The organism is Alteromonas sp. ABH4_457 (assembly GCF_056160625.1).
Genome location: NZ_JBSWXN010000002.1, coordinates 634386 through 691059, shown reverse-complemented (window position 1 = coordinate 691059; position 56674 = coordinate 634386). Strand labels below are relative to the sequence as shown.

57 protein-coding genes (2 of these 57 only partly in view) are annotated in these 56674 nt (G+C 47.9%); 32 read left to right on the top strand and 25 right to left on the bottom strand.

The window, feature by feature from the left end; translation table 11 throughout:
- The 12 genes from atpB to ACXAGR_RS06175 all read left to right on the top strand — a co-directional run.
- Nucleotides 1–550: the 3' portion of a F0F1 ATP synthase subunit A gene (atpB, locus tag ACXAGR_RS06230; protein WP_119503213.1), read on the top strand. It extends 311 nt beyond the left edge of the window; only the last 550 of its 861 coding nucleotides appear in the window; its start codon lies beyond the left edge, outside the window; its stop codon occupies nucleotides 548–550.
- A 102-nt stretch (nucleotides 551–652) separates the two neighbouring features.
- Nucleotides 653–874 (top strand): F0F1 ATP synthase subunit C, encoded by a 222-nt coding sequence (gene atpE, locus ACXAGR_RS06225; protein WP_012520222.1) that lies wholly within the window; start codon nucleotides 653–655, stop codon nucleotides 872–874.
- A 44-nt stretch (nucleotides 875–918) separates the two neighbouring features.
- Nucleotides 919–1389: a F0F1 ATP synthase subunit B gene (atpF, locus tag ACXAGR_RS06220; RefSeq protein WP_474842301.1), complete on the top strand. Its 471-nt coding sequence runs from the start codon at nucleotides 919–921 to the stop codon at nucleotides 1387–1389.
- 14 nt (nucleotides 1390–1403) lie between these two features.
- On the top strand, nucleotides 1404–1937 hold the full coding sequence (atpH, locus tag ACXAGR_RS06215; RefSeq protein WP_474842299.1) for a F0F1 ATP synthase subunit delta: 534 nt from the start codon (nucleotides 1404–1406) through the stop codon (nucleotides 1935–1937).
- A gap of 13 nt (nucleotides 1938–1950) precedes the next feature.
- The gene (gene atpA, locus ACXAGR_RS06210; protein ID WP_119503210.1) at nucleotides 1951–3492 is read left to right on the top strand and encodes a F0F1 ATP synthase subunit alpha; all 1542 of its coding nucleotides are present in this window, start codon (nucleotides 1951–1953) and stop codon (nucleotides 3490–3492) included.
- A gap of 57 nt (nucleotides 3493–3549) precedes the next feature.
- On the top strand, nucleotides 3550–4410 hold the full coding sequence (gene atpG / locus ACXAGR_RS06205) for a F0F1 ATP synthase subunit gamma (RefSeq protein ID WP_474842297.1): 861 nt from the start codon (nucleotides 3550–3552) through the stop codon (nucleotides 4408–4410).
- 33 nt (nucleotides 4411–4443) lie between these two features.
- Nucleotides 4444–5826, top strand: a complete 1383-nt coding sequence (gene atpD, locus ACXAGR_RS06200; protein ID WP_303572537.1) for a F0F1 ATP synthase subunit beta — start codon at nucleotides 4444–4446, stop codon at nucleotides 5824–5826.
- A gap of 67 nt (nucleotides 5827–5893) precedes the next feature.
- Nucleotides 5894–6310 carry a F0F1 ATP synthase subunit epsilon gene (locus ACXAGR_RS06195; RefSeq protein ID WP_303572536.1) on the top strand — a complete coding sequence of 139 codons (417 nt, stop codon included), beginning with the start codon at nucleotides 5894–5896 and terminating at the stop codon, nucleotides 6308–6310.
- Between the two features lie 119 nt (nucleotides 6311–6429).
- Nucleotides 6430–6864 (top strand): GFA family protein, encoded by a 435-nt coding sequence (locus tag ACXAGR_RS06190; RefSeq protein ID WP_474848740.1) that lies wholly within the window; start codon nucleotides 6430–6432, stop codon nucleotides 6862–6864.
- A complete protein-coding gene (locus ACXAGR_RS06185; RefSeq protein WP_474848738.1) occupies nucleotides 6851–7216 on the top strand; it encodes a VOC family protein in 366 nt (121 codons plus the stop codon). Before ACXAGR_RS06190 ends, ACXAGR_RS06185 begins: the two co-directional genes overlap by 14 nt.
- A gap of 132 nt (nucleotides 7217–7348) precedes the next feature.
- Entirely contained in the window at nucleotides 7349–8314 is a 966-nt protein-coding gene (locus tag ACXAGR_RS06180) for a hypothetical protein (protein WP_474848736.1), read from the top strand.
- Nucleotides 8315–8361: 47 nt separating this feature from the next.
- The gene (locus ACXAGR_RS06175) at nucleotides 8362–8964 is read left to right on the top strand and encodes a glutathione S-transferase family protein (RefSeq protein WP_474848734.1); all 603 of its coding nucleotides are present in this window, start codon (nucleotides 8362–8364) and stop codon (nucleotides 8962–8964) included.
- Between the two features lie 7 nt (nucleotides 8965–8971).
- On the opposite strand, the gene ACXAGR_RS06170 is transcribed toward ACXAGR_RS06175, so the two are convergent.
- On the bottom strand, nucleotides 8972–9550 hold the full coding sequence (locus ACXAGR_RS06170; RefSeq protein ID WP_474848732.1) for a tRNA-uridine aminocarboxypropyltransferase: 579 nt from the start codon (nucleotides 9548–9550) through the stop codon (nucleotides 8972–8974).
- Between the two features lie 32 nt (nucleotides 9551–9582).
- Between ACXAGR_RS06170 and ACXAGR_RS06165 the strand changes: the two genes are divergently transcribed.
- The 3 genes from ACXAGR_RS06165 to ACXAGR_RS06155 all read left to right on the top strand — a co-directional run bounded on the left by ACXAGR_RS06165 (nucleotide 9583) and on the right by ACXAGR_RS06155 (nucleotide 12034).
- A complete protein-coding gene (locus ACXAGR_RS06165; protein ID WP_474848730.1) occupies nucleotides 9583–9936 on the top strand; it encodes an MGMT family protein in 354 nt (117 codons plus the stop codon).
- A gap of 73 nt (nucleotides 9937–10009) precedes the next feature.
- Nucleotides 10010–11197 carry an HD-GYP domain-containing protein gene (locus ACXAGR_RS06160; RefSeq protein ID WP_474848728.1) on the top strand — a complete coding sequence of 396 codons (1188 nt, stop codon included), beginning with the start codon at nucleotides 10010–10012 and terminating at the stop codon, nucleotides 11195–11197.
- Between the two features lie 204 nt (nucleotides 11198–11401).
- Nucleotides 11402–12034 (top strand): YiaD family glycine zipper/OmpA-like lipoprotein, encoded by a 633-nt coding sequence (locus ACXAGR_RS06155; RefSeq protein WP_474848726.1) that lies wholly within the window; start codon nucleotides 11402–11404, stop codon nucleotides 12032–12034.
- Between the two features lie 40 nt (nucleotides 12035–12074).
- On the opposite strand, the gene ACXAGR_RS06150 is transcribed toward ACXAGR_RS06155, so the two are convergent.
- From ACXAGR_RS06150 to ACXAGR_RS06140, 3 genes are read right to left on the bottom strand one after another with little or no spacing between them, the layout of a single operon-like run.
- Nucleotides 12075–13100 carry an MBL fold metallo-hydrolase gene (locus ACXAGR_RS06150; RefSeq protein WP_474848724.1) on the bottom strand — a complete coding sequence of 342 codons (1026 nt, stop codon included), beginning with the start codon at nucleotides 13098–13100 and terminating at the stop codon, nucleotides 12075–12077.
- 19 nt (nucleotides 13101–13119) lie between these two features.
- The gene (locus ACXAGR_RS06145) at nucleotides 13120–13635 is read right to left on the bottom strand and encodes a DUF3237 domain-containing protein (RefSeq protein ID WP_474848722.1); all 516 of its coding nucleotides are present in this window, start codon (nucleotides 13633–13635) and stop codon (nucleotides 13120–13122) included.
- A 41-nt stretch (nucleotides 13636–13676) separates the two neighbouring features.
- Nucleotides 13677–16586, bottom strand: a complete 2910-nt coding sequence (locus ACXAGR_RS06140) for a TonB-dependent receptor domain-containing protein (RefSeq protein ID WP_474848720.1) — start codon at nucleotides 16584–16586, stop codon at nucleotides 13677–13679.
- A 382-nt stretch (nucleotides 16587–16968) separates the two neighbouring features.
- On the opposite strand from ACXAGR_RS06140, the gene ACXAGR_RS06135 reads away from it, so the two are divergent.
- From ACXAGR_RS06135 to ACXAGR_RS06120, 4 genes are read left to right on the top strand one after another with little or no spacing between them, the layout of a single operon-like run.
- A complete protein-coding gene (locus ACXAGR_RS06135; RefSeq protein ID WP_474848718.1) occupies nucleotides 16969–18285 on the top strand; it encodes an MFS transporter in 1317 nt (438 codons plus the stop codon).
- Nucleotides 18286–18305: 20 nt separating this feature from the next.
- A complete protein-coding gene (locus ACXAGR_RS06130) occupies nucleotides 18306–19379 on the top strand; it encodes a tartrate dehydrogenase (protein WP_474848716.1) in 1074 nt (357 codons plus the stop codon).
- On the top strand, nucleotides 19376–20629 hold the full coding sequence (locus ACXAGR_RS06125) for a glycerate kinase type-2 family protein (protein WP_474842269.1): 1254 nt from the start codon (nucleotides 19376–19378) through the stop codon (nucleotides 20627–20629). Before ACXAGR_RS06130 ends, ACXAGR_RS06125 begins: the two co-directional genes overlap by 4 nt.
- A gap of 58 nt (nucleotides 20630–20687) precedes the next feature.
- Nucleotides 20688–21713, top strand: a complete 1026-nt coding sequence (locus tag ACXAGR_RS06120) for an AraC family transcriptional regulator (RefSeq protein ID WP_474842267.1) — start codon at nucleotides 20688–20690, stop codon at nucleotides 21711–21713.
- Between the two features lie 151 nt (nucleotides 21714–21864).
- Here ACXAGR_RS06120 and ACXAGR_RS06115 read toward each other — a convergent pair whose 3' ends face one another.
- The 3 genes from ACXAGR_RS06115 to ACXAGR_RS06105 all read right to left on the bottom strand — a co-directional run bounded on the left by ACXAGR_RS06115 (nucleotide 21865) and on the right by ACXAGR_RS06105 (nucleotide 23928).
- Nucleotides 21865–22806 (bottom strand): alpha/beta hydrolase fold domain-containing protein, encoded by a 942-nt coding sequence (locus ACXAGR_RS06115; RefSeq protein WP_474848714.1) that lies wholly within the window; start codon nucleotides 22804–22806, stop codon nucleotides 21865–21867.
- Nucleotides 22807–22921: 115 nt separating this feature from the next.
- The gene (locus ACXAGR_RS06110; protein ID WP_474842263.1) at nucleotides 22922–23404 is read right to left on the bottom strand and encodes a nuclear transport factor 2 family protein; all 483 of its coding nucleotides are present in this window, start codon (nucleotides 23402–23404) and stop codon (nucleotides 22922–22924) included.
- 65 nt (nucleotides 23405–23469) lie between these two features.
- Nucleotides 23470–23928 carry a very short patch repair endonuclease gene (locus ACXAGR_RS06105; RefSeq protein ID WP_474842261.1) on the bottom strand — a complete coding sequence of 153 codons (459 nt, stop codon included), beginning with the start codon at nucleotides 23926–23928 and terminating at the stop codon, nucleotides 23470–23472.
- Between the two features lie 99 nt (nucleotides 23929–24027).
- Here ACXAGR_RS06105 and dcm point away from each other — a divergent pair, with 99 nt between their 5' ends.
- The gene (gene dcm, locus ACXAGR_RS06100; protein WP_474848712.1) at nucleotides 24028–25305 is read left to right on the top strand and encodes a DNA (cytosine-5-)-methyltransferase; all 1278 of its coding nucleotides are present in this window, start codon (nucleotides 24028–24030) and stop codon (nucleotides 25303–25305) included.
- 64 nt (nucleotides 25306–25369) lie between these two features.
- On the opposite strand, the gene ACXAGR_RS06095 is transcribed toward dcm, so the two are convergent.
- Nucleotides 25370–26233 (bottom strand): YicC/YloC family endoribonuclease, encoded by an 864-nt coding sequence (locus ACXAGR_RS06095; protein ID WP_474848710.1) that lies wholly within the window; start codon nucleotides 26231–26233, stop codon nucleotides 25370–25372.
- A 242-nt stretch (nucleotides 26234–26475) separates the two neighbouring features.
- Between ACXAGR_RS06095 and ACXAGR_RS06090 the strand changes: the two genes are divergently transcribed.
- The 4 genes from ACXAGR_RS06090 (at nucleotide 26476) to tusA (ending at nucleotide 30200) form a co-directional block, all read left to right on the top strand.
- Nucleotides 26476–28449 (top strand): alpha/beta hydrolase family protein, encoded by a 1974-nt coding sequence (locus tag ACXAGR_RS06090; protein ID WP_474848708.1) that lies wholly within the window; start codon nucleotides 26476–26478, stop codon nucleotides 28447–28449.
- Between the two features lie 142 nt (nucleotides 28450–28591).
- The gene (gene rph, locus ACXAGR_RS06085; protein WP_474842253.1) at nucleotides 28592–29305 is read left to right on the top strand and encodes a ribonuclease PH; all 714 of its coding nucleotides are present in this window, start codon (nucleotides 28592–28594) and stop codon (nucleotides 29303–29305) included.
- 9 nt (nucleotides 29306–29314) lie between these two features.
- On the top strand, nucleotides 29315–29959 hold the full coding sequence (gene pyrE, locus ACXAGR_RS06080; RefSeq protein ID WP_474848706.1) for an orotate phosphoribosyltransferase: 645 nt from the start codon (nucleotides 29315–29317) through the stop codon (nucleotides 29957–29959).
- A complete protein-coding gene (gene tusA, locus ACXAGR_RS06075) occupies nucleotides 29946–30200 on the top strand; it encodes a sulfurtransferase TusA (protein ID WP_303572503.1) in 255 nt (84 codons plus the stop codon). The genes pyrE and tusA overlap by 14 nt, the downstream gene beginning before the upstream one ends.
- A 51-nt stretch (nucleotides 30201–30251) precedes the next feature.
- Here the strand turns inward: tusA and ACXAGR_RS06070 are convergent, their stop codons facing one another.
- The 7 genes from ACXAGR_RS06070 to ACXAGR_RS06040 form a co-directional block, all read right to left on the bottom strand.
- Nucleotides 30252–31055 (bottom strand): DUF1206 domain-containing protein, encoded by an 804-nt coding sequence (locus ACXAGR_RS06070; RefSeq protein WP_474848704.1) that lies wholly within the window; start codon nucleotides 31053–31055, stop codon nucleotides 30252–30254.
- 110 nt (nucleotides 31056–31165) lie between these two features.
- Nucleotides 31166–31345 carry a hypothetical protein gene (locus ACXAGR_RS06065; protein WP_474848703.1) on the bottom strand — a complete coding sequence of 60 codons (180 nt, stop codon included), beginning with the start codon at nucleotides 31343–31345 and terminating at the stop codon, nucleotides 31166–31168.
- Nucleotides 31345–31806 carry a hypothetical protein gene (locus ACXAGR_RS06060; protein WP_474842248.1) on the bottom strand — a complete coding sequence of 154 codons (462 nt, stop codon included), beginning with the start codon at nucleotides 31804–31806 and terminating at the stop codon, nucleotides 31345–31347. Before ACXAGR_RS06060 ends, ACXAGR_RS06065 begins: the two co-directional genes overlap by 1 nt.
- A 70-nt stretch (nucleotides 31807–31876) precedes the next feature.
- Nucleotides 31877–32461 (bottom strand): YqaA family protein, encoded by a 585-nt coding sequence (locus tag ACXAGR_RS06055; protein WP_474848701.1) that lies wholly within the window; start codon nucleotides 32459–32461, stop codon nucleotides 31877–31879.
- Between the two features lie 9 nt (nucleotides 32462–32470).
- On the bottom strand, nucleotides 32471–33754 hold the full coding sequence (locus ACXAGR_RS06050) for a metal-dependent hydrolase family protein (RefSeq protein WP_474848699.1): 1284 nt from the start codon (nucleotides 33752–33754) through the stop codon (nucleotides 32471–32473).
- 73 nt (nucleotides 33755–33827) lie between these two features.
- Entirely contained in the window at nucleotides 33828–34382 is a 555-nt protein-coding gene (locus tag ACXAGR_RS06045; protein ID WP_474848836.1) for a DUF1285 domain-containing protein, read from the bottom strand.
- Entirely contained in the window at nucleotides 34372–35220 is an 849-nt protein-coding gene (locus ACXAGR_RS06040) for a DUF3014 domain-containing protein (RefSeq protein ID WP_474848697.1), read from the bottom strand. Before ACXAGR_RS06040 ends, ACXAGR_RS06045 begins: the two co-directional genes overlap by 11 nt.
- Nucleotides 35221–35581: 361 nt before the next feature.
- On the opposite strand from ACXAGR_RS06040, the gene ACXAGR_RS06035 reads away from it, so the two are divergent.
- The gene (locus ACXAGR_RS06035) at nucleotides 35582–35890 is read left to right on the top strand and encodes a DUF6482 family protein (protein ID WP_349590879.1); all 309 of its coding nucleotides are present in this window, start codon (nucleotides 35582–35584) and stop codon (nucleotides 35888–35890) included.
- On the opposite strand, the gene ACXAGR_RS06030 is transcribed toward ACXAGR_RS06035, so the two are convergent.
- The 4 genes from ACXAGR_RS06030 to ACXAGR_RS06015 form a co-directional block, all read right to left on the bottom strand.
- Nucleotides 35884–37200, bottom strand: a complete 1317-nt coding sequence (locus tag ACXAGR_RS06030; protein ID WP_474848695.1) for an ABC1 kinase family protein — start codon at nucleotides 37198–37200, stop codon at nucleotides 35884–35886. The genes ACXAGR_RS06035 and ACXAGR_RS06030 overlap by 7 nt on opposite strands.
- Complete coding sequence (locus ACXAGR_RS06025) at nucleotides 37197–37478, bottom strand: hypothetical protein (RefSeq protein WP_119503182.1); 282 nt, start codon at nucleotides 37476–37478, stop codon at nucleotides 37197–37199. Before ACXAGR_RS06025 ends, ACXAGR_RS06030 begins: the two co-directional genes overlap by 4 nt.
- Before the next feature lie 81 nt (nucleotides 37479–37559).
- A complete protein-coding gene (locus tag ACXAGR_RS06020) occupies nucleotides 37560–38093 on the bottom strand; it encodes a DUF6702 family protein (RefSeq protein ID WP_474848693.1) in 534 nt (177 codons plus the stop codon).
- Entirely contained in the window at nucleotides 38083–40542 is a 2460-nt protein-coding gene (locus ACXAGR_RS06015; protein WP_474848691.1) for a M1 family metallopeptidase, read from the bottom strand. Before ACXAGR_RS06015 ends, ACXAGR_RS06020 begins: the two co-directional genes overlap by 11 nt.
- Before the next feature lie 249 nt (nucleotides 40543–40791).
- On the opposite strand from ACXAGR_RS06015, the gene proB reads away from it, so the two are divergent.
- Genes proB through ACXAGR_RS06000 form a run of 3 tightly spaced genes read left to right on the top strand, consistent with a single transcriptional unit; the run spans nucleotide 40792 to nucleotide 43305 of the window.
- On the top strand, nucleotides 40792–41892 hold the full coding sequence (gene proB, locus ACXAGR_RS06010; RefSeq protein WP_474848689.1) for a glutamate 5-kinase: 1101 nt from the start codon (nucleotides 40792–40794) through the stop codon (nucleotides 41890–41892).
- 51 nt (nucleotides 41893–41943) lie between these two features.
- Nucleotides 41944–42375: an acyl-CoA thioesterase gene (locus ACXAGR_RS06005; protein WP_119503180.1), complete on the top strand. Its 432-nt coding sequence runs from the start codon at nucleotides 41944–41946 to the stop codon at nucleotides 42373–42375.
- Nucleotides 42376–43305: a D-2-hydroxyacid dehydrogenase gene (locus ACXAGR_RS06000; protein ID WP_474848687.1), complete on the top strand. Its 930-nt coding sequence runs from the start codon at nucleotides 42376–42378 to the stop codon at nucleotides 43303–43305.
- Nucleotides 43306–43311: 6 nt separating this feature from the next.
- On the opposite strand, the gene ACXAGR_RS05995 is transcribed toward ACXAGR_RS06000, so the two are convergent.
- Complete coding sequence (locus ACXAGR_RS05995) at nucleotides 43312–43581, bottom strand: hypothetical protein (protein ID WP_474842236.1); 270 nt, start codon at nucleotides 43579–43581, stop codon at nucleotides 43312–43314.
- 162 nt (nucleotides 43582–43743) lie between these two features.
- Here ACXAGR_RS05995 and ACXAGR_RS05990 point away from each other — a divergent pair, with 162 nt between their 5' ends.
- Both ACXAGR_RS05990 and ACXAGR_RS05985 read left to right on the top strand, forming a co-directional pair.
- A complete protein-coding gene (locus ACXAGR_RS05990; protein ID WP_474848686.1) occupies nucleotides 43744–44244 on the top strand; it encodes an RNA polymerase sigma factor in 501 nt (166 codons plus the stop codon).
- Entirely contained in the window at nucleotides 44234–44815 is a 582-nt protein-coding gene (locus ACXAGR_RS05985) for a hypothetical protein (protein WP_474848684.1), read from the top strand. Before ACXAGR_RS05990 ends, ACXAGR_RS05985 begins: the two co-directional genes overlap by 11 nt.
- An 8-nt stretch (nucleotides 44816–44823) precedes the next feature.
- On the opposite strand, the gene ACXAGR_RS05980 is transcribed toward ACXAGR_RS05985, so the two are convergent.
- From ACXAGR_RS05980 to ACXAGR_RS05970, 3 genes are read right to left on the bottom strand one after another with little or no spacing between them, the layout of a single operon-like run.
- Complete coding sequence (locus tag ACXAGR_RS05980; protein ID WP_474842410.1) at nucleotides 44824–45843, bottom strand: LLM class flavin-dependent oxidoreductase; 1020 nt, start codon at nucleotides 45841–45843, stop codon at nucleotides 44824–44826.
- Nucleotides 45843–49586 carry a translocation/assembly module TamB domain-containing protein gene (locus ACXAGR_RS05975; RefSeq protein WP_474848682.1) on the bottom strand — a complete coding sequence of 1248 codons (3744 nt, stop codon included), beginning with the start codon at nucleotides 49584–49586 and terminating at the stop codon, nucleotides 45843–45845. Before ACXAGR_RS05975 ends, ACXAGR_RS05980 begins: the two co-directional genes overlap by 1 nt.
- The gene (locus tag ACXAGR_RS05970; protein ID WP_474848680.1) at nucleotides 49583–51391 is read right to left on the bottom strand and encodes an autotransporter assembly complex protein TamA; all 1809 of its coding nucleotides are present in this window, start codon (nucleotides 51389–51391) and stop codon (nucleotides 49583–49585) included. Before ACXAGR_RS05970 ends, ACXAGR_RS05975 begins: the two co-directional genes overlap by 4 nt.
- Nucleotides 51392–51811: 420 nt before the next feature.
- Between ACXAGR_RS05970 and ACXAGR_RS05965 the strand changes: the two genes are divergently transcribed.
- Nucleotides 51812–53026 carry a multidrug effflux MFS transporter gene (locus ACXAGR_RS05965; RefSeq protein WP_474848678.1) on the top strand — a complete coding sequence of 405 codons (1215 nt, stop codon included), beginning with the start codon at nucleotides 51812–51814 and terminating at the stop codon, nucleotides 53024–53026.
- Between the two features lie 70 nt (nucleotides 53027–53096).
- On the opposite strand, the gene ACXAGR_RS05960 is transcribed toward ACXAGR_RS05965, so the two are convergent.
- Both ACXAGR_RS05960 and ACXAGR_RS05955 read right to left on the bottom strand, forming a co-directional pair.
- Complete coding sequence (locus ACXAGR_RS05960; protein WP_474848676.1) at nucleotides 53097–54143, bottom strand: hypothetical protein; 1047 nt, start codon at nucleotides 54141–54143, stop codon at nucleotides 53097–53099.
- A gap of 15 nt (nucleotides 54144–54158) precedes the next feature.
- The gene (locus tag ACXAGR_RS05955) at nucleotides 54159–56105 is read right to left on the bottom strand and encodes a hypothetical protein (protein ID WP_474848674.1); all 1947 of its coding nucleotides are present in this window, start codon (nucleotides 56103–56105) and stop codon (nucleotides 54159–54161) included.
- A gap of 302 nt (nucleotides 56106–56407) precedes the next feature.
- On the opposite strand from ACXAGR_RS05955, the gene ACXAGR_RS05950 reads away from it, so the two are divergent.
- A protein-coding gene (locus ACXAGR_RS05950) for an alpha/beta hydrolase family protein (RefSeq protein ID WP_474848672.1) crosses the window boundary here: on the top strand, nucleotides 56408–56674 show its 5' portion. Its footprint extends 1698 nt past the window's final position; the window shows 267 of its 1965 coding nt (coding positions 1–267); the start codon lies at nucleotides 56408–56410; its stop codon lies off the right edge, out of view.

Genomic DNA, 56674 nt, shown 5'->3' with positions numbered 1-56674 from the left:
CGGTAAAAATAATCTCATTGCGCCACTGTCGCTGACCATCTTCGTCTGGGTGTTCCTGATGAACCTGATGGACTTGATTCCGGTAGACTTCCTGCCTTCAGCTGCAGGTCAGATTGCTAACGCAGCCACCGGTGTGGACCCGCATCACGTGTACATGAAAGTGGTACCTACCACCGACCTGAACATGACGCTGGCGCTGGCGCTGGGCGTATTCTTCCTGATTATTTTCTACTCCATCAAAGTGAAAGGCATTGGTGGTTTCATGAAAGAGCTGACATTCCAGCCTTTTAATCACTGGGCTTTCATTCCGGTTAACTTCATTCTGGAATCCGTTACCCTGCTGGCACGTCCGTTCTCTCTGGCGCTGCGACTGTTCGGTAACCTGTATGCCGGTGAATTGATCTTTATTCTTATTGCGACCCTGGGTGTATGGCAGCTGCCTCTGCACTTCCCATGGGCGGTATTCCATATTCTGGTAATCGTGCTTCAGGCCTTCATCTTTATGATGTTGACCATTGTATATCTGAGCCTGGCTCACGAAGACCATTAATGTAGTCCGGATCTTTTGCAATCCCTGGAAAAGAAAGCAAACGATTCAAACTGTTTTACTTTTACACTTTAACTTTAAATTTAACTTAAATCGGAGACGTACATGTTATACATCGCTGTTGCACTACTGATTGGTCTTGGTGCCCTGGGTACCGCTATTGGTTTCGGTCTGCTGGGTGGTAAATTCTTAGAATCTGCTGCTCGTCAACCAGAACTGGCTCCTCAACTGCAAGTTAAGATGTTTATCGTAGCGGGTCTTATCGACGCCATCGCAATGATCGGTGTTGGTATCGCGCTATACCTTCTGTTCGCTGTTGGTGCTTAATTTTTTAAACCCATTTTTTAGCGAACATATGAGGAGGAGCGGTCGTGAACATTAACGCCACTCTAATTGGTCAATTAATCGCGTTTATCGTATTCGTGTGGTTCTGCATGAAGTACGTATGGCCACCATTACTGGGCGCGATTGAAGAGCGTCAGAAGAAAATTGCCGATGGCCTTGAAGCTTCTGAACGCGCTGAAAAAGACCTGGAACTGGCTCAGCAGAAAGCTACTGACCAGTTGAAAGATGCGAAAGCGCAAGCAGCTGAAATTGTCGAGCAAGCCAAAAAGCGTGCTAGTCAACTTGAAGAAAGTGAAAAGCAAAAAGCTTACTCAGAGCGTGAGAAAATCATTGCTTCTGGTTATGCCGAAATTGAAGCTGAACGCAATCGTGCCAAGGAAGAATTACGCGCTCAGGTAGCAGCTTTAGCTGTTGCTGGTGCAGAACAAATTCTTCATCGTGAAATCGACGCAAACGCACAAAACGACATTGTTGAAAAACTTGTCGCTGAGCTATAAGAGGGAGATGAGCCATGTCTGAATTGACAACCGTTGCTCGTCCCTACGCTAAAGCTGCTTTCGATTTTGCTGTCGAACAAAACGCCGTTGCCAAATGGCAGGACATGCTGGTGTTTGCCGGCGAAGTTGCTGACAACGAAGACATGCATCAGTTAATGACTGGTGCTGTTGCCGCTGACCAACTCGCTGAGATTTTCATCAATGTGTGCGGTGAACAGATCGACGAACATGGTCAGAACTTTATTAAGGTTCTGGCTGAGAATAAACGTTTAGTTGCCCTGCCAGCCATTTCAGAGCTGTTTAATGTTTTGAAAGCTGATTACGACAAAGAAATTGAAGTCCAGCTGACTTCTGCTTCTTCATTGTCTGATGCGCAAACTGCTGAAATCAGTGCATCGTTAGAAAAACGTTTGGCACGTAAAGTGAAGCTTAATTGTAACGTGGACCCTGCCCTGGTTGCAGGCTTTGTAGTCAAAGCCGGTGATACAGTTATTGATGGTTCCGTGAAGTCGAAATTGAACCGTCTCGCAGACGCGTTGCAAGCATAACGGGGATAAGAGTATGCAACTTAATTCCACTGAAATTGCAGAACTGATCAAAAAGCGAATTGAACAGTTTAATGTAACCAGTGAAGCTCGCACCGAAGGGACTATCGTCGCAGTAACTGACGGTATTATCCGCATTCACGGCCTTGCCGATGTAATGCAAGGTGAAATGATTGAGCTTCCTGGTAGTCGCTACGCTATTGCACTGAACCTTGAACGAGATTCAGTTGGTGCAGTAGTTATGGGTCCTTATGCGGACCTGCAAGAAGGCACTAAAGTACAATCTACCGGTCGTATCCTTGAAGTACCTGTAGGCCCTGGCCTGTTAGGTCGTGTTGTAAACACCCTGGGTGAGCCTATTGATGGTAAAGGCGCTGTTGAAGCGGCAGGCTATGAGCCAGTAGAAAAAATCGCCCCTGGCGTAATCGACCGTCAATCGGTTGATCAACCAGTACAAACTGGCTACAAGTCAGTTGATGCGATGATTCCTGTTGGTCGTGGTCAGCGTGAGCTTATCATCGGTGACCGTCAGTGTGGTAAAACAGCCATGGCTGTTGATGCCATCATTCAACAGAAAGATTCAGGCATTAAGTGTGTTTACGTAGCAGTTGGCCAGAAGGCTTCTACTATTGCTAACGTAGTTCGCAAACTGGAAGAACACGGCGCGCTGGCTCACACCATCGTTGTTGCGGCTTCTGCTTCTGAATCTGCTGCTCTGCAATACCTGGCACCTTACTCTGGTTGTACCATGGGTGAGTACTTCCGTGACCGTGGTGAAGATGCACTGATCGTATATGATGACCTGTCTAAGCAAGCTGTTGCTTACCGTCAGATCTCTCTGCTTCTGAAGCGTCCTCCTGGTCGTGAAGCATACCCTGGTGACGTTTTCTACCTCCACAGCCGTCTGCTGGAGCGTGCTGCCCGTGTAAACGACAAGTACGTAGAGCGTTTCACTAACGGTGAAGTTAAAGGTCAAACGGGTTCACTGACGGCTCTGCCTATTATTGAAACTCAGGCCGGTGACGTTTCAGCGTTCGTACCTACAAACGTTATCTCTATCACCGATGGTCAGATCTTCCTGGAAACTGACCTGTTTAACGCAGGTATCCGTCCTGCTGTTAACGCCGGTATCTCTGTATCACGTGTTGGTGGTGCTGCTCAGACCAAGATCATTAAGAAATTGGGTGGCGGTATCCGTCTTGCGCTTGCACAGTATCGTGAATTGGCTGCGTTCTCTCAGTTCGCATCTGACCTTGACGAAGCTACACGTGCACAGCTTGAACACGGTGAGCGTGTAACCGAACTGATGAAGCAGAAGCAATATGCGCCTCTGTCAATCGCTGATATGGGTGTGTCTCTGTACGCCGTTGAGAAAGGCTTCTTAAAAGATGTAGAACTGGGCAAAATCCTTGATTTTGAATCAGCCCTGCACGCTTATATGAACAGCGAACACGCTGAGCTGATGAAGTCTATCAATGCAACCGGCAACTACAACGACGATATTGATTCTCAGTTGAAAGACGCTTTAACGAAGTTCAAAGCAACTCAAACTTGGTAATCAATGGTGCTGGCTTTCGTGGTCAGCACAATTCGTTGAGTAATCGGAGAGATAATCATGGCCAGCGGTAAAGAGATTAAAGGTAAAATTGGGAGTATCAAGAATACTCAAAAGATTACCAGTGCGATGGAAATGGTTGCTGCGTCGAAAATGAAAAAGGCGCAGGAACGTATGGCTCATGGCCGTCCATACGCGCAAAGCATGCTAAAAGTGATTGGTCACATTGCTAACGGTAACCTTGAGTACCGTCACCCTTATCTTGAAGAGCGTGACGTGAAACGGGTTGGCTTTATCGTAATTTCTACTGACCGCGGATTATGCGGCGGCCTGAACACTAATGAGTTCAAGCTGGTAACCCAGAAAGCGAAAGCGTATCGCGATCAGGGTGTTGAAGTAGATTTTGCAGCGTTAGGTTCGAAGGCTTGTGCATTCTTTAACCGTTTTGGTGGTAAGCTACTTGCCGCAGAAACAGGTTTAGGTGATGCACCTTCGGTAAGCGATGTAGTGGGTGTGGTACGCGTGATGTTACGCGCCTACGACGAAGGCACACTGGATAAAGTTTATCTGGTGTATAACAACTTCGTTAACACCATGTCGCAAACGCCTGTGATGAATCAATTATTGCCTTTGCCAAAGTCAGAAGATGAGACACTGAAGCATCGTTGGGATTACATCTACGAGCCGGATCCGAAAGAAATTCTGGAATCCTTAATGGTTCGTTACATCGAATCCCAGGTATATCAGGGTGTTGTGGAAAACGCAGCGTCAGAACAAGCAGCACGTATGGTTGCAATGAAAGCGGCAACAGATAACGCCGGCAACCTTATCGATGATCTGCAACTGGTATACAACAAGGCCCGTCAGGCTGCAATCACACAGGAAATCAGTGAGATTGTATCCGGCGCCGCAGCGGTGTAGGCAAAGGTTTAGAAGAGATAACGAGGACTAATTATGAGTCAAGGTAAGGTCGTCCAAATCATTGGCGCCGTTGTGGACATCGAGTTTCCACAAGATGCGGTACCAAGAGTATATGACGCACTGAAAGTTACCGAAGGTGACTTATCCGGGCTAACCCTGGAAGTGCAACAGCAATTAGGCGGTGGTGTAGTTCGTTCCATCGCTCTGGGTACCACTGACGGTCTGCGTCGTGGCCTGGCAGTAGAAAATACGCAAGCACCTATCATGGTTCCTGTTGGTACAGCCACTCTGGGCCGTATCATGGACGTGCTGGGTAACCCAATCGACGAAGCAGGCCCAATTGGTGAAGAAGAGCGTATGTCTATTCACCGTGCAGCGCCCAGCTACGAAGATCAGTCAAGTTCAGTAGAACTGCTGGAAACCGGCATCAAGGTTATCGACCTGGTATGTCCGTTTGCGAAAGGTGGTAAAGTTGGTTTGTTCGGTGGTGCCGGTGTAGGTAAAACCGTAAACATGATGGAGCTTATCCGTAACATCGCAATCGAGCACAGCGGTTTCTCAGTATTCGCAGGTGTTGGTGAGCGTACTCGTGAGGGTAACGACTTCTACCACGAAATGAACGAATCAAACGTACTGGATAAGGTATCTCTGGTATACGGTCAGATGAACGAGCCACCGGGTAACCGTCTGCGTGTAGCTCTGACTGGTCTGACTATGGCAGAGAAATTCCGTGACGAAGGTCGTGACGTTCTGTTCTTCGTAGATAACATCTACCGTTATACCCTGGCAGGTACTGAGGTATCAGCACTGTTAGGTCGTATGCCTTCAGCAGTAGGTTATCAGCCTACACTGGCTGAAGAGATGGGTGTTCTGCAGGAGCGTATCGCATCAACCAAGACTGGTTCAATCACGTCAATCCAGGCAGTATACGTACCAGCCGATGACTTGACTGACCCGTCACCAGCTACCACCTTTGCTCACTTAGATGCAACGGTAGTACTGTCCCGTGATATCGCGTCTTTAGGTATCTACCCAGCGGTAGACCCTCTGGACTCAACTTCACGTCAGCTGGATCCACTGGTAATCGGTCAGGAACACTACGACACAGCGCGTGGCGTACAGACTGTACTTCAGCGCTATAAAGAGCTGAAAGATATCATCGCTATCTTGGGTATGGACGAGCTGTCTGATGAAGATAAGCAAGTGGTATCCCGTGCTCGTAAGATTCAGCGTTTCCTGTCTCAGCCATTCTTCGTAGCAGAAGTATTCACCGGTTCTCCTGGTAAGTACGTTTCTCTGAAAGACACTATCAGTGGCTTTAAAGGCATCCTGGAAGGTGAATATGATCACCTGCCAGAGCAAGCCTTCTACATGGTTGGTTCGATCGACGAAGCGTTGGAAAAAGCCAAGAAATAAGAGTGAAGCCGGGCAGGCCTTAACGTCTGCCCGTGCTTGATTCACGTTCCTTACTAAGGAGTTTACAATGGCAGCTATGACCGTTCATCTGGATGTAGTAAGCGCAGAAAAAGAGATTTTCTCTGGTCTGGTTGAAACATTACAGGTAACAGGAAGTGAAGGTGAACTGGGTATCCACCCTGGTCACGCGCCACTTATTACTGCAATTAAACCTGGTATGGTGCGTTTGGTTAAGCAGCACGGTGAAGAAGAGATGATTTATGTTGCCGGCGGTGTACTTGAAGTACAACCCGGTATAGTCACTGTTCTTGCTGACACTGCTGTTCGTGCAGAAGATCTGGACGAGCAGTCTGCAGAAGAAGCAAAACGTCGTGCTGAAGAGCATATCGCCAACCCGGGCGCTGATTTCAACTATGCAGAAGCGGCACAAGAGTTAGCAGAAGCTATTGCTCAATTGCGTCTGATTCAAAAACTGCGTAAGTAGTACATCAGCAAAAAATTGAAAAACCCGGCTACATGCCGGGTTTTTTGTATCTGCTACTTGCTGTTTTTCTGTAAACCGGTGTACTGTGTATTTATCCAGTTTATATTCACCGGAGAACAATGATGTCAGATAAAGGATTAACCGGACGTTGTTTGTGTGGCGAAGTGGAAGTGCATGCAACGCAGGCAGAAGAACAAGTCGGTGTATGTCACTGCGACATGTGCCGGAAATGGAGCGGAGGCCCCTTCTACAGTGCTCACTGTGGTGTTGCGGTAACCTTTAAAGGGGAAGATGCCATCACCCGCTTCTCGTCGTCTCCGTGGGCTGACAGAGGCTTTTGTCACCGCTGCGGTACCCATTTATTTTATCTCTACAAAGAAAGCGGTGAGTATTTCGTGCCTGCCGGTTTGTTCGATGGTGATAACTTTTCCATGGGAACTGAAATATTTGTCGATGAAAAAGGGCCTTACTACGAACTACATCCCACCAGCAGGAAAATGACCGGCGCTGAAGTCATGGCTGCTTTTCAACAGGGAGGCGATGATGAAAAATAAATCATTAAATTATCTGGAGTATCCTTCCGCATCACTGGAAAAGACCAAAGCATTCTTCTCGTCCGTTTTCGGCTGGACTTTCACCGACTATGGTGAGGCCTATTGTGCCTTCTCTCTGGACAATGTCGACGGCGGCTTTTATGCCAGTGAAGAAATCAGCACTACGTCCCGGGGTGCAGCTCTGACCGTGTTTTACAGTGACGATCTGACCTGCCTTGAAGTTGAAATTGTTGGTGCGGGTGGAATTATTACTCAGCCTGTTTTTGCTTTTCCAGGCGGTCACCGGTTTCATTTTACCGAACCGGGCGGAAGTGAATTTGCAGCATGGTCTGACTGCTATCAGCGAGAGTGATACAAACAAAGGCGCAATTGCGGCATTGCAGAGGTTGCATTGCGCCTGCGGATGATTAAACTAGCGGCATAATAAAAACAAAATTTGAACAACAGTGGGAAGGACTTTACTGAGTATTATCGTGAAGGCCGTATGACGACTGAATTTAATTATCCCTCAACATCTGCCGCTTCTTTCTGGCACATGCCGGTTCTTTATTTTGTAGTGTGCTGTATAGCGAATTACTTCACCGGTGCGCTGGATTACCAGCTTATTAATGATTTCCGGGCCCAACGCGACTTCAATGCTGCCTTAGGCATGCCCTTGTTGACGACCTTTTTCTGGATCAGCTTGCGCATTCAGCAACAGCAAATGGCTGGTGCCATCATGAGTTATTTGCTGGATAAAAACGCCCTGAGTTTATTTGCACAGCATCGTGCCCGTCTGGCGGTGAAACTGCGCCACCACATTCTGACCTCCGCCACCCTCGCTATTTCCATGACGGCTGTCTATATCATGAGTGAAGAACTGGTTGCCTTCGATATGAACATGCAGGTTCTGCTGCTTGATCTGATTGCAGTACCTTTCTGGTTTTTTTTCTGGCTTTTCCTGTTTCAGATGATCTATTCCACTCACTACATGATGAAGCATTTCATTCATATTAATATTGCCACAAGCAGCGAACTGAAAGCATTGAAAAGAGTGTCGCTACTGTCGATGGAGAATGCCCTGTTCAGTATCACTGCGTTGATCATCATTCCCGTTTTCTGGTTTAAAAAAGATATACCGGCAATCGATCTTGCCATAGTGACCCTGTTTTCATCGTCTTTGACTGTGTATCTCATCATGCCCGCCGTAAAGGTGTATCGTCTTATTGGTGCAAAAAAGCAAAAGATAATGGATCACCTGACACGCGGGCTGACGTCCATTTACTGTGAAGACGAAAGTGATCGCATTAATCACGAACGGCGCAATGCTATTCAGCAGGAAATCGAAGAAGTGGAAAACATTACTGCTACACCGGTTACGTTCGAACAATGTAAACGCATGCTGAGCGTTGTGTTTCTGATCCCTGCTTCCTGGATGACATTAATTTATATTGAACATCTTGTGACCTGATAAAAACGTCAGTAAGCTGGAATGCTGTAGATAAAAAGGAGTTGGTCATGCTGGTTTATGGAGATAGCCGTTCCGGAAACTGCTATAAAATTCAATTATTACTTTCCATACTGGGTAAACAAGTCGACTGGGAAGAAGTCGATATTTTAAAAGGGGCAACGCAAACCCCCGCGTTTTTGCGAAAGAACCCGAATGGTAAAATCCCGCTGTTGGAAATGGAGGATGGCCGCACGCTGTCCGAATCAAATGCTATCTTAAACTTCCTTGCTGAAGGTTCCGCACTCATTCCCCGTTCATCTTTCGATCTGGCTAAGATGCTGCAGTGGCAGTTCTTTGAGCAATACAGCCATGAGCCCTATATTGCGGTAGCCCGGTTCATTAATTTATATCTGGGGTTACCGGAAGAACGTAAAGCTGAATATGAAGCTAAACAGGCTGGCGGGCACAAAGCACTGGCAGTCATGGAAGAGCAGCTTTCCCGCACCCCTTTTCTGACCGGGTCACAATTGTCACTGGCTGATATCAGTTTATACGCTTATACCCATGTGGCCCACGAAGGCGGATTCGATCTGACAGCCTATCCGGCGGTGAATAACTGGCTGAAACTGGTTGAAGATCACAAAGGCTACACGCCGATGAAAGCCGGCTGAACCTTCTTTACTTGCGGCGCAGGTGTGCCGCAGGTGCCTGCCAGTGCGCCTGCATAAACTGTTGTAACCGGTATAACGGCGCCGGATCTGTCTCTGTCGTTACTTTCATCACATGCGCAACAGCTTCAAGCGTAGATAACCCCGATTCTGCACGGGTGTGCCTGATGCGGTAATCACTCGGGCCGGCATGATTGAAATGATACTGCGGTAGCGGGTGCAGCTGTGTAAAACGTTGCCACAATCCGTAAGCCTGACGCCAGCTTCCATCCAGCAGAATGAAGAGATCGTGTGTGTCTGATTGTGGTGTCTTTTCTAAAGAAGCGCTTTCCGGAGACGGATAAATCACCGCCGGAGATCCCGCATTATCAAGAGCATCTGCCACGGCCATTTCCGCCTCATCAGCGCCTGCGGAAAGTATGGGTGTATCAGGTAAACACAGCTGTACTAATTTAGCGGTATTTTTTGCGTGAATGGCTTCTTTCTCATGCTGAATGATGAGAAACTGAACAGGTGTACAAATCTGCGTCACTGCACTGCATACACAGGTTTTTTGCGGATAGCGGCAAACTGAGCAATATGGACGCATTCGAACACTCTATTGGAAAATAAAAGCGCATTATGGCCGATACTGGCAACAACGACAAAGTGAAGCAAATACTGCAAACCGTTATGGCCGTGCCGGAAGGGTCGGTTGCTACCTATGGGCAGATTGCGGATCTTGCCGGTCTGCCCGGCAGAGCGCGGCTGGCAGGTCGTTCATTGCGTGCTGATTTCAATGGAGAACCGGTTCCCTGGCATCGTATTTTACGGGCTGACGGGAAAATAGCCTTTCTGCCCGGCTCTGAAAAAGCGAAGGAGCAAAGAGAATTGCTTATGGCCGAAGGAATCATGGTGAAAGATAATCGGGTGAAACTGCGAAATTGTCAGTGGCAACCTGATATGGTAACTATACTCTATACACTGAAGTACTGAATGTGGCCACAGAGCTAAAGCTAATCTTTAAACTTCAGTGTACAGACTCATTTATTCCATGGTGTGATAGCAAGTGACCGACAGCGTATTTAAAACGATTACTATAGACGAATTAGCGCCCGGCATGTACGTCAATGAAATCATTGAGCAGTCAGGAAAAGTGAAAATCAAAAGCCAGGGGCGCGTTGCCCGTAAGGCTGTGGTGGAATCTTTACGAAAACGTGGCGTCCTCAAACTCGTTATCGATTTATCGAAGCAATTCGAACCTGACGCTGTGCCTGTGCCGGCAGAGGAGCCGGTTCCGGCAAAGAAAAAGCCCCGTATGAGCCTGACGTCCGAACTGGTCCGGGCAGAAGATTTATATAAACAGGGTAAGGAAATTCAAAGAACCTTACTTAAAGCTGTTCAGCAGGGTCTACCTTTCGACGATCGCATTCCCAGTGAGTTTTCACAGAACCTTGTGGCATCAGTCGAGCGCAATCCTGACGCACTGCTTTGCCTTACCCGCATCCGTGAAAAAGATGATTACCTGCTGGAGCATTCGTTAAACGTAGCTATTATTCTCGCTAACTTTGCGCGTCATATGGGAATGTCTGATGACGAAGTGCAGGAGCTGGCTTTTGCCGGTTTCCTTCATGATATGGGTAAAATTCGCGTACCTGATGAGATCCTGCATAAGCCCGGCAGACTCACTGATGAAGAAATGGACGTGATGAAGAAGCACGTCGAATATGGTGTGGATGCCCTGCATGAGGTAAACCTGAACCCGGACCTCGTCAGAACCGTCAGTGAACATCATGAGCGTCTTGACGGATATGGTTATCCGGCAGGAACAAAAGGTGACAACATCAGCACCGCAGGGCGTATGCTGGCAGTTGCAGATATGTACGATGCGCTTACTGCTGACCGTTGTTACAAAGCCGGTATGCCGAGCCAGCGGGCTTTCCAGATCCTTATCGGGGAATGTCCTCATAAGCTTGACCAGGCACTTGTTCAGCAATTTATCAAATGTATGGGCGTCTATCCCGTAGGCAGTCTGGTGCTTCTGTCTAACGATAAACTGGCTATGGTGTTGTCACAGAATGACTCTCCGCTGACACCGGTTGTTAAAGTATTCTATTCACTGACCGGTAATCATTATGTTACCCCGCGGGATATCGATCTTGCCCATGATAAGCGGGTAAAAATTGAAAAAGCGGTAAAAGCCAGTGACTACAAAATTAACTTCAACCAGTTTTTTGCGCAGAACATCTCTCCCTGATTTGTCTTTAATTACATACACCACCGGGAACATTTTACCCGCCGGTGTGTGCAATCATCGCAATTAACTTCCCGTTTATCCCCTGCGGATAAGGCCATTCAGCTTGTATTCATTTGCCGGCGCGTATTTTGGCGTTTAACCGGATGATGGAACAGGTCTTGCTGTCCTGACCGGTACAGTTGTAATTATCTTAAGAGGGATATCATGAAGAAAGTCTTCGCAGTCGGACTCATCACCGCTTCTTTAATCGCGGGTGGTTGTGCAACAAGCCCTAACAATACACAAAAAGGTGCAGGGATTGGTGCTGTCGTCGGTGCACTGTTGGGTAAAGCGACCGGGGATAACGACAAAAGCCGTTATGCCTGGGGTGCCGTGGTCGGTGCTATTGCCGGTGGTGCGATTGGTAACTATATGGATCGCCAGGAAGAAGAAATGCGCGAGCAACTGGCTGACACCGGCGTACAGGTAGTTCGGGAAGGGGATAACCTGCGCCTCATTATGCCGGGTGATATTACGTTTGCCACCAACAGTGCGTCTATCAGTCCTAATTTCAATCCTGTCTTGCAGGATGTGGCAACGGTGGTAAATCAGTACGAGAAAACGGTGCTGCTTATCGAAGGTCATACCGATGACACCGGCGCAGAATCTTACAACCAGACGTTGTCAGAGCGCCGTGCGCAATCTGTTAAGAATCTGCTGACCACGTTCAATGTTAATCCTACCAGGGTAACCACAGTGGGTCTGGGAGAGTATCAGCCAAAAGTGCCTAATACCTCGGCTGAAAACCGTCAGATTAACCGTCGTGTTGAGCTGAAAATACAACCGCTGAGTGAATAGAATCAGGGAGGACCACTCCTCCCTGATTCTGTTAATATGATTAATTCCCGCTTTTAACCCTGTGATATTGCGCCATTGCACAATTAGATAAAACGTCAAATACATCTGTTGCATGTTTACCCATATCAAACGGGTGGAGAGCTCCGGGGGGGCGCCGCGCAAGTTGCTCCATCTTTTCTATCGAGCCATCCCTTTTTCCATGATTCGATAGAAAAACAGTCACGTCTTGCTCTTCCGCCAGCGCTTTAAAGTTACTCGCAGACTTTGCATAAGCAGCAAATTGGGCTGGTTTAACGCCAAAGTTAAATCCGGTTCCACCCCATAATGCGGCTCTGAATGGTTGTCCGTTGTCATACACCGTAAAAAGGGGAGAAATCGTACCCATTGTATGTCCCGGAGTCACTCGAATTTCCATCTCAGCGTTACCTGCTGAAAGTATGGTACCATCTGTTACTGCAATGTTACCTTCTAACGCCGGAGCTGGCCCGAATTTGGGATGCTCAGGCATGATTTCAGCAAGCTTCCAATCTGATTCACTCATAACCACGGGCATACCATATTCTTGTGTCAGGTATCTGAAACCGCCGTAATGATCGCCATGCGCATGAGTAATTACTAAATACGCAATTTTCTCAGGTTTAAGTCCCAGTGTTTTCATCCCGCCAATAATGGTTTCACGTGCTTCTTTATTGCTGGTCAGGGCATCAATTAAAATATAGCCATCTTCATCTCCTAAGACCCACGCAGATACACCTGCGTTACCAACAAAATACAAGTTGTCGAAGACTTGCATGGGCCCTGGCTCTTTTCCGCGAGAATGTTCTTGCGGAGACTTTTTAGCATCGGCCCTATCCTTCCTGCGAGGCGTCGCAGCCCGGTCTCTGGGGGCATTTACATCGCGAAAGGTCATTGTTAAGTCACAGAGATTGGTATAACCAGGAAAGTACGCGCCGGCAGAGATGCCTTTTTTTGCGAGTTGTTCCGCTTTGGTTTTTGCTTCCTCGGCTTGGCTGCAAAACACTACGCCAATGAGGAGAACGAATAGCAGCGAACGATGAGATTGCATACAGGATTCTCCTATGAAGTTATTCCACGCGGTATATACGAATAATTACCGCTCTTGGGGATTTGATTGACTCAATGGTTCCAATATAAAAGTCTTTATTGAGCCAGTCATATTTTCCTGTAGCCACATGAAACTCTGGACGGGTAAATGCGTATCGCTGGCCGGTCAGTGTGTGAACAATCCCTTTGTTGTGAACGACAATAGTAACATCATCATCTGTCTTAAGTGCATAAATAGCTTCAATATTCTTTACATTGTCCTGGCGATTCACCTGCCAGTCAGCGCCGCCGGGAATTACGCTTCCTGATATATTGTGACCTGTGAAACGCCCGCCAGTAATAGGAACTATGTATCTGTGGCCGTCGTCAGTTTCACCGACGTCAATTTTAGTCCCGAGTTCAACATGTATTTGTAGCACTGGCGCAGATTGAATATGAGGAGCCGGGAAAGAACCCGGGCCTGAGTTTTCGTGGGCGAAAACAGAAGAGTTGAATATATAAAAGAGAGTAAAAAAAAACGTATGACGAAGTAACATTGTAGTTTCCTTAAAAAAGGGCGCCTGAGCGCCCCTTATCTTTATATTTTCCAGTTTGCCTGGACATACAAGGTGCGACCTATACCGTCAAATACACCCTGGTTTGTTGTACCGCTGGTACCACCTATAACTGGAGGTGCTTTGTCTGATAAGTTGTTAACACCTGCTCTGAATGTTACTGATTCATCAAATGTATAGCTGGCAGACAAATCAATATAGCTATAATTGCTACTGCCAGGCGTTGTCGACGCCGGGTTTGAAACCACGCTAACGTCATCCATACTTGAAATATAACGCCAGCGCGCTGTAACAGAGAAATCTTCGCTAACGAGTGTCAGGCTATTGACCAGTTTCCATTCAGGGTAGCTTTCTGTACCCGAAACTGTTCCGGCGTAATCCTGATAAGGGCTGTCTTCAAATACGGCAATGTCAAACTTAGTTAAGTGGTTGGCAAAACTATTAAAGACTAATTTCGATGAGTCGTTTACGAACTTAGCTGGCACCGTCCAGTTGAAAGATATATCCAGACCACTTGTTTTATAACCACCCAGGTTTAGATATGGCTGATTAACGTACTGGAAAATACCGTTATTATTTCTGTCGAATTGCTGACAGAAAAAGTTTTCTGTGCTGTATTCAGGATTCGAACCGTCCAGGTTATAGCATTTCGCTAAAGACTGGTCAGCCGGTATCGCCGCAATGGCTTTCTCGATTTCCAGATCGTAGAAATCCAGGGTTAATGACATATCCGCGAAGTACTCACTCTCAAAGGGGGATTCCAGTACCATACCCAACGTGAATGACTCTGCCTCTTCCGGATCTAATGTTCTATCACCAAAAGTAGTTGTAACTAAAGAGTTTGATGGCTGTCTAAATCTACCCAGAAGGGAAGGATCCAGCCCTGTTGCGAGACAAAGCGCCCCGATAGCGTCTGCATTTTCACCGCTTAGTCCCGGATGACGATAGTCACAAGGATCACCACCACCACTTGTAGGATCTCCGATTCCGGAAACTTGTTGAGTACCTGCATTAAAAAACTCTTCAACGTTAGGGGCTCTCAGGGCATGCTGGAAACCCGTTCTGAATAATACAAACTCATTCGCGCGCCAATCGAGTTCAGCTTTGTATGTGTTTGCTGTACCTGCCAGGTTGTAGTCAGAAAAACGGTAGCCGACAGTCATATTCACTGCCTGCTCCATATCACTCGATGCCCATAAAGGAACATAAACTTCCGCGGAAATTTCTTTTACATCAATACTACCTGAAGTAGGTTGTGTTGCGGATAAACTGGCGAGCCTGTTCGCTGCAATGTCATCATCCGGGTTAAAGTCATATGTGTTTTCGCGATAGTGGGCACCAAGAGCGAATCGTACCTCACCGGCATCAAGCTCGGTTATCAAACCTTCGACGACACCTTCAATAACAGTTTGTTCCATTATCGTTTCATTGACTGGTGTGCGGGAGATATATGACAGACAGTCATCAGATAATTGGTTGAGGCCGTTAAATACCTGGTAGCCGCCACTACAAATACTGTTACCACCATCAGGTGCATCAACCAGTTCCTGCATTGCAACATAACTCACCGAACCAGATGTTGTAGAGTCGGTATTCTTGGTACGGCCTTTTGAAACAAACACGTCCCAGGACAAATCCATGGATTCAACATAGCCGTTTAAGCCCACCAATCCTTGCCATACTGTTGAGTCGGTATTATAGGTTCGCGGGCCAGCCGCACCTAAACGTACCTGATATTCTACCGGTAAATCCGGCTGGCTCCTTGAAGCAAGCAAATCAGAGAAGGCTTCATTTGCAACAATATACGGATTGGTTACCGGAACGAACACACTCCAGGGAGCTGCCAGTACGGGCTCTGAACCAATATTTTGAGCATCGCTGTTTGAATATTGAAAATGTCCGTAAAGAGTAAGATCGTCATCCAGAATGTAGTTTGCTTTACCAAATATAGCTTTGCGCTCGAGAGGAACCTGGACATAGTTATTAAAACCAGGATGATAGCCGTAGCTTGTATCGCTTACCAAAAATGGTGCCTCTGTTGGACCTCGATAGTTTATTGCCTGACCGCGACTGACTGCGAAAATTGACCCATCATCATTAACCCCGAAAAAGCTTCTGTTACTTACGCCCTCAAATCCATAGCCTGCGAACAGTTCATTAACGGCATCTGCACTTGGTGGTACGTCAGGTAACGTTCTGCTGAAAGGTGTAAATCCACTAGCTGGTTGATCTAAAAAGAATGGCCTGTCCTGAATAGAGATCCCTTCCCGGTCTACCCATTCAGCGCTAACGAATAAATTACCCTTAGAATCAGAAAAATCCGAACCGTAAGCGATACCATATAGTGTAGTTTTCCCATCACCATCCTTAGGTTGAGTTAGTTTCGCTGATAATTCCAGCCCGTCCAGATCCGTTCGGGTCTGAAAATTAACGACACCTGACATTGCGTCTGAACCGTAAGTCGCAGAAGCCCCGCCACTGACAATTTCAACACCTCCAATAGCGTTGGAAGGTAGTGTATTTATATCAATAGCACTGTTTGCATTAGATGACTGCATGCGTCGACCATCCAGTAACACGAGATTTCTCTGAGGCCCTAAACCCCGGAGGTTCAGTGTCGACTGCCCGACTGTTCCCCCGGAACTGCTGTTACTGAAACTACCCTGGCCCGGCTGAAACTGAGGAAGCTGACGCAGATAATTGTCCAGTGTCACATCGCCTGCGCGGGCAAAATCTTCTGCGTCGGTCGTAACTGTTGGACTGGAAGATACTAAGTCTTTCCGCTTAATTCGGGTACCCGTCACGGAAATTGTCTCGACTTGCTGCTCTTCCTGAGCTTCTGTCGTTTGCGGCTCCTGTGCGATAACTACTGTTGGACTTAACATAGCCCCAATTAATACGGCAATTCTCGTTTTAGCGTGTGATTCAGTCATAAATGCTCCAGTGTGTCTTTTCATATAATTAGTCTTAGTCCTCTATCCCAGTGATCTCGGGCAGACTAATTTATAAGCTGAAGTGTTAATTAAATGTTTAAATTATTAAATGGCAGATGATGACTATTTTTTTTGCAATATGTGACATTGGGAATCTTATGCAAAGAAATTTTAGGTGTGTAAAAAGTTATTGAATTTCAATTTTTATATTTTATAAATATTTGAAAATATTCGATTAAATGTTATTTCTGCAACTTTTTATTACACATTTCCAAATATGCTAAATTTGAAATAATTGGCATTTCGTTTACCTTTTTGCAAAAAAAACGCATGTTGTTCAACATTTGTTTTGGGTGTAGTGTCCCTTTTCATTGTTAATTTAATGAAAATGGTGATGGTGTTGTTTACTGAACAATTAACGATGAAAAGGGTTGCCTGGAGAATCGTCCCTTTCATTATGCTGCTTTACTTCGTTGCTTATCTGGATCGGGTAAACGTCGGTATTGCTGCAATCACGATGAACGAAGATATTGGCCTGTCCAAGGCTGCGTTTGGATTGGGGGCAGGTATCTTTTTTATCGGCTATTTTCTTTTTGAAGTTCCTTCTAATCTCATTCTTCACAAGGTTGGCGCCCGCAGGTGGATAGCGAGGATTATGCTAACCTGGGGTCTTGTTTCCGGCGCCATGGCCTTTGTGCAGGGGCCCATCAGTTTCTACATACTCAGATTTTTACTAGGGGCTGCAGAAGCGGGTTTTTTCCCCGGCATTATTCTGTACTTAAGTTATTGGTTTCCATGTCGATATCGCGCGGGGATCACGGCCATGTTTATGGCAGCAGTGCCAATTTCAATCGGCCTTGGTTCGCCATTGTCCGGATGGCTGCTGTCTTTCGACGGCATCATGGGAATGAAAGGTTGGCAGTGGCTATTTCTCATTGAAGCCTTACCTGCGGTGTTGTTGTCTGCTGCAGTTCTACTCTTTCTTACTGACAGGCCGGAAAAGGCGAAATGGCTGCCTGAAGAGCAAAAACAGTGGCTTGTGGAAGAAATGAGCAAAGAGAGAAGAGCCGTTGCAGCAAGCCATGGTGCTTCAGCCGTTTTCTCTGCACTGTTTAATCCGCGAATTCTGGCGTTGGCACTGGTTTATTTCGGCACATCAGCCGGGCTTTATACAATAGGGATATGGGCTCCACAAATCCTTGCGCAATACGATTTAACCTTAACTCAAATTGGTCTGGTTAATGCGATTCCCCCTGTTTTTGCTGTAGTAGCAATGGTTTTCTGGGCAAAACACTCTGATAAAACGGGAGAGCGTACAACCCATGTATTCATAGCGTGTATTGTTGCTTCCGTAGGCCTGTTTGCTGCAGCTTTTACAACTTCTCTGCTGGCTGCGGTGTTGGCACTCATTGTTGTCAACGTGGGAGTGAGTTCTGCTAAACCACCTTTATGGGCAATTCCTACTCAGTTTTTGAGAGGTTCAGGGGCTGCAGCGGGTATTGCTGCAATAAATTCTATCGGCAATCTTGGCGGCTTTTTCGGGCCAACATTAATCGGCTACATCAAGACGTCAACCGGAGACTATATGTGGGGACTGATCGGCGTTGGTATTAGCCTGATGGTATCAGCATGTATCGTGTTGTTTTTAACAGGAAAGCCAACCCAAACCCATACTTCTATTAATTCAACAGCGCTTTAGTAAGTGCATAAGGGGTAAATGTGAAAAACTATTCAATTGCGGCAATACCCGCGGACGGTATAGGTATAGAAGTCATCAACGAAACCGTTGACGTTCTCAATGTATTACAGGAGGAAACCAAAAAAGCGACCTTTAATTTTGAGTTTTTCGACTGGGGATCAGACTACTATAAAAAGCACGGCGAAATGATGCCAGATGATGGCTTAGAAAAGTTAAAGAAACACGATGCCATATTATTTGGAGCGGTGGGGGCACCAGACGTACCAGACCACATAACTCTGTGGGGCCTGCGATTAAATATTTGCCAGAATTTTGATCAATACGCTAATGTGCGACCAACCCGTGTATTGCCCGGAATTAGTTCTCCGTTAAGAAATTGTAAGCCCGGGGATCTGGACTGGGTAATAGTCAGGGAAAACTCTGAGGGTGAATATTCGGGTCAGGGAGGGCGATCTCACCGCGGAATGCCAGAGGAAATTGCGACAGAAGTGTCCATATTTACCCGTGTGGGCGTGACCCGTATTATGCGTTATGCCTTCGAGTTGGCTCAGAGCCGTCCAAGGAAGCAGTTAACGGTCGTCACCAAATCCAATGCACAGCGACATGGCATGGTTATGTGGGATGAAATAGCGGCCGAAGTGGCGCAGGAATTTCCCGATGTAACCTGGGACAAAATGCTGGTTGATGCTATGACAATGCGTATGACGCTAAAACCAGAATCTTTGGATACCATTGTTGCAACGAACCTTCACGCAGACATCTTATCTGATTTAGCCGGTGCATTAGCGGGAAGTCTGGGTGTTGCACCGACTGCCAATATCGATCCTCAGCGTCGCTTTCCGTCGATGTTTGAGCCAATTCACGGCTCAGCGTTTGACATTACCGGAAAAGGAATAGCTAACCCGGTTGCATGCTTCTGGAGTGCAGCACAAATGTTGAATCACTTCGGGGAATTTGAGCTCGAAGCCTTACTGATGGAAGCAATAGAGCACGCCACGGGTGTAGGAAAACTGACTCCTGATGTAGGTGGTAAAGCAACGACAAAAGACGTTACTGAAGCCGTCATTCACTATATTCGTGATCACGCGAAATGAATGCAGATGTACAAAAAGCAACATTAACAGCTATTGCTCAGGTAGCTATTGATAGCGTGGTTCCATCCGCTGACTGGTTTGCTTGTTTGCCCGCACCGCCCAAGGGGCGGTGTGTTGTAATCGGGGCAGGTAAGGCGTCCGCATTGATGGCGGCGGAATTAAACTGCTACTGGGAGGGTGTGCCGCTCTCTGGCATAGTTGCAACCCGATATGGACATGGTGTCTGTGCGGGACGAGTTGCAGTAATCGAAGCAGGACATCCGGTACCCGACGAGAATAGCGAACGTGCTGCCAGGGCAATGCTGGATGCCGTAGTTAACTTGTCAAAAGATGATCTGGTCATTAGTTTGATATCCGGTGGTGGCTCAGCGTGCTGTGCATTACCTGTTGAAGGTATTCATCTTTCTCAGAAGCAGAAAATTACCCAATCGTTATTGAGAAGTGGCGCATCTATCAGTGAAATGAATGCAGTCAGGAAAGCACTGAGTCAGGTCAAAGGCGGCCAGCTTGCAAAAGCTGCCGCTCCAGCCCGCGTATTTAACCTGATAGTAAGTGATATACCCGGAGATGTACCGGAAGATGTGGCTTCCGGCCCAACAATACCAGACACAAGAAGACCGTTGTGTGCACAAAAAATACTAGAAAAATATGGGCTATCCGAATGGAAGCAATACGTTCCTCTTTATCAGCATAAGGAGTCGAATGATGATGTAAGCGTAGAGTACAAGATTGTCGCGTCTGCCCGACAGGCCCTGCAACGCGCCGCGAGAGAAGCACAGAAACACGGTTATAAGCCTGTCGTGCTAAGTGATCAATTTGAATGCGATAGCCAAGTCCTGGCCAGTATCATGGCTGCCATTGTGAAGTCCGCTAAAACAGCAGGTTTTCCTGATAAACCTCCTTTGGCTATCATCAGTGGTGGAGAAACATCGGTTACCATTTCAGGTAAATCGTATGGACGGGGTGGCCGAAACACGGAATTCGTACTGGCGTTGATGAAAGAATTAAAGAATTGTTATGGCGTTGGTGCAATTGCGGTGGACAGCGATGGCATAGATGGTACCGAAGATGCCGCAGGAGCATTTTTACTATCAGATAGTCAATTCAGAGCTATGGAAAATAACTTGGATCTTGAAGAATATCTTACGAAGCATGACAGCTATTCATTTTTTAAAGAGATGGGGGATTTATTTATCACCGGACCAACGTTGACTAATGTGAATGACATACGCATTATTCTTGTGAATTAAATGACTTTGCCTTCTTATTTTAGTTAAAAAATTATCAGGGAATTAAGAGAGTCAGACGGTGAACACTGATAAAATGGAGTATGGGTCCGCTGCTAATCATTACTTGACTGCACTGGTCGAGGCCGCTGCGCTCAAAGGTGTTGACGTTGATATTCTGATGCAAGGTATCGGTCTATCGCGACAGGATCTATACCGGCCTGAACATCGTATTCCGACACAAAAGCTGGCGGATTTGCAAAAAGCTATCTGGCAGTGGATGAATGATGAAAGTATGGGTCTTAATGACATGGTCATTCCGTACGGCTCCTACTACATGATGGGACAGTTAACCGTAAATCAGCCGACCTTGAGAAAAGCCCTTATTTTAGGAATTCGTTTTTACAACCTGTTATTCAGACGTGAGCAAATAACTCTGCAAGAAAATGGTAAATCGGTCACCCTGCGCCTTGTTCTGCATAAACCTGAGTTGGATTATCACCATCTGTTCGCTGAGATTTGTCTTTTATCATGGCATCGTTACGCCGCGTGGTTAATTGCCGATGAACTGCCCATTATTGAAAGCCACTTTCCTTATCCTACGCCCGCTCATGTCGGTGAATATAGTTATCTCTTCCCAGGGCCGCACAATTTTGAAAGCAAAGAACTTTCATTGATATTCCCAACCCATTACCTGGATAGAGAAGTCAGGCAAAACAGTGCAAGTCTGAAGGTCTTTATGAACCGTTGTCCTCTCGAGCTGTTCCGGCAGTACAAAGCGGACTATAGTTTGAGTGGTGAATTGAAACCTCTTATCAAATCAGGCCTGCAAAATCGCATTGTTACGATTCAGTACTGTGCAAACAAAATGCATATGACTCCGAGGACGTTAATGCGGAAGCTCAGAGATGAAGGGACTTCGTTCCAACAATTGAAAGATATAATCCGTCGTGACAGAGCAATGCATTTCCTTTCGCAGACGACAATTTCAATAAATGAAGTTGCTGAAAGGGTTGGATATTCCGATCCCGCTGTGTTTACCAGGGCGTTTAGATCATGGACGGGAGACACGCCCAGAGCATACAGAATGAAGACTATAGACGAATAGTAAATCCTCAAAGTTTCAATTGCATATGAGTCAACGCCTGCCATTCTCGTTTACATAACGAACTAAAGATAGCGAGTTAGACATAGAGTTTTTTGCGGTCACAGCTTTAGCTGCTCTTGCTTTTCGTACACAAAGCAAGAGCAGCCAATAATTACTGAGTAACCGGAAGATAACTTTTAATAAACTCAGCGGCCATATCAACGTATTCTTCGGTATCAAATACCGGGTCGCCATGACCGGCGCCTTGTACAACAACTAACTTATTTGATACTCCTGATTCCCCCAACCTGGTTTTCAAAATTCTACTTTGACTATCCGGAACAACTCCATCAGCATCTCCGTGCATGATGATGAAAGGTGGGGTATCTGTATCAATATATGTAGTAGATGATGCCCATTTAGCTAGATCTGGTCTTTCAACAGGAGAGGCGCCAAGGAGCCTTGCTTCTGCTGCATCTGGTGCGTCATGGTCAACATTTCCACTGTTTCCCCTCATAGCATTAATATCACTGGGGCCAAAGAAGTCGAGAACTACAGCAATATCGTATTCGGGCTGTCTATTTGCCTCATAGAAGCCAGTTTCAGTATCGTTGTTAGATGTAGCAATCAGAGAGGCCAGGTGACCACCTGCAGAGCGTCCCATAATACCAACTTTATCAGTACTGATATTGTATTGACTGGCATGATTTACCAAATAGTTAATTGCATCGTTGATATCTGCTACTTGCGCAGGAAAAACGGCTTCTCCGCTCAAGCGGTAATTGACCGCGGCAATTGCGTAACCTTCATTTACCAATTTATCAGCCAAGGTACCATTTTTGGAAATAAATTCGTCTTTGGAGCCCCTGAACCAAGCTCCTCCATGAACCCATATCAAAAGAGGCGTATGTTCCGCTTTACTCTGTTTGGGTATATATAAATCCAGTTGAAGAGCTTTACTACCGATCGTTTTGTAAGTCAGTGTTTTTACATTATAGGCTGGGATAATTTTGTCCACTTGATTCTTAGACTTACCGTTTGATCCGGAAAAATTGCATCCGGGAAGAGCTGTAAACAACAATGTTAGAGTAATAACCTTTAAAATTGTGCGCATCAGGTAATTTCCTAAAGTTGAAGGCGATAGAAGATGCTAATGTTAAAAAGTAAAAAACAGAATGGTGAAAGTATGTTAAATACTGTCCATATCATGCTATCGCCAGTCCTTTTAGTTAATTTGCTACAGGTATCTCAGCAGAGGAAAGCTTTATCATTTCGGTGACTGTACTGGCTAACTGGTTAGGAATAGGAATGGTCAGATGATATTGGGCAATTTTCCATTTGTCGTTTTCAAGCACCAGTACACCGGTTCCCCGCGTTACACCATAGCTGGCATTATCAAGAAGTTCATCAAACCAGGCCGTATTGCCGTTAGCAGAAAAATAAATATGCCTGTCGCGGGGATGATAGGTCCAACCCTGCCCCTTATCGAAATATGGCTTCGCATAGGCTTTAAATTCATCAACCGGCCAGGTTTCTCCCGCATCGGTACCGATGAATACAGCATTGGCTGAAAAGAGGCTGAAATACGTGGTGAAGCTGGCATCAGATGCAGCCTGATGAAACTTATCCAGCACGTTGCTGACTTCTTCCTGAGGACTGGCTGACACCGACAGTGACAGCATAAACAACAAGCAACAACTTAACCGTTTCATCTCATTCTCCTTTTGCTAAACAGGTATAGTACATTACTTGCGGGTGGTCACAAACGTCTCTGCCTTCAGCGTATTTCCAGTGCTCTTTTAAAGCCGTGCTTCATATGGATAAGTTTCTCAAGTCGCGATATGACTTCTTCAAAAGGCAGTTTGCCAACCCCCTTCAGGGCACACTCCCAGACAATAATTACCTTCCATCCCTGACTAAGCAGGTCGTGCTGGTGGCGTTTATCCCGCACTGTATTCTGCGTAAGTTTGGTGAGCCAGAATGCTGTTCTTGTTTCCGGCAAGTGTGCCAGATGACACTGTTCGTGCATGTGCCAGAAGCAGCCGTGCACGAAAATACAGGTTCTGTATTTGGGTAACACAATGTCCGGCGAGCCCGGTAACCGCTTAACATTTTTCCTGTAACGGTACCCTCTGGCAAACAGCGCCCGCCGGACCAGTAGTTCCGGTTTTGTATTTCTGCTTTTTATCGCAGACATGTTTTTACTTCGTGTAGCTTTGTCGTGTACGTCTGCCAATAAAAGTTTCCTTCCGTTTTAAATGACAAAGCGCTGGTAGCTGATCTGTTCTGATGCTAACCTCGCAGGGATAAAAACCGGATAAGCAGAAGTCTCCCCATGAGTAAACAAAACCAGAATCTTAGCGCTGATGATATCAGGTGTATACGTCAACGGCTGGGATTGGGCAGAACAGAATTTGCAAATCTTTTGGGGTTGGGCAATCAGGGCGAGCGGACAGTTCGCGGTTGGGAAAATGGCGAGCACCTGCCTTCGGCTAAAAAAGCAGAAGCAGTGAGAACCCTGGAAAAACGCATGGTGCAACTGGCCAAAGAAGCCCCTTTCGCAGCTACCGGCTCAGAATACCACTTTAACTTTATCGATCTCTTTGCCGGAGTGGGTGGCATACGACTTCCATTTCAGGAGTTGGGAGGTAAGTGTGTATTTACTTCAGAATGGGATAAATTTGCACAAAAAACGTATCTTGCGAACTACGGTGAAATGCCACACGGCGATATTACCCAAATCCGCGCGGCAGATATTCCGGATCACGATGTGCTGTTGGGCGGGTTTCCCTGCCAGGCATTTTCGCAGGCAGGTCTGAAAAAAGGGTTCAGCGATACCCGCGGCACCATGTTTTTTGAAATTCAGCGCATTCTTGTTGAAAAGCGTCCGAAAGCATTCCTGCTGGAAAACGTAAAGCAGCTTAAAGGCCATGATAAAGGTCGTACACTTAAAACCATTGAGGCTATCCTGCGGGGAGATTTTTATCAGAGTATACCGGATGATATGCCTCTCAGTGAGGAAGCGCGCCATGCTCTTTCTGAGAAGCTGAATTACTGGGTGGACTATAAAGTGCTGCGGGCGGCAGATTTCGGTGCCCCGCAAAACCGTGAACGGGTATTTATCATCGGCTTCGATAAAGATCATTTCAGCGAAGCAGATATCAATGCACATTTTCGCTGGCCGGAACCACCAAACATACCAACCCGTGTGGGCGATATTCTTGAGAGTGCGTCCGAACTGGCAGCCAAAGATGATCGTTACACCTTGTCAGACAGGCTCTGGACGGGCCATCAGAAGCGTAAAGCGGAGCATAAACAAAAAGGTAACGGGTTCGGCTATTCACTGTTTACGCCCGACAGTGCCTACACCAACACGATCAGTGCCCGCTATTATAAAGACGGGTCCGAGATCCTGATTGACCAGAGCGCACTGAACAAGAATCCGCGTAAACTGACACCAAGAGAATGTGCTCGATTACAAGGCTTTCCCGAGGCATTCATCGTTGATGCTGTATCTCAGGGCCAAATCTACAAACAGTTTGGCAACTCAGTCTGTGTAAATGTGATCAGGGCCGTCGCCAGTGAAATGGTGGCGTTTATGAGGCGGAAATAAAAAAGCCCTGTGTTGAAAACAAGTACAGGGCTTCTTAAAAAGTGCTTATGTGACCAGAAAATATTTACTCGATGTTCTGGATCTGTTCGCGCATCTGCTCAATCAGCACTTTCAGCTCAACAGCTGATTGCGTGATTTCTGAGTTTATTGACTTGGAGCCCAGTGTATTCGACTCACGATTGAATTCCTGCATCATGAAATCCAGACGACGGCCGCAGGCGCCGCCTTTTTTCAGGATATTACGGGTTTCTTTAACGTGAGCATTCAGGCGGTCGAGTTCTTCTGCCACATCAATCTTTTGCGCCAGCATGACCATTTCCTGCTCGAAGCGGGTGGGATCAAGTTCTACTTTGGCTTCTTCAAAACGGGACTGAATTTTTTCACGCTGCCACTCAACAATAGCCGGCATTTTTTCAGCAACTGCTGCGGCTTCTTTTTCAATACCATCCAGGCGCTGTTCAATGAGTGCTTTAAGCGCATCCCCTTCGGTGGCGCGGGCTTCGATGAACTGAGTAAGGGTATCGTCAAATGTCGCCAGAATATCCGCCTGAATGGCATCCATATCGGCTTCTTCGGCAGCAATAACGCCGGGCCAGCGCAGGATATCAAGGGGGTTAACTCCGGTGGACTGACCGTGTGACTGCACCCAGTCTGCAGCATGCATGACTTCTTTCGCAAGTGCTTCGTTAAGCGTGAGTTTGGTTACAGCGGCATCGTTAGCGCTGAAACGCAGCGCGCACTCTACCTTTCCCCGCTGTAAACGCTTGCGAAAGCGCTCACGGAGCACCGGTTCCAGTGCCCGGAATTGTTCAGGCAAACGGAAGTAAGTTTCCAGAAAACGCTGGTTCACCGAGCGGACTTCCCACACGGCTGTTCCCCAGTCTTTTTTCACTTCACTGCGGGCAAACGCGGTCATGCTGTAAATCATAAATTTTCAATCTCCGTATGGATTTATGCGTAAGTCTACGCAGGAATCACCGGGTTGTCAGTGGTAATGTTCACTGTGTTCATACTTTAGTACAAGGTTCAGACTGGTTTTGATCGTCCCTGCTTGCCTGTAACTGTGTTGCTGGCTATTCTGTTACCGGATAAATTTGTTACATTTAATGGATTCTGATTTCAGAGATAATGCCTCATTATCAGAAGTATGTTTACTCAGGGATGACCCACATGTCGTATAAGAAATTAGGTGCGCTGGTCGCATTTTTGTTCCTTTCTTTTTCTGCTTTTGCGGCTTTCACACCGCAGGACATAGCTAAAAATGCTATTTACGCAGATGCCAAAATATCACCGGACGGAGACCGTCTGGCCATCGTGGTTGTACAGGATGGCATCAGAAACCTTGCCGTGCTGGACATGAAAGATTTCTCAACGGTTGGCGGAATGGCCATGCGCGGGGGAAATGAGGTCGGTACCTTTTACTGGGCGAATAATGATCGCCTGGTAATGGAAATCTGGCGTAAAGAGCCATGGCAATCTGAACCTCAGTTCTGGGGCGAACTTTACGCTATTAATTACGACGGTACTAACGGCGAGATTATCTATGGATTCAACATCGAAGAGCGTCAGAATACCCGGATTAAAAGAAAGAAAAGCGTAGATGGCTGGGCCCGCGTGATCAGTACAATGCCGGATAACGACAATGAGATCCTGATTGCATCAGAGCCGATGAACGTAGACCGGATTGGTTTCGTTCAGCGTCTTTCTGCCAGCTACGACAGCATCGCATCAATTCACCGTCTGAACGTTTACAGCGGCAAATTGTACCCCGCCAAGGCTTATGCGCCCGCGCCACAATCTGACATTTTTACTGATGACAGTGGTAACCTGATCATGGCAACCGGCACAAATAAGAATGACGATACGCTTATTTTTCGTCGTAAAGGCGATGACTGGGAAGAAATCAGTGAGCAATTCGGGCAGGCTTTCCATCCGGTATCTCTGAACGAAGATGCCACGGAAGTGATTTACCTGGATAATTTCGAACAGGACAAAGTCGGCCTTTTCCGGATGAATCTCAAGACCGGTGAGCGAAAAGAAATATACACCGATGATGTAGTGTCTTTGTCTCAGGTAAATCTGACAACCGATAAGTCCTCTGCCTATGCTATCCGCGTGGATGACGGTATGCCGGCGTACATGGTTTTCGACAGTGCCGGTGAAGAAGCCAGAATCTTTAAAGACTTGCTGGGTGCCCTGCCGGGTTACAACGTGAATATGGTCAGCCGTTCAGCAGACGGCAATTTGTGGCTCATCTATGCCACCAGCGATATTGATGCCGGTACCTATTATCTTTACAACAAATCTGCCAATAGCCTGAGCCAGCTGTTCGCTAACCTTGAACACATTTCCGTAGACGACTTCTCTGAAACCAAACCGGTGAGTTTTGAAGCGTCAGACGGAATGAAAATTCACGGTTTCGTTACCTACCCTGTTACGATGAAACAGGGACAGAAAGTTCCTCTGGTAACTCTTGTTCATGGCGGTCCGCACTATGTACGTGATTTATGGTGGTTTGACCGTGAAGTTCAGTTACTGGCGAACGAAGGTTATGCTGTTCTTCAGGTGAACTACCGTGGTTCCGGTGGCTATGGCGGCGATTATCAGGTTGCCGGCTACAAGCACTGGGGTGACGATATTCAGCAGGATATTATCGACGGTACACGCTACATCATTTCTCAGGGACATATCGATAAAGACAAAGTGTGTATCATGGGCGGTAGTTTTGGTGGCTATTCTGCGGTGATGTCTGCAGAACTGGCACCCGACCTGTTCAAGTGTGCTGTTGCTAATGCCGGCGTCTATGATCTTAATCTGGCACTGGAGAAAGGTGACATTACTGAATTCCTCACCGGTGATGCCTATCTGGAAAAAGTGCTGGGTACTGACCCCGCTCAGTTAACTGCATTTTCCCCTGTGTCCCACGTGAGCAAACTGTCCGGTCCGGTACTTATTGCCCATGGTGCCCGTGACCGCCGGGTTCCCCTTGAGCACGCCGAACGTCTGAAAAGTGCCCTGGACAAAGCTGGCAAATCCTATGAGTGGTTCGTGAAAGACTCGGAAACACATGGTTTCTATGATGAAACCAACCGCGGCGAGTACTATCAGAAGGTCGTGAATTTCCTCTCTGAAACATTAAAATAATCTGATAACGCTGCATTTATGCGGCGTTTTACTTTTTTACGCCTTAATTCCCTTCCCGCCGGATTCAATTTGCCGGTGTATTTACGCTATACTTGCGCCTGTTAAAAAATACAGATTTATGACCTTTTCTCAGGAGACTCCTATGCGTCCAAGCGGCAGAACCGCCAGTCAGATCCGTCCCGTTACGATTACCCGCAATTACACTTGTCATGCTGAAGGTTCGGTTTTAGTCGAATTCGGTAATACCAAGGTACTTTGCACTGCGACGGTGGAAGAAGGTGTACCGCGTTTTATGAAGGGTCAGGGAAAGGGCTGGGTAACGGCTGAATACAGTATGCTGCCGCGGGCAACGCATACCCGCAGCCAGCGTGAAGCAGCACGGGGTAAACAAGGCGGCCGTACCCTTGAAATTCAGCGCCTGATCGCCCGCTCTTTGCGTGCGGCACTTGATCTGAAACTGCTTGGTGAAAACACAATAACACTGGATTGTGACGTTATTCAGGCTGACGGCGGAACACGTACCGCTTCTATCACTGGTGCCTGTGTTGCACTGGTGGATGCCCTTACCTTCATGCGTGCTAAAGGCATTATCAAAACTAACCCGCTGAAATTCATGGTAGCAGCATTGTCTGTGGGTATTTACGAAGGTACGCCAATTGCTGACCTGGAATATACCGAAGATTCAGCAGCCGAAACCGACATGAACGTAGTAATGACCGAAACCGGCAAGCTGATTGAGATCCAGGGTACCGCGGAGGGCGAACCGTTCTCCTTTGATGAAATGCACGAAATGCTGGATATCGCTAAGCACGGTCTGCGTGAACTGTTTGATGTTCAGAAAGCGGCTCTTGCGTAAGGAGAGCAGATGAAAGCGTTTAAAAGAGAGTTTATTGAGTTTGCCATCGCCCGTGGCGTGCTGAAATTTGGCGAGTTTACCCTGAAGTCAGGCCGTACAAGTCCTTACTTCTTTAATGCCGGGTTGTTCAACAAAGGTGGCGATCTGGCCAAATTGGGTCGTTACTACGCGGCAGCACTGGCGGATTCCGGCATAGGCTTCGATGTACTGTTTGGCCCTGCTTACAAAGGGATCCCTATTGCCACAACCACAGCAGTAGCCTTAGCTGATCATCATGATATGGATGTGCCTTATTGCTTTAACCGTAAGGAAGCGAAAGATCACGGTGAAGGCGGTAATCTGGTAGGCAGCCCGCTGGAAGGCCGTATTATGCTGGTGGATGATGTGATCACTGCCGGAACAGCTATCCGTGAGTCAATGGAGCTTATTGCTCAGAACGGTGCCTCTCTGGCCGGTGTACTGATTGCGCTGGATCGCCAGGAACGGGGTAAAGGCGAGCTGTCTGCTATTCAGGAAGTGGAACGTGATTTTGGTACACAGGTAGTTTCTATCGTGTCTCTGAATGACGTAATTGCTTATCTGGAAGAAACCGGTGCGCACGCAGAGCACATGGCGTCAATTCGTCAGTACCGTGAGTCATATGGGATTGGATAATCCCCTCTTCGCCAGCCCGGACCACGAACTGGACACACTGGGCCTCCGTTGCCCGGAACCTGTGATGATGGTGCGTCTGAAAGTGCGGAAAATGCAAGAAGGTGAAACGGTTCTGATCACCGCAGATGATCCGGCAACAGAGCGGGATATCCCGGGGTTTTGCCGGTTTATGCAACACACGCTGGTGGCAAGTCAGACTGATGCATTGCCTTATCAGTTTCTGATTAAGAAAGGGCTGTAGCCGTTATCTCATACAAACAGTTTTTAAAGCCGGTGATACGCCGGCTTTTTATTACCGGTTTCCCGGCGTGGTGCGGTAAATTGTTTCAAAACCACAGAAAATGCCAAACATGGCTATGCCGGCACCTGTCGCAGCAAGTCCATACTGCCCGTACCGCTGATTTAAAATAGTACTGAATGCTACTTTAATTCCACCTGCCTCTGACGGATCCAGTTCAATTGCCGCCTGAATAAAAAAAGCACCTACCAGAATGTAAACAACACCCCTCGCGAGATAGCCGAGTCTGCCGGCAATACGGCTGATATGAATCTCACTGTCCCGCATATGATGAGTATTAAATTTTTCCATGAAATCGGCTTTACAGGCATGCTTTAGCTGGATGAAAGAAAATATCAGAATACCCGTACCGATGGCAGCAACCAGCCATTCTCCCCACGCCTGCTGCATTAATTCCTGTGAAACCTGTTTACTGCTGTCTTTATCTGAATTACCGGTACCAATCAGCACTCTGATTGCACCCCAGGCCCCGACTCCGTAAATCGTCGCTGATAATACAAAGAAAGCTCTGGTGATCACATCGCCGGCTTTTGACATATCCAGGTTCTCGATATTCAGAAAGGCCTGAATAAGACGCCATAACATATAGCAGACGAGCCCGCATACAACGCCGGCGAGCAGATACCATCCTAAAGGCTGCTCCAGGAGTGTTCTGAAAACATGGTCCTGAGTGGGTTCTTCAGACTGAAGGAACGTAAATGCTGTGGTTATAACGAAAATACCAAGAAGAATATAAACAACGGTTTTTGCACCATATCCGGCGCGGGCAATATAGCTGATAGTGGTTGAAGCGATCACAGTATCGTATCCGGTATTCGTTATGCTGACAGGGGGAAAACCCGCAAGCCTTTTCCAATATTATTTGAATACGCAAATAACCGCTGATAGCGATTTATCTGATGCTAAAATTAATGGTTTTCAGCGATAGCCTGAAGTAAGAGCCGTTGTAAGCGCACTTTGTCATCATGAGACTGGCAGCGGAGATCGCTGATGTGCAGAATCCTCTGCCGGAGCATATGCTTCAGAAGCCTGATATCCACTTCCAGCGTTATGGTTGTGGATGACTGGCTGTCCACCGGTAAGGTCACTAGTGAAGTACCCTTGAAGATAATGTTTGCCGTTGGTAGAAGGCCAGCCCTTTCTGCAGTGAAAACGTAATTTGTTGCAGCATCGTCAGTAACTCAGGGTGTAATGCAAACAGCGGGGCCAGCGCATAGATTTGCTGTGATGCCGCATCAAGACAGGTGGCAGCATCTTCAATGTTCCCTGTAGCAGCATGGCTGCGTGCAAGCTGTATGGCAGCAGCACCATAAGCGGTCAAATCTTTTCTCTGTGAGGCCGGGGAGGTTTCCGGTGCCTGCAAAGAAAGCAATACCGCCTGCGCGATCTCATAAGCTTCCCCTGCTGTCTGACGGGCGGATTCCATTTCACCGGACTTTGCCTTTTCCAGCGCAGTTTGACTGGTTTGTGTAAAATGGTTGCGGGCATGCTCCGGGTGGGATTGCAGCCACTTCCAGTATTCCGGGCTAAGATAATGGGTTTTCATCATACGCACCTCCTGAATTAAAAGTAATGCAAATGAGAATTATTATCAAATTAAATTTAATGCTGTTGCCCGGTTAAAACAATGTAGTGATATACCAGATCAACAGCACGACAGCAGTCAGTGCAAGTATTGCCTTTGTTTTATATCGCCTGATTAACGCTTCAGCTTTGTCTCCGGCAACATATACCGCCAGTGCCAGACCAAAATACCGTATGGACCTGGCGATGACCGTGGCCAGTAAGAACAACAGCAGGGAGTATTTTGTTGCACCCGCTGCCAGCATGGCTATTTGAAACGGAATGGGGGCAATCCCGAGCGTCAGCACAAACCAGAAACCCTGCTGCTCCATTTTAGCTGAAACTTGCTTAAATTGTTCCGGGTCAGAAAAGGTATTGATGATCCAGTCGCCGGTTAAATCGAAAAGATAATACCCCAGCGCATAACCGAATAATGCACCAACAACACACCCCAGAGTGGCCATCAGGGCAATGCTCCAGAGCTTTTCCCTCCTTGTCTGCATCAGCGGTATGAGGATCGCTTCCAGGGGCACAGGTACGATGGTAGATTCCAGAAATGACGCCAAAGTAATGCCTTTCAGCATGTGCCTGGAATCCACCATTTTCTTCGTCGTACGTTTTAACTTTTTCGTTATGGGCATAATCTTCCGTTATTGTTTGAAGATTGCCCCGTCCTTCATAACAAAGACAACCTTCTCCATCACCCTGATGTCCTCAAGGGGATTACCTTCAACTGCAATGATGTCGGCCAGTTTACCGTTTTCGATAGTGCCGAGTTCATCACTGATATTCAGCAGTTTTGCCGGTGAAACCATTGCACTGCGCAATGCTTCAGCAGCAGGCATGCCTGCTTCTGTCATCAGTGCAAATTCCTGAGCGTTGTCGCCGTGTGCTGAAACGCCGCTGTCAGTGCCAAACACAATGCTTACACCTGCTTTATACGCTTTGGAGAAGGTGTTTTGGATCAACGGGCCGATGGCGGCAGCTTTGGGTCTGACAAGTTCCGGAAAGAATCCGTCGATTTTCGCTTTCTGAGCCACAAACTCGCCGGCGAGAATAGTCGGGGTGTACCAGGTGCCATGTTCTTTCATCAAATCCATGATCTCATCGTCCATGTAGGTGCCATGCTCGATAGATGTCACGCCGGCTTTGATGGCCCGCTTCATACCTTCTTTTCCGTGAGCATGCACAGCCACTGTCATGCCGTAGTCATTAGCCGTAGCAACAATGGCTTCCAGTTCATCGTCCATAAACTGCGGATTCTGGCCGCTTTTCGCTACGCTCAGAACGCCGCCGGTGGCAGTAATTTTTATCACGTCAGCACCATCCTGATAGCGCTGGCGCACTGCATCGCGGGCTTCAGCAACGCCGTTTATAACACCCTGCTCCGGTCCGACATCAGGGCGAAGTTTGTGTGCCATTCCGTTACTGGGATCTGCATGTCCGCCGGTTGTTGCAATCGATTTACCGGCAGAGAAAATACGCGGCCCCTGTGTCAGACCTTTATCAATGGCTTTTCGCAGTGCGATGGTTTCGTTGTATCCGTCACCCAGATTACGCACAGTTGTGAAGCCGGCAGACAGGGTTTTCTCCGCAAAGTGTGCCGCTTTCAGAGTGTAGTCAGCTTCGTTGAGTGTGAAGCGTTCCATATAAGAAGACGGGCCCTGCTGGGAGGAAAGGTGAACGTGCATGTCCATCAGTCCCGGCATTACAGTATGATTTTTAAGATCAATCACTGTGTCGCCGTCTTCAGCGCTGATATAGCCTTTTTTCAACGCGGTTATCTTGTTGCCGTCGACCACAATTGTCATCCGGCTTTGCAGAGAGTCGTCAGTTGCAGAAAATAAGTTGCCGGCATGAATGAGGGTGTCTGCCTGCAGGGGTAAAGTGTTCAGTCCCAACAGGGCTGTTATACATAAAGAGAGTTTTTTCATTGTCATTATCGTTATCAGTGTGTGAGTTTTCTACTGTAATGAAATGACTGTGCGGATACCAGTACGGCAAAGGTTATTCGCTGATTTCTCCGAGAATGAGCTCATAGTCACCGCTTTGAACTGTGAAGCGGGTGGTGCCGTCGGGCGCTGTTTTTTCCTCAGCTTCGTTGAGTAACTGATAGTAAACATTCTGATGAAGTCTGGCCCACAAGTTACGCCGTACATTCACGTAAGGTAAAAAGGTGCCGTCTAAAGAAGCCCGCAGTGTGCCGGGATGAGAGGCGCTGACAGTGAATGTATCACCGGTTTGTGTGGTTAATCTGAGGTGATTATCTTCCATTGCCCACTGAATAATAACAAAAGGCACATCCTCTACCTGTATACCGACTTTCTCCACCGGTGTTACCAGAAAATAATCGTCATTTTCTTTTACTAAAACAGAGGAAAAAAGTCTGACAAGGGATAATCGTTTAACAGAAGATTGCTGATATTGCCATTCACCGGAGGCAGTGATGCACATATCGATGTTACCGCAAAATGGCGGATGCCATTGTTCTACCGGAGGGAGGTTGCACCCGTCATCTGACGGGTGCGACTCTATCTGAGCCTGAAACCGGTTAAAATCCATCGTCTGCAAGCAGAGATTTCAATTCCCGTAATTTCGCCTTGATACGGCGCATATTGTCCGGGCCGGTTCTCAGCAATTGCTTTTGCGGCGTGCTGAGTTCTTCCAGTTGCGGATCAGCATATTTGTAGGCAACTGAGTCCGAGTATACTTCTACAGGAACAGGTACTTCCGGGGTATCGAGCAGTTGATCGATAGCTTCCACCACGACAGATTCAAACGGCTGGCCGGGCTGTCCAATCTCGTCATACTTCGACTGGATTTCCCCTTTGTAACGTTTGAACAGATCTAGCAGAGCTTCATTATCAAAACTTTCCATCATGGTAACGTACGGCGTGTAACGCTTGTAGCTGGCGGCATCAATCCACTCTTTATCAGCCTGACGGTAAACTTTGAATGTTTGCTCCGGTGCGGTTAACGGTACCTGCTGGGTCGCCGGCATTTCATCATTGGCCAGATTGGTCACTGTAACAACAAAGCGCTGAATAAGACCCTCATTCACAATCAGGTTGTTCGCTTCTTCCGTACCTGAAATAGCATTTAAGGCTTCTTCTACGCCCTTATCCGACACATCCAGAGGTTCCGGTTCAGGTTCTGGCTGTTCCGGCATAGGTTCCGGCTCGTCAACGGGATCAATATCTACCGGTTCCGGTGGCGGGGCGGGCTGAAAATCGTCCGGCTCGTCAGGCAGAACTGGCATTTCTTCTGCCGGCACTTCTTCGGTAACCGGTGCAGGTTCTTCCTTCGACGGCCACAACAGAACTGCAATTATGACCACTACAATCACCGCGATAATTAAAATATGCGGCGCCAGCGTTTTCTTTTCTGAATCATCACTCATAAACTTTTCACCCTGTAATGTTCCCTCTGGATCATAAACCCGTGCTACCTCAGGACATTCGCCTCAGAAATTGGCTGAATTCAACTGTCCTGAGATAGCACGGCTATCATACTACCAGAGATGTGTTCTCTGTTTTGAGAATCAATGGATCAATTTGTTCCGTACTAATAGCAAATTCCTCTTTTCTAACACTTTTCTACTCAGAAAAGCCTGATTTTGATCGCATTATCTTTGCTATAACCAGAAAAAATGCGAAAAAACGGAGCGCTTCATTACAACATCTTAATGGGAATTCCGTCTGTAAAAGTAGTCCTTTCTGAATGGTATTTGTACACTTCAGACAGGTTAACGGAGAGCAGCGATGAACAAATTCTACTTTCGCGATATCGAAAACGACCCTGTAGTAATTGATTACCTTGAAGTGCAGTCATTCGAAATGAACGTATATCTGGTACTTATTTGCATCGGCCAGCGTTCGGGACTGGTTTACGATTCCGAAGACAAGCCCATGCGTTTTTACAGCGCAGGACAGATCCGCGAGTTGTTCGCTCATTGTCATGTAGAAAAATCGGTGATGAAGCATGACACCCCCTACGATGAGATGATTGGCAATCCGCCAAAAGCGTCACATTCTGTAGCGTTACCATTCACTATGGCATTACCCTACTGAATCCAGGGTGAAGCAATATGGCGTAGATTCATCTGTACTTTTAACCGTCTGGCCAGCAGGAATAATCCGCCCAGTTTACGGTGAATGAACAGAGCATCTGCCGGCGGCACATGCCAGAAATTTTCCCGGTACGTCAGTGCGGTACCCATATTGTGTAACCGCATTATCAGGTCACTGTTACCAAAATCATAGCTGCCGTCAACATGTATCGCTTCACAGGCGGTCATTCCGAGTTCAACGACTTTGGTTTGCTGCTGAGTGGTATGTTCACTCGTGACAAGTCCTATAGACAAAGCCGCACTGAGCATGGCGTCAGCATCATTGTTTGCCGCCGCGCGCAAAAGCGAACGGTATCCTTCAGCCATAGCCGGGGCAATTTCTCTGGTGGCACCGAAATCCAGCAGAATAATTTTCCCGGAAACGGGGTCATAGCGGTAATTTGCCAGATTCGGATCGCTCTGTATCAGTTTAAAATCGAAGACTTCCCTGAAAAACAACCTCATCAGTGCGCTCATGATCCCGTTACGCAGGTCTTGTTCCAGTTGCATTACCGACTCTATGTCATCCCCTTTTTCAAAAGACATGGCAAGGACATTTTCAGTACACAGCGACGGGTAGCTGCGGGGCACAATAAACGCATCATCATCCTGCAAACGGGAACGGTAGGTGTCCAGCATATACGCTTCCCGCAGGTAATCAGCTTCCTGTTTAAGCTGCTGTTTCGCTTCTTCCAGCACCGGTGCAATATCCAGCGTTTTAGGGATAAGACCACTCATCCGAACCAGTGTGGCCACATTATCAACATCACTGTCGATGCTTTCACGTACGCCGGGGTACTGGACTTTTAACGCCAGCATTGTGCCGTCGGGAGTGATGGCTTTATGGACCTGACCGATAGACGCGGCGGCGACAGGGGCAAAAGAAAAATACAGCATGTTGTCCAGCCAGTTTTCACCCAGTGCATTGCTCAGCACTTCAGTAAGCTGGACTTTGGGCATCGGACTGGCATCTTCCCGCAGACGGGCAAGGATTGCGGACAGTTCTTCAGGAAGAAAATCTCCGCCGTCCATGGAAATAAGTTGCCCTACTTTCATGGCGGCACCGCGCATAGTGGCCAGTTTGTCGGCTATGCGGGTGATGTTGGCCGGCGTCAGCAACAAGTCAGCCATTGCAGGCCGCTGCCCTTTCAGTAATTGTCCGGCACCACTGGTCACCATATTGCCGGCAATGCGCCCAGCCAGAGAGCCCAGATCTATTACCCGCGACAGTCTGCCAGAGGGGACGGGTTTGCCGTCCGGCTCATCGCTCATAGTGTCACGAATGCAGAAAGGAGCTGAATGCAGAATCCGGCTGCACTGCCTGCTGCAAATCCGGTCCAGCCGTTTTTGCCCAGGTAACGGAAAACCGTAGCGGAGAAAATACCGCACCATAGCATGGCGGCATAAATTGAAAGGGTGCTGTCGGGGCTGGTGGCGCCCGGAATAAATAACAGCGCAACGAAAAGAATGGCCATAGCGCCGGATAGCAACACCCACATAATATTCTTTTTGTCAGTGAAGCTGTTGGTTTGAGGAGTCGTTTCAGACATAACACTTACCCGTAACGCGAAAACAGTGTGCTTAACTATGATGCAATACGGGCAAGCGGGTCAATGTGAAGATATAAGACTTTAGTGGTGGCGCGCAGAGCTGTTAGCGAACTCCACACTGAGTAATTCCACGTTATCACGGAATGTCAGGGTTTTTACGTCGCCCTGTCCTTCCACGTTAAGTGTGTTAATTTGTGCGGGCCACAAGTCTCTGAGTGCATCGTGACGGATACTGAGACCTTCCAGCGAAGGTGGTTGTTCGGTTTCCTGGTAAACCCAGAAAAACTTACCATCCACTTCATAACCTACGGTTTTCAGCCCCAGACTTTCGCCGTCTGCATTCAGTAATGCAAAGCGGGCCATCACGTAATCAGTGAAAGCCTGCTGAGTGGTTTTGTCATCCAGAATATCTGCACGCTTATCGAACAGTGCTTTTACAGCATGTTCCGCATCATGCAGATTAAACCGGTGCATCACCTCAATATTTTCTGTTCTCGGATTGAACAGAACCGTGGTGATTGCCGCTTTAATCTGATGGGCAGAGACTGCCTGACAAACCATCATCAGCAGAGCCGCAAAGCTCCACTGAATCATGCGGTGAGACTTAGTTGTCATCACCCTCTCCGTCATCTGTTTTCAGTTCAGCTTTGCTGTCCTGCATCAGATCCATTGAGGTACGGGCTTCGCTCTTCTTCGCCTTATACGCTTCGATACGTGAAGGAATAATGCGGCGCGGGTAGTAGTTGTTTTCCACATCTACGTCAGCAGTTTCCCAGCGGGGATCCACAGTAACGCTTACCAGCTCTTTATCTTTGTCGGTCACGACCAGCTTAGAGACAGCTTTCGGTGTACGGCGCCAGATTTCAGCAGGAATACGCATTGACTGTTTGGTACCGTCTGCAAATTCCATTTCCAGCAGAATTGGCATAACCAGTCCGCCCAGGTTGCTAAAGTCCATGACGTAGTAGTTTTTGTCTTCACGTACAGCACGCTCAAAGGTTTCACGTTCCCACGGTTCCAGTTTGTTCAGGAATTCGCGGTACTTGTTGCGGTCTTTGTTAGTTGGTGTGTACTGATCATTGTCATCGTAGAAATCTTTGATGTCGTCGAAACGCTCAACCCATAGCTTGCGGCCTTCTTCACGGTTACGCTCGTCGGTCAGAGACAGAGGCTTATCCATTTCAGCTTCGCGCTGACGGGCCAGGTCGATGTCAGGATCTTTCGTGTCCAGGCGCAGCTTATACACACGGTCCAGTGAAATATCGACATGATCGGTAGTATAGAACCAGCCACGGAAGAACCAGTCGAGATCGACACCGGAAGCTTCTTCCATTGTCCGGAAGAAGTCTGATGGCGTTGGACGCTTGAACATCCAGCGCTGTGCATACTCTTTAAAGGCAAAATCAAACAGCTCACGGCCAAGAATGGTCTCGCGAAGAATGTTCAGTGCAACTGCCGGCTTGGTATAGGCATTCGGGCCCAGGTGCAGTACCGAGTCAGACTGGGTCATGATGGGTACCTGAGATGAAGACTTCATGTAGCCGGTAACATCGCGGGGTTCAACACCCCATGGAATGTTCGGATCCCACTCGCGGCCGGCAACGCCGTCCAGAAAGCTGTTCAGCCCTTCATCCATCCAGGTCCACTGACGTTCGTCAGAGTTAACGATCATCGGGAAGTAGTTGTGACCCACTTCGTGGATAACCACACCGATAAGGAAGCGCTTTTCAGACAGTGAGTAAGTACGTGAACCATCGTCCTGTAACTCAGTACGCGGGCCGTTGAAGGAAATCATCGGATATTCCATACCGCCAACAGGGCCGTTAACAGACTGGGCTGTAGGGTACGGGTAGCTGAAGGTGAAACGGTTATATACGTCAAGCGTATGCACCACTGACTCTGTAGAATATTTTTTCCACAGATCGCCACCTTCTTTCGGATAGAAAGACATGGCCATAACGTGCTTCTGCGGACCGTCCTGCTCTACGCCTTTGGCATCCCACATGAATTTACGTGAAGATGCCCACGCAAAGTCACGCACGTTGTCCGCTTTGAAACGCCAGGTTTTGGTTTTGCCTGTGCCTTCTTTTTCGTTTTCCAGCGCTTCTTCGGCGGTTACGATAAAGACCGGGCGGTCAGCGGTTTTCGCTTCTTCCAGACGCTTACGCTGAGTGCTGGTAAGTACGTCTTTCGGGTTCTGCAGCACACCGGTAGAAGAAACAATGTGGTCAGCCGGTACGGTCATAGACACATCGTAGTTACCGAATTCCAGGGTAAATTCACCGCGGCCGATAAATTCTTTATTCGTCCAGGCTTCGTAGTCAGTGTAAGCCGCCAGACGGGGGAACCACTGTGCCAGCAGGAAGATGTCGTTGCCGCCTTCGCGTTCGTCATCAGGGAAGTGTTCATAACCTGAACGGGCAGAGACTGCGTCTTCTTCAACGATGTTGTAACCGAATTCGATGGTGAAATCGACTGATTTGCCGGGTTTCAGCGGTGTTGCCAGATCTACACGCATCAGCGTGCCTACAATCACGTGATGCAGCGCTTTACCGGCACTTTCAACGGCTTTAATTTGATAGCCCAGTTCGTGATCGTCAACGAATTGCTGACGGCGCAGTGCACCCATACTCAGTTTAGCCGGGCTGTCGCCGCTGGCTGACTGCGTCGCCGGACCACGGTTACCGATGCCGCCAAAGGTAGTGGTGAGGGCTGACATGGAATCATCACGGAATTTGTTCTGATCAAGCTGGATCCAAAGATACTTCAGCGTGTCAGGTGAATTGTTGTGATAAGAAATCTTTTCAGAAGCATCAATACGGCGTTTTTCTTCGTCGAGTTTTGCATTAATGACGTAATCGACTTGCTGCTGCCAGTACTGATGACCAGCTTCACCGGCGGCGTTTCTGTATACGTTAGGGGTAGGAAGTACTTCGTCGAGTTGTCTGAATTTATCTTCGAAGTCGCCCTTTGTTTGTTTTATCGCTGCGGAGGCAAACGGAGCCTGAACCAGTAAACCCAGTACAGGAGCCAGCCAAAGCAGTCGCTTTTGTCGCGTGCTCATATATATCCTTGTAACTTGAATCTAACTCTGACGAGTCTGAATTGTTATGTTATATCTTTTTTCAAAAGTAATGCAGTTTTTAGCCGTAGATAGCTATGTACTCACCGCAAACTGAAGCTTACATCACAGACCTTCAGATCAGAATAAACTGCGGCATGACAAATTGTTCTTTGGGAAAGCGCGGATATGCGTTTTTTTCTGAATGGGTTTGCAGTATTCTCAAACTCTCTTTGTTTATCAGTTATCTTCATGAGTAATTTCACCTGGCAGCGTGCCGTCGTAAAGGTCGGCAGCGCGTTAATTGCACCTGATGGTTTACATGTCAGTGCTAAGTATTTACTGCCCCTGGCGCGGTTCATTACCGAAAGCCGTGCTGCAGGAAAAGAAGTGATTGTCGTGTCATCAGGCAGTATTGCTGCCGGACGTGGACGGGTAACCATCAACCATCCGGCTTCTATTGCCGAAAAACAGGCCATGGCCGCAATCGGGCAGATGCAGATGATGGCGAACTGGCAGCGTTTTTTCGACTGTCCCTGTGCCCAGATCCTGGTGACTGCGGATGATCTTCGCGACCGCACCCGGTACGTCAATATTAAAAACACCCTGCGGGAACTGCTTAAACATGTAGCGCTGCCTATTGTGAATGAAAATGACACCGTGGCGGTGGCCGAACTTAAAGTCGGCGATAACGACAATCTTGGTGCATATACTGCGCTGGTGGCACAGGCTGATACCCTGATCATGTGCTCGGACATCGACGGTTTGTACACCGCCGATCCCCGCAAAGATGCCTCGGCTACTCTGATCCCTGTTGTTGATTCCATTACTCCGGACATCTATGCATTAGCCGGCGGAGCGGGAACGTCCATGGGCACCGGCGGAATGCGGACGAAAATTGAGGCAGCGGATAAATGTACCCATAGCGGTATTCAAACGCTTATCGTCAACGGCCGTGATGGCAAAGTCTTTGATGCATTGCTCAAAGGCCAGTGCCCGGGAACATTATTTACTGCAAGGCAGTCCAGTCAGACCGCCCGATCTTTATGGTTAACCCATACGTTAAAAACCCGCGGTGTTATCGACATTGATGCGGGTGCCCGCCGGGCTATCACAGACCGGGGCGCTTCTTTGCTGCCTTCCGGTGTCACCGGCATTTCAGGTAAATTTGTTGCCGGAGATGCAGTGGAGCTGCATTGCGACGGGAAAGCGCTGGCGAAAGGTCTGGCACTTTACGACGCCAAAGATCTGGCCCAGATAAAAGGGCAGAAAAGCAATCAAATCCGCCATATTCTCGGTTATGACTATGGAGAGGTGATTGTCCACCGCGACGACCTGGTGTTGTTGCCCTAGACGCACGTAAGCCCGTTGGTGGTTTAGCTGCGAAGCAAAAGGAGTGAACGGATGACGGATTTTACACCGGGATTAAGTGACTACCCGTGGCATGTAGAGTTAACCACACGGTTACAGGACAACGATGAAAATGGCCATATCAACAATGTGGCGTTTTACAGCTTCTTTGATACCGGTGTGAGCCGTTTTCTCAAAGAGCGTTGTCCGGATGCCTCGCGGGATATCGTCGCTTATGTGGTGAGTTCCCAGTGTCAGTACATTTCGCCCGCTTCCTATCCTGAAAGTATTTTTGTTGGGCTGCGGGTGGTTAAAGTCGGTCGCAGTTCAGTGACTTACGGGCTGTCTGTGTATGCCGGCGATGCAAAGCGCCGCGTGGCACACGGACAATTTGTCCATGTTTATGTTGAACGGCAGACCGATCATGCCGTGCCTGTTCCCGCTGATATCAAAGACGCTCTGGAATCCATCAGGGAGGAATTCTGAATGAAGGCCGTGTTGCTGGATGCTGATACGCTGAAGCCGGAAGAACTTGATATTTCCTGCCTGACTGACCTGCCTGTGTCATTGACACAGTATGCCACCACAACAGCGGATGAGCGCAAAGAGAGAGTGCACGATGCTGATATCATTCTGGTAAATAAAGTGGTGCTGGACGCTGAAGTGTTGCGTCATGCAAAACAATGTAAGTACATAGGTGTTCTGGCAACCGGTACCAATAATATTGATAAAGACTGGTGCGGGCAGCACGGTATCGAGGTTGCCAATGTGGAAGGTTACGGCACTGACGCCGTTGCCCAGCACGCACTGATGCTGCTGTTAAATTTGTCTACCTCGTTTGCCCCTTACGCCCGCGATGTTAACGCCGGCAAGTGGTCTGCAGGGCCGCACTTTTGTTTGCTGGATCATCCGGCCATGGAGCTGGCGGGCAAACATCTGGTGATTGTGGGTTATGGCGAACTTGGTCAGCGTTTTGCTGAAATGGCAAAAGCGATGGGTATGCGTGTCACGGTTGCTGCCAGACCGGGCAAGGCGGATGACGACAGACCGTCGCTGGACAGCTTGTTACCTGATGCTGATGTGGTGTCGCTGCACTGTTTACTGACAGAGGATTCCCATCATCTCATCAATGCGCAGCGCCTGAGTAAAATGAAGCCGTCGGCTTTTCTTATTAATACCGCCAGAGGTGCGCTGATTGATGAAGCCGCGTTGTTACAGGCGCTGAAAAACGGGGACATTGCCGGCGCCGGACTTGATGGCCTGTCGACAGAGCCGCCCCCGGCAGATCATCCCCTGTTAAATACCGGTCTGCCTAACCTGCTTATCACTCCCCATTCTGCATGGGTGGCAAAAGAGGCGCGGCAAAGACTGGTGAATATTGCTGCCGGACGGTTGTCTGCCTTCCTGTCAAAGTAAGAACAGTTACAGCCGGTTGAGTTTCTGATTCAACTCGTAGGCAGGCTCTGTCACGATGGCTTCAAGGGCTGCGATACGGGCTTTCAGGGCTGCCATTTCTGAATCATCCCGTTTTTTTGCTGAGACTTTTTCACTGAATGAAGCCTGCATAAACGGGTTGGTGACCTCTCCGTTCATCCACGCGACCAGTTTCAGGTTATAGCGGGCATCAAGAAAGCATACGGTCAGGGAAACCGACAGCACACTCAGGATAATTATCACAGCGGTAATAGTCATGGTTGTCTCCGGGTAATCAGGGTTATTTTTAACCGCAATGGCGGCGTGTTGATCAGGTAGTCCTGGCGGAATAAAAAAAATTACAAATCACTGTAATTTTTTTCTTTGTCCCGCGACTATGACATTGGAAACAGGGAATTTTTGTATGAACGGGAACCCATTTTGGCCGAAGATTTCGCCAGCATATTAAAACAGTACAACGGATTACTGAGCCGTGTTGCCGCCGGTTACGAGGCCAATGATGCACTGCGTCAGGAATTGCTGCAGGAGATTGCTGTTGCAGTGTGGCAGGGACTGCAGCGCTTTGAACACAAGAGCAGCCTGAAAACTTACATTCTGAAAATAGCCCACAACCGTGCGGTCACGCATGTTGCTTCAAACGCCCGGCTTCCCCGCACTGATGAACTGGATGAAAACACTGAACACGGTGTGTCTGCATTATTAAACCCTGAAGACGCCACCGTACAGGACAAGCAATTACAAGCGCTCCTCTCAGTGGTACGTACCCTTCCTTTGCCGGGGCGTCAGGTGCTGACTTTATCCCTTGAAGGGCTGTCCTACGGGGAAATTGCAGATGTTTGCGGGATCACAACCAGCCACGCCGGTGTGCTGCTGAAACGCACAAAAGAAGAAGTGGTGAGGAGGTTAAATCATGACGAATAATACGGATGATCTGGCAGCCCTGTGGCAGACGCAGGACGTGCAGACTATAGACATCGACAAGCTACGGCGTGAACTCACCGGTCAGCGTCGCAAGCAGCGGCTGTACATCCTGATCGATCTCCTAAGCCCGGTGCCGCTCATACTGATGTTGTACATCATGGCAGATGAGCTGTCGTCTTTCTCCCGTACTGTGATCTGGGGATTGCTTATCATCACTATTCCGATGGTGGGATACCTGCTCTGGCTGCGCCGGCATGCAGCTTTCAGTAATGCCGTGAACACGCAGGCGTATGTGGATGTGCTTTACCGTCAGATAGCCAACAATGTGAAAATTGCCATGTTAACGAAGCATTCCTGCTGGCTTGCTGTTTTGTATCTGGCCGGCATACTGGGATGGGAACTGGTGACCGGTGAAAAAGCAGCTCAACCGGACTTTTCTTCAATGCGGTTCTACGGGGCTCTGGGGTTGGGAGTGGTGTTTTCTTTGCACTGTTACCTGTGGGGACAGCGCCGTGAACGCCGCTTCAGAGCCAGGCTACAGGAACTGGCTTTGATTAAAAACCAGTCCTGAGGCGTTGTTCAGGCTGCCCAGTCCTGCTTCGTCATCACTGACGTCAGGCTGCCAACATGACGGATTGCCTGTAAGCATTTTCCGGTATCGGTGACCGGGAATGAGAAAATCATCTCATCTACGCCGGTAGCCTCAATAAACTGTGCAATCTGGCGCTCAGCCTGCTGCGGCGTGCCGGTAATGGCAAAGCGGAGGGTGTTATTGATGGCCGCGATTTCGTATTCAGACAATACGGCTTCAATATGATCCACCGGAGCTGGCATGGGTTTGTTGGCCTGCTTTCTCAGGTTAGCAAATTGCAACTGGACCGACGTAAACAGCCGGGCAGCCTCGTCTTCGTCATCAGCGACTACAGCCATCACACCGGCGGATACTAAAGGTTTCTCCAGTTGTTCAGAGGGTCTGAAGCTGGCGCGGTAAACGCTTATGGCATCCTGCAACATTTCCGGTGCAAAATGGGAGGCAAATGAATAGGGTAAACCGAGCTGACCGGCAAGTTTTGCTGAGTAAAGGCTGGAGCCCAGCAGCCAAAGTGGTACACGAGTGCCTGCGCCCGGCATGGCGATAACTCCCTTGCCACCTTTGTCATCAGACAAATACGCCTGCAGAGCCTGCACATCGGCGGGATAGTCATCCACGCTGGCGTGCATATTTCTGCGAAGCGCCATGGCCGTCGCCATGTCTGTACCCGGCGCCCGGCCAAGGCCTAAATCAATCCGGCCCGGAAACAGTGTCGCCAGCGTACCGAACTGTTCGGCAATGACCAGCGGTGAGTGATTGGGCAACATAATGCCGCCGGAGCCGATACGGATATGGCGGGTGGCATTACCGATGGCCGCCAGTAATACTGCTGTTGCTGCACTGGCTACGCCCCGCATGCCGTGGTGTTCTGCCAGCCAGAGGCGCTGGTAGCCTTGTGCTTCTGCTTCTGCCGCAATGGCTTTGCTTTTTTCAAAGGCATCGGCTGCCGTCTGGCCTTCACCGATGTGCGCCAGGTCAAGAATGGAAAACGGTACAGATTGCATGATTACTCCTCGTCAGCCTCATCATCAGCTTTTTTCTCTGCTTCCTGCGGGCCGCCCAGAAAGAACTCATAATAAAAATCGATAGCAAATTCCGTTTGTTCTTCAATGGTTGTCTGTACACCTTCTACAAACAGTTTGGGTAACAGACGATAACGCAGTGCCAGGTCGGGTGGCTCCTGACGTCGTCTCAGTGTTTGCGTACTGCTGTTGTCTCCGCTCAGGCCCACGTCAACGTTGTATTGCACAGTAAGACGATCGTTTATGCGGCCATTCAATGATAACTTCGTTGCGCCGCCCCCTGCACTTGATGTGGTGCCGACGCTGAAATCTTCAATCCCCAGCGCACTGCCCACTTTGCCTTGAAGCTTCTCTGTATTGGATAAACCGAAGCCCAGCAGCAAGGCGTTGTAGTCTGGCGAAGAAGAACTGGATGACCCCGGGCCGGAGCCGGTTAACAGGTATGACAAACTGTTACTCTGGTTCATTGCCGGCTCAGAGAATAAGTTTATATTCGGGCTGTCAGCCGCGCCGTCAATGCGGATCCCTGCAACCACACCATCTTCTGTTTTGTCCGGGTCGCGGATAGCTTCAACCAGCAGCATAGGTTGATCCAACGGGCCGTTAAACTGCACTTCACCGGTCTGGATAATCAAGTCCTGACCATAGGCCTGGTAGCGTCCGTCAAGGATCTGCAAATCGCCGTATCCCACCAGTGCAGGATGGGTTCTGACTTCAATGCCGCCGTAAAGGTTAGCTGTCAGCCCGAACGCATCCAACTTTACTTCGCCGGTTTTGTCTTTGTCGATGTTTACCATGACAGTGGCATCAATAATATCCAGCGGGTCTTCAACCGGCGGTTCGCCCCGTAAATGCACGTCTTTGGATGGCGAAACCGCACTGGCAGGCAGTTCTTCAATTTTTACTCTGGCCCAGGGCAGGTTCACATTACCGGTCACCTTTACGTTGTTGGGTTTGATGCTGGCTGTAATGTCAGGCGACACCTGCATGCGGATATCACGCTGGTTAATCTGGAAGCGTTTGCCTTTAAGGTTCACATTAGCGGTAAGCTCATCTTCCCAGCTAACATCGCCGGACAACGTCCCTTTTCCTTCACCGAGCAAAAACGCGCCGTTAAAGGTGGCACTGCGGTTAACGAATTCGATAGTCTGTTCCCAGTCGCCTATTTTCACCGGCATATCTTCAATATCCACATTGCCGTTTGTCAGCTTCACGCTGCCGGTGAGCGACGGTGAGCTTGCCGTGCCTTTAATTGCCAGCTGGCCGTTCAGTGCGCCTTCCAGTTCCCGTATCGCTTTTGACATGGGTTTGAACGGTGCGATGCGGATATTGTCGATATTCACCGTTCCTTCCAGCGGAATGTTTTCTTCAACGGGTCTGACTTTCATGTCGGCGTTTACCGCCCCCAGCTGTTCGCTGAGAATGTTCAGTGTGGAGGTAAGCAAATCATCTTCATACCGGCCTTTGGCGGAGACTTCATCAAGGTTCAGCTTCAGTTGCTGTTCAGGCCCCATTGTCCAGACAGACGGAGTGAATGCCAGATCAAAATTCGCTGTCATTGGCGCATTCTTGCCAAATTCACCGGTTGTATTCACCGACAGCTTCGCATCAGAACTGGCTGTAAATGTGTCGGGCAGCAGCTCATGGGCCCACAACCCGAGTGGCAGACCGTTCGCTTTGACAATCCATTTTGTCCGTTCATCTTTGAACAGCACATCTTCGATGCAAAGCTCACCGTTCTCACGGGACTCCCAACAATTCTCAGATATTTTCATGCTGAAAGGTTCTGGCCGCACTGCAACCCGGAAAGGCTGATTTAACTGCCACCGTGTTGTCAGCAATCCCAGCTGGCTGTTTGTGATGTCGGCGGTGTAGCGTTCATCTTTCCACGCGCCGTCCATTTCCAGTTTCAGATGATGATCAGGCAGGGTGAGATCCACATTAAAATTGTGTGCTGATAAAGAGCCGCTGATCCCCAGATTACCGTTCATTTCCCCCTGTTCAGCGGCCAGCGCACTCAGTACCGGCGATACTTTTACGCCGGTGAGTGTGATGTCACCTTCCGCCACCGGATCGCTCCATTCACCTTTGGCTTTGATACGACCTTTTATCTGACCGGATACATCAGGATAAAGCTGCTCAGTGGCGTCTACGTCCAGGTCGATATCTGCATTAATGTAACGCTGGTTAAATACTTGCGCGGCAACGTGAACCCGGTTTTTTTCCTGTACAACACCTAAGTTGGTAACAATTAAATCGCTGGCCTGAGAGTACACCAGTGATCCTGTCACGTTCAGCTCACTACCGTCCCTGATGCCGTCCACTGCAAGATCGGTAACGCTGACTTCAACGCCCTTGTCGGTGAGCTGCATCAGACTGGTTAGTCCGCCTTCAATTTGCGATGGTGCATAGGGCGACAAGCTGCGCGCTGAAATGCCGTTAAGTCTGGTTTTTCCCGACCAACTGACAGATTCATTTAAAAACAGTGTGCCGGTATTGGTAATTTTCCCTTCCAGGATATCCACTGTCAGGGCATTCACTGTGATGTTGTTGCTGTTGAGTACAACATCGGCATCAACGGGAATATCGCCGATATCCGGCAAGCTTGCACCGGTTTTGGCGGTAAAATGGTAGTTGCCCATGGTACCTGTGAGATCCAGCGCACCTTCCCACAATCTGGTGTCCTTAACGTCAGGTACAGGTTGCTCCGGCCAGCTAACAGAGAGTTCAAGGGGCAGCGTATCATCCAGAATGCTGGCGTTACCGGTCACGCTGGCTGAATATGTTCCGCTGGCATCAACATCCAGTGCTAAAGCTTTCAGGGAGCCGTCGGCAGACACGTTGACCTGCTCCTCCACACCGGCGGCATTAACATCAGCACTGGCTGCTAAAGACAGAGGATAATCTCCGGACAAGGTCACCTTTGCATCCGCATCGAGTTTGGCCAGCGTATGTTCCACGTGGAGCTTATCCAGTGCGATGTCGCTTGATTCCAGTGTAAGGGTACTGAAACTCAGCAGCGCCATTTCCTGCGTCACTGCGTCGCCCTGCTTTAACTGTGTATTACGCAGGGTGAAGTCTTGCACGGTGACCGGGATGGGGATGACGATTTCAGGCAGTTCCGGCGCTTTATAGCTCAGTGCATAACTCACCGGTTTGTCATCACCCGTTTTATCTGCTGCTTTCTCTGTACTTTCTGGCAGTGCGACAATAAGTCCTTCAATATTTACTGGTGACAGCGTCACCTCTTTAAAGGCCTGACCTTCCAGTGACAAAGACTGCAGAGTGATGTGACCTGCCAGCAACTTAACCGACACATCTGTAATACCTAATGCATTGATTTTCACCGGAACCGGAATTTCGACCGGTTCTGTACTTTCCGGTTCCGGCTCATCCTCAGCCGGTGCTCCGGAGAGTTGCTCAACACGGGGGCCATCAACATTCAGGTAGTCGATACACACTTTGGATGTGATGAGACAGCCCAAAACTACATTGATTTCAGCCCGTTTAACGTTTACCGACCACTGTTCGTTCTGCCAGCTTACGCCTTCTACAGAGAAGTCACTGAGTACCGTTCCGTTGATATTTTCGATATGTAATCCGTCGACAGCCTTGTTCGCAATATAGCGGATCACAGGCGTACCTAACGGACTGATGATAAGGCCTGCAATCAGTACAATCAGCAGCAGAATGGTAAAAAACCAGAAAGTGAACTTCCGTCTGCTCATAGTTCCGGCCCCAGAATAAAGTGAAGCCGCCAGCTGTTTTCGAATTCAGACAGACCTCTGGCACCATAAACCCGCACAGGTCCGATAGGCGATAACCAGTGAAAACCCACACCAAAGCCATAAGCCAGGCCTTCGTCAAAGTCGTTGGTTGCCGTACCGGCGTCAGTGAAGACCGCAGCACGCCAGTTTTCGGCTACACGGTAGGCGTATTCAACACTGGCCGTCACCAGGTAGCGGCCGCCCACCGACACGTCGGTCAGTTCCTCTCCGGTTTCCGGGTCGATAATGACGTCAACAACCTCTTCACCAGTCTCCGGGTCAATATAAACATTCTTTTTCGGTGAGATATCACGGTAAGCGAAGCCCCGGATACTCTGATCACCACCGGCGAAAAACCGCAGTGATGCAGGTACACGGTAAAAGTCATTGGTCTCAATGGCACCGCCCTCTGCTCTCAGCATCAGCCAGTGTTTATTGAGTGTGCGGATCATGCCGCCTTCCAAAACGGTTTTAGTGATATTGATGTCAGAACCGGCGTTGTCACGGCCAAACTGGAAAAACGCCTGGAGGTAGGTGCCTTTGGTGATATTCAGCGGGTCGTTACGATCCAGATAACGTATGGCGTACCCCGGCATGACCAACTGAGTTGTCTGTTCCACACTCGTACCCTGGGTGTAATTTTCCCGCAGATAAGTCAGCGAGCCGTCCTGCTGCCAGGGGGAATTGGCTTCCTGCCAGTAACGGTGAGCGGCAACGGTAAGGGTTTCAGCCTCGGTATTGGTATTGCTGTAATCAATAAACTGGTAACCGCCTTCAATACTGAGGTAGTCATTGGTGATGTCTTGCATTGGAATACGGTAGTCCACCGTAAACGACTGCTCCGGTGAAGATAAAAACAGTTCAGAGGTGACCGAATGCCCGCGGGTGTTGATCCATGGCCGTTCCCATTTTAACCGCAACCGGGCACCTGTATCTGTAGCTGCACCCAGGCCCACGTTAAAGGTATCCCTGGGCTTGTGTACCAGTGTAATCTCAACGGGCACGGTCAGATCCACCGCTTCGCTGACCACCGGACGGGCAATAACACGGGAGAAGTAACCCGACTGATTCAGACGGCGGTTAAATTCTGTCAGTTTCGCTGACGAGTAATACTCGCCGGATTCAAAGGGCTTTAACCGGTTGAGGATGGCTTCAGATTTCTGATCGCCAATCAGCTTTACTTCACCGAACTTATAGCGGGGGCCGCTCTGTGCGATAAGCAGAATATTGGCTGCTCTTTCTTCCCTGACCAGGTCGAGCCGCGTTGCCTGCCAGTTAAAGTCAAAATAACCGTGGGACAACGCGTAATTAAACATGGACGATTTAAAGTTTTCGTATACCGGCTGATTCAATACATCGCCTTTTTTCAGCGAAAAGGCATTAAAGCGGTCACGGAAATCTTTATCTTCACGGCCGGTACCGATGATCTCACGGGTAACATTGGTCACTGTTAGCGGCGTGTCCAGATTCACATGAAGGATCACATCATCGCCGGATACTTCTACGGTTGTCGTGCTGTTGTAATAGCCGAAAGGCTCAACCGCTGTTGACACAGTCGTGCCCAGCTCATCCTGCCAGAACGGGTCTGACAACACATCTTTGCTGATATCCAGACTGTTAAGGTGTAAACGGATATTATCTTCCAGTTTCCCGTCTTCTACGCCTTCAATATCCACATCGATGGCGAAGGTGCAAAATGCAGGTAACACAAGGGCGCAGGACAGCACAAAGCGCTGCCAGGCGTTAACAGTAAAACGGTGAATCATAACCGGGCGAATTTCCTTTTCCTGTGGTGCAGATGGAAAGTGTGCATTAAAGCCCCGTGATAGAAAGGCTCTCTTGCAAAAGCCGGAAAACAGTATTGATGGATGCCTACCCTAAAAAAACGGTCGTACAATGATAATGGTATTCGTAGAAACGATGCAAAACGATCATCTTTCAGACGCTATCAACTGCGTAAAATTGCCGTTGAAACTAAACCTGCATTATCACAGGCGTTAGAGTATATCCCGGACTGCAAAGTTCAAAAGGCGCTATTTTGCCGGGGTATGCGTTTTATCAAACCGGTTATGCTTTAAAAGGTGTAAATTTTCTACATTCCGGCGGTAAAGACTGACGCAATTTCCGGCAAATTCAGGCTATACTATGCGCCCTTTATTTTATGTCGATTAGAGTAGACAACACACATGTCAGAAAACCCTTCCCCAATTAAGCCAACGCTGGGCCTTGTCGAGTTTGTTGCTCTGATGGCGTTAATGACTTCATTGGTTGCCCTGAGCATCGACGCGATGTTGCCTGCTCTGATCCAGATTGGCGAAGCGCTGCATGCAGACGATCCCCATGATGCGCATCTGATTGTGTCTATTTTCTTCGGCGGCATGGCTTTCGGTCAGCTCTTTTTTGGCCCCTATTCTGATACCCGTGGCCGGCGGGAAGCCATTTTACTTGGCATCTCGATTTTCGTTGTAGGTACTGTGGTCTGTATGATGGCAGACGACATGTCTACCATGCTGGCCGGCCGTTTAATACAGGCATTCGGTGTTTCCGGTCCCCGTGTGGCTGCAATGGCGATCATCCGCGATTTGTATGTGGGCGATGCAATGGCCAGAGTGATGTCATTCATCATGATGGTTTTCATTCTGGTGCCGATGATTGCGCCGATGGTGGGTCAGGCTGTCCTGACGTTCTTCCACTGGACGCATATTTTTACGCTGTTTCTGATTGTCTCTGTGTTCACCGGCACATGGTTTTTGTCCCGTCAGCCGGAGACACTGCCTGCTGACCGGCGGGGCCGCTTCGCCTGGTCTAAATTTTTCCAGTCTTCGAAGTTTATTCTGACCCACGGAAACGTGATGGGTTATACCGTCGCCATGGGCTTTATGTTCGGTGCTTTCCTGGGATACCTGAGTGCTTCACAGACCATTTTTCAGGAATATTACGACACAGGCACCATGTTCCCGTTTATCTTTGCATTCCTCGCGTTCTCCATCGGCCTGGCATCGTTCTTTAACGGCACGATGGTAGTCCGCTTTGGTATGAAAAAGCTGGTGGGTATTGCGTTATACGGCGTTGTGGGTTTCTCTGTCGTTTTCCTGGCGCTTATCACGGTATTCAGCGGATTACCTCCTCTGACCTTGCTTCTGCCGGTTATGTTCTGCGGATTCTTCTTTGTGGGGATCCTGTTCGGTAATCTGAACGCCCTTGCAATGCAGCCTCTGGGACAGATGGCCGGCCTTGGCGCAGCCATCATCGGCTCCATGTCGAGTATATTCTCTGTTCCTATCGCCTTGTCTATCGACAGTTTCTTAAACGGCACCCTATATCCTATCGGTTTTGGCTTCCTGATCTTCTTCTCCCTCGCTTTTGTGAGCGTGAGATTTGCGGAAAAGTCGGTGCACTGAAACCGGCGGCAGGGCAGAAGATATGTAAGGGATTCCATACCGCTACTGTGTTTGTTCGTTATTGTTTTGCTTACTCTTTGGAATTTTCTGAAGCTTTGGGATTGTCATTTGTTTGCGCAGACGTTTTATCATCAGAATTGTCTTGCTGAGGTGTTACAGAATTAGTCGAATTTTGAGGCGTTTCAGTTCCATTTTCTGAATCTATAGCGACAGTGATCCGCACTGTTGTTAGTTCCCCTTTATCGCTGATCACTGAAATGACTGAATCACCAATAGCAATAGGGGAAATCGTAATCCGATCATTGGGATCATCACATGAAACTGATGCGACTAATGGAGCAGACGATGAGCAATTGGAAATTGCTTGACCTTTGTAAACTAGAACCTCGCGCTTATAGTTATCCTTATTGTTGCTAATTTTCTTCATCGTCAGGTCTGCGCTTGTCACTTCAACTTTAATGAGGTTATCAGTCATGGAAAAACGCGCATATTTGCCCATTGCTTTCTCCAGTTCCTCTATTTTCGGGATTGCACCAAGTAGTGTATCTCGCATAACTTTCAGAGCCGCCGAAGAACTTACAATAAGGGCGGCGCCTTGTGGGGTCAATTGATCTTCAGGAATCAGGTCTGTCTTATCATTCGCAACCTGTGCACGACTTTGTAGATATAACGCTTCAGCTGCTTCGATGAGCTCAAGAGCCTGCGAATATGCTTTGGCTTTTTCCCCAGCATTAATAATGTTGGCCATGTCGGGTGACAATGCACTTAAGCCGGCTAAGCCTGTGACAACATCAGGGTGAACACCAGTAGAAGCGGAAAAAGCAGAAGCAAGAGCTGCAAAAATAACCTGAAAACTGGCAAATGCTTCTTCTCCGACTCGCCCTTGCTTGACTTTTTTACGCAATGTGTCTTTCAGATAATGTGAAAATAGAAATACTTTTTTGTCATTAATTGAATAATCAACATTAAAGTTCTTCAGGTTTTGAATAGTACCAATGTCATAAGCTGGTACAGGGTTTACTGCAAGGATATGACTTTCCTTGCCTTCGTGAATAGTTGAGCAGCCAGTAAGTACTGAGAAAATAATTAATCCAGTAAGCGTAAAATGTTTTTTCATCCTTGAACACCTTCGTTAATTGACGGAATTTGTTTTAAATAATACGTCGCTGACAACAGGTTCTACGTAGCCCTCGCTTTTTTCGTTACCCTCTTTAGTGGTTTCAATAGGTAATGGTCTGACAACTTTTGGGGTGCATGCGACTATGTCCTTCTTTTTTACTAACTGATTGTTTTCATTGGTTATTTCCCATGTGGTGGGTAGCCAGTAATTAAGATCTCCGAAATCTCCATGTTTAACTGGCAATATTGGCTCTATACCATTTGGAAGAAATTCAATATTGTTAAAAGCTTTAAGTGTTACATTACCGTTAACACCCTCGAAGGCGTTCAATATTGCTGGTAGTGAAGAGCGAACATTTACTTCCGAGCCAAATGTTCTTTTGAGATGATGTTCTGGTTGATCGTGATATTTGTCGATGGAGACCAATAGTGAGCCTGAAGGACCTGCACCCCAGAGGTAATCTTCAGCAACCTCAGAAACTCGGTTCAGTGTAAGGTTGTAAAAATTAGTTTGGGGTGAATTCTTCATAATTTCCGGCACGATAGAGAGGGTTTCCTGTGTGCTTGCTGCTGCTGCCATATAGATAACATCACGCAAGATATCTGATTTTTGCCATTCTGATTGATAGCGTTGCAGTAAATTATTGATCGCGATAGTACCCATACTATGTCCGACTAACGTAAGCCGGATGTCTGCCTCAGGGAATTGACTTTGGAGCGCAAGCAAGCTCTCGAAAAAGGCACCTAGGGAGCTTCCAACACCATCTCTATAATCTTGTTGGAATTCGAGTTCTTTTTGTAGTCTGGCATCTGCATCGCCGGTCGGGTCAAACATATTCCTTGCCCTTCGTTTCATAACCTGCCATGCGTTACCTGCGAATGTCCCATTCCAAATGCCGCCAACTACATATCTGATTGGAGTTAACAGTATAAAAACTCCAACCTTGCCCCTATGCTTTAGAGAGCTTCTCTTGTATACAGAGCGATTTATGTATAAAAAACTCTCTTTGTCTTCAGTATCCGATTTCGCATTTAATCGTACTTTTTTCGCCTCGAAATCTGATGCATCTGTTTTTCCGTTGGGCTTACATTGAAGGTTATTGAATTGTAAGTTAGCTTCTTTCCATACATGAGATAGCAGTACGCTAGGATTAGAGGCCATCCTGTCTTTGTCATTGGTGAACTGATAGTACATGTTGGCAGGAAATTCGCCAATGGAGGTAACTATGTCTTCAAATAAAATAACTGGTGTGGACGCAAACGACAGGTTTGGGTTAACTCGTCGACCTTCCCTGATTGAAAGAAGGTGTTCTTCATATGTACTAAGGGCGCTCGACGGCCAAGATACAAAAATTGGATATTGCCAATCGTTAGTGACAGTTTTGAACCCTGGGTTAGGGTAATTACTAGTGGGGTGGCCGAGCGGTAAGCCCGATTTAATGTATTCTAACTGCTTTGATAGCCGCTCGTCTGAGTTGTCGTAATTGTTTAGACCACCATGAAAATAGACTAAGAATTTTATCGGAACTTTCCTGTCTATAAACATGCTCTTAAAAGACTCGTAGACTGTTTGATTACATGCTTTAAGAGTAAGGCCCATTTGGGCGCACTCATCTAATGTTTGAATAGCTTGATCACTAGTGTGAGTACAATGTGACAGCTTCGACTCGCCCATCTCACCTTCAAGGATGTATTCATTTCGACAGGCTAATTGCAGTGCGCTGGAAAAAATATGCTTGAATCTTTCGTTTACCTCTGAAAGCGTCATGTGACTTTTAAGCTGTTCATCATTAAAAACGAGCGAGTCTGACTGATTATCTGAATTAATAAGGTAGCCATGGCCAGATACCCGAAGAATGTGCCTAGCTACATTTTCTTCGTGTTGGGCACCGTAATAATTATTAGATGCGCACGCAGTTAGCATGACTGAAATTAGTACAAGCCAAACTAATTTAACCATTAAACAAACTCCTTTTGTTTTGATTAAATAATAATCAGTTGTTTTGAGCTGAACAATGATGATTTTTTATTATATTTAAATAGGAACTTACTGAAAAAGTTATCAATCGCTGATTATAACTATACATCTTTGCTAAGTTAAAAAGCTTCTGATAAATAGCAGTTTCATTTGTTCTAAGTTACATTAATCCCTTATTCATGCCGTTTCTGAACGGGAATATCCGTTATGTTGTTTGCTTATATTGTTGGCTGTTTTCTTTACTGCTCGTCAGCTCAAAGAATCAATATTGGACGTGGTAGTTTATGAAATTATCATCAACCGATGCCGTTAAGTATGGCGGCTGGCCATCTCCTGTCTCCGCTCAGGCGGTTGTGCAGGGTAGCCGCGGTCTGTCCTCTCTGGCCGTCGATGGTGACTTTGTTTACTGGGTTGAGTCCCGGCCTGAAGAAGGTGGCCGGTGTACCATCATGCGCAGAAAAAAGGGAAAAAGTGGAGGTGAGCCGCAAGAGGTGCTGCCTGCACCGTGGAATGCAAGAACACGCGTACACGAATACGGTGGCCGTTCCATG

What these genes read in the sequence shown, in the direction of transcription:
- atpE (WP_012520222.1), top strand. Translation starts at nt 653, where the DNA reads ATGTTATACATCGCTGTTGCACTACTGATTGGTCTTGGTGCCCTGGGT.
- atpH (WP_474842299.1), top strand. Translation starts at nt 1,404, where the DNA reads ATGTCTGAATTGACAACCGTTGCTCGTCCCTACGCTAAAGCTGCTTTC.
- atpA (WP_119503210.1), top strand. Translation starts at nt 1,951, where the DNA reads ATGCAACTTAATTCCACTGAAATTGCAGAACTGATCAAAAAGCGAATT.
- atpG (WP_474842297.1), top strand. Translation starts at nt 3,550, where the DNA reads ATGGCCAGCGGTAAAGAGATTAAAGGTAAAATTGGGAGTATCAAGAAT.
- atpD (WP_303572537.1), top strand. Translation starts at nt 4,444, where the DNA reads ATGAGTCAAGGTAAGGTCGTCCAAATCATTGGCGCCGTTGTGGACATC.
- ACXAGR_RS06195 (WP_303572536.1), top strand. Translation starts at nt 5,894, where the DNA reads ATGGCAGCTATGACCGTTCATCTGGATGTAGTAAGCGCAGAAAAAGAG.
- ACXAGR_RS06190 (WP_474848740.1), top strand. Translation starts at nt 6,430, where the DNA reads ATGATGTCAGATAAAGGATTAACCGGACGTTGTTTGTGTGGCGAAGTG.
- ACXAGR_RS06185 (WP_474848738.1), top strand. Translation starts at nt 6,851, where the DNA reads ATGATGAAAAATAAATCATTAAATTATCTGGAGTATCCTTCCGCATCA.
- ACXAGR_RS06180 (WP_474848736.1), top strand. Translation starts at nt 7,349, where the DNA reads ATGACGACTGAATTTAATTATCCCTCAACATCTGCCGCTTCTTTCTGG.
- ACXAGR_RS06175 (WP_474848734.1), top strand. Translation starts at nt 8,362, where the DNA reads ATGCTGGTTTATGGAGATAGCCGTTCCGGAAACTGCTATAAAATTCAA.
- ACXAGR_RS06170 (WP_474848732.1), bottom strand. Translation starts at nt 9,550, where the DNA reads ATGCGTCCATATTGCTCAGTTTGCCGCTATCCGCAAAAAACCTGTGTA.
- ACXAGR_RS06165 (WP_474848730.1), top strand. Translation starts at nt 9,583, where the DNA reads ATGGCCGATACTGGCAACAACGACAAAGTGAAGCAAATACTGCAAACC.
- ACXAGR_RS06155 (WP_474848726.1), top strand. Translation starts at nt 11,402, where the DNA reads ATGAAGAAAGTCTTCGCAGTCGGACTCATCACCGCTTCTTTAATCGCG.
- ACXAGR_RS06150 (WP_474848724.1), bottom strand. Translation starts at nt 13,100, where the DNA reads ATGCAATCTCATCGTTCGCTGCTATTCGTTCTCCTCATTGGCGTAGTG.
- ACXAGR_RS06145 (WP_474848722.1), bottom strand. Translation starts at nt 13,635, where the DNA reads ATGTTACTTCGTCATACGTTTTTTTTTACTCTCTTTTATATATTCAAC.
- ACXAGR_RS06140 (WP_474848720.1), bottom strand. Translation starts at nt 16,586, where the DNA reads ATGACTGAATCACACGCTAAAACGAGAATTGCCGTATTAATTGGGGCT.
- ACXAGR_RS06135 (WP_474848718.1), top strand. Translation starts at nt 16,969, where the DNA reads ATGAAAATGGTGATGGTGTTGTTTACTGAACAATTAACGATGAAAAGG.
- ACXAGR_RS06125 (WP_474842269.1), top strand. Translation starts at nt 19,376, where the DNA reads ATGAATGCAGATGTACAAAAAGCAACATTAACAGCTATTGCTCAGGTA.
- ACXAGR_RS06115 (WP_474848714.1), bottom strand. Translation starts at nt 22,806, where the DNA reads ATGCGCACAATTTTAAAGGTTATTACTCTAACATTGTTGTTTACAGCT.
- ACXAGR_RS06110 (WP_474842263.1), bottom strand. Translation starts at nt 23,404, where the DNA reads ATGAAACGGTTAAGTTGTTGCTTGTTGTTTATGCTGTCACTGTCGGTG.
- dcm (WP_474848712.1), top strand. Translation starts at nt 24,028, where the DNA reads ATGAGTAAACAAAACCAGAATCTTAGCGCTGATGATATCAGGTGTATA.
- ACXAGR_RS06095 (WP_474848710.1), bottom strand. Translation starts at nt 26,233, where the DNA reads ATGATTTACAGCATGACCGCGTTTGCCCGCAGTGAAGTGAAAAAAGAC.
- ACXAGR_RS06090 (WP_474848708.1), top strand. Translation starts at nt 26,476, where the DNA reads ATGTCGTATAAGAAATTAGGTGCGCTGGTCGCATTTTTGTTCCTTTCT.
- rph (WP_474842253.1), top strand. Translation starts at nt 28,592, where the DNA reads ATGCGTCCAAGCGGCAGAACCGCCAGTCAGATCCGTCCCGTTACGATT.
- pyrE (WP_474848706.1), top strand. Translation starts at nt 29,315, where the DNA reads ATGAAAGCGTTTAAAAGAGAGTTTATTGAGTTTGCCATCGCCCGTGGC.
- tusA (WP_303572503.1), top strand. Translation starts at nt 29,946, where the DNA reads ATGGGATTGGATAATCCCCTCTTCGCCAGCCCGGACCACGAACTGGAC.
- ACXAGR_RS06060 (WP_474842248.1), bottom strand. Translation starts at nt 31,806, where the DNA reads ATGATGAAAACCCATTATCTTAGCCCGGAATACTGGAAGTGGCTGCAA.
- ACXAGR_RS06055 (WP_474848701.1), bottom strand. Translation starts at nt 32,461, where the DNA reads ATGCCCATAACGAAAAAGTTAAAACGTACGACGAAGAAAATGGTGGAT.
- ACXAGR_RS06050 (WP_474848699.1), bottom strand. Translation starts at nt 33,754, where the DNA reads ATGAAAAAACTCTCTTTATGTATAACAGCCCTGTTGGGACTGAACACT.
- ACXAGR_RS06045 (WP_474848836.1), bottom strand. Translation starts at nt 34,382, where the DNA reads ATGGATTTTAACCGGTTTCAGGCTCAGATAGAGTCGCACCCGTCAGAT.
- ACXAGR_RS06040 (WP_474848697.1), bottom strand. Translation starts at nt 35,220, where the DNA reads ATGAGTGATGATTCAGAAAAGAAAACGCTGGCGCCGCATATTTTAATT.
- ACXAGR_RS06035 (WP_349590879.1), top strand. Translation starts at nt 35,582, where the DNA reads ATGAACAAATTCTACTTTCGCGATATCGAAAACGACCCTGTAGTAATT.
- ACXAGR_RS06030 (WP_474848695.1), bottom strand. Translation starts at nt 37,200, where the DNA reads ATGAGCGATGAGCCGGACGGCAAACCCGTCCCCTCTGGCAGACTGTCG.
- ACXAGR_RS06025 (WP_119503182.1), bottom strand. Translation starts at nt 37,478, where the DNA reads ATGTCTGAAACGACTCCTCAAACCAACAGCTTCACTGACAAAAAGAAT.
- ACXAGR_RS06020 (WP_474848693.1), bottom strand. Translation starts at nt 38,093, where the DNA reads ATGACAACTAAGTCTCACCGCATGATTCAGTGGAGCTTTGCGGCTCTG.
- ACXAGR_RS06015 (WP_474848691.1), bottom strand. Translation starts at nt 40,542, where the DNA reads ATGAGCACGCGACAAAAGCGACTGCTTTGGCTGGCTCCTGTACTGGGT.
- proB (WP_474848689.1), top strand. Translation starts at nt 40,792, where the DNA reads ATGAGTAATTTCACCTGGCAGCGTGCCGTCGTAAAGGTCGGCAGCGCG.
- ACXAGR_RS06005 (WP_119503180.1), top strand. Translation starts at nt 41,944, where the DNA reads ATGACGGATTTTACACCGGGATTAAGTGACTACCCGTGGCATGTAGAG.
- ACXAGR_RS06000 (WP_474848687.1), top strand. Translation starts at nt 42,376, where the DNA reads ATGAAGGCCGTGTTGCTGGATGCTGATACGCTGAAGCCGGAAGAACTT.
- ACXAGR_RS05995 (WP_474842236.1), bottom strand. Translation starts at nt 43,581, where the DNA reads ATGACTATTACCGCTGTGATAATTATCCTGAGTGTGCTGTCGGTTTCC.
- ACXAGR_RS05985 (WP_474848684.1), top strand. Translation starts at nt 44,234, where the DNA reads ATGACGAATAATACGGATGATCTGGCAGCCCTGTGGCAGACGCAGGAC.
- ACXAGR_RS05975 (WP_474848682.1), bottom strand. Translation starts at nt 49,586, where the DNA reads ATGAGCAGACGGAAGTTCACTTTCTGGTTTTTTACCATTCTGCTGCTG.
- ACXAGR_RS05970 (WP_474848680.1), bottom strand. Translation starts at nt 51,391, where the DNA reads ATGATTCACCGTTTTACTGTTAACGCCTGGCAGCGCTTTGTGCTGTCC.
- ACXAGR_RS05965 (WP_474848678.1), top strand. Translation starts at nt 51,812, where the DNA reads ATGTCAGAAAACCCTTCCCCAATTAAGCCAACGCTGGGCCTTGTCGAG.
- ACXAGR_RS05960 (WP_474848676.1), bottom strand. Translation starts at nt 54,143, where the DNA reads ATGAAAAAACATTTTACGCTTACTGGATTAATTATTTTCTCAGTACTT.
- ACXAGR_RS05955 (WP_474848674.1), bottom strand. Translation starts at nt 56,105, where the DNA reads ATGGTTAAATTAGTTTGGCTTGTACTAATTTCAGTCATGCTAACTGCG.